63 protein-coding genes (1 of these 63 cut by a window edge) are annotated in these 57,466 nt (G+C 40.0%); 35 read left to right on the forward strand and 28 right to left on the reverse strand.

Annotation, left to right across the window (positions count from 1 at the left end):
* From AKG37_RS18425 to AKG37_RS04535, 3 genes are all read left to right on the forward strand, one after another.
* The coding region (locus tag AKG37_RS18425; RefSeq protein WP_237697632.1) for a BclA C-terminal domain-containing protein at positions 1 to 1,115 on the forward strand (1,115 nt) is incomplete at its 5' end.
* A 242-nt stretch (positions 1,116 to 1,357) separates the two neighbouring features.
* Positions 1,358 to 2,470, forward strand: a complete 1,113-nt coding sequence (locus AKG37_RS04530) for a response regulator aspartate phosphatase (RefSeq protein WP_060697776.1) — start codon at positions 1,358 to 1,360, stop codon at positions 2,468 to 2,470.
* A 456-nt stretch (positions 2,471 to 2,926) separates the two neighbouring features.
* A complete protein-coding gene (locus AKG37_RS04535) occupies positions 2,927 to 3,160 on the forward strand; it encodes a hypothetical protein (RefSeq protein ID WP_060697777.1) in 234 nt (77 codons plus the stop codon).
* A gap of 40 nt (positions 3,161 to 3,200) precedes the next feature.
* Here AKG37_RS04535 and AKG37_RS04540 read toward each other — a convergent pair whose 3' ends face one another.
* Complete coding sequence (locus AKG37_RS04540) at positions 3,201 to 3,896, reverse strand: YoaK family protein (RefSeq protein WP_060697778.1); 696 nt, start codon at positions 3,894 to 3,896, stop codon at positions 3,201 to 3,203.
* 34 nt (positions 3,897 to 3,930) lie between these two features.
* Positions 3,931 to 5,796, reverse strand: a complete 1,866-nt coding sequence (locus AKG37_RS04545; RefSeq protein WP_060697779.1) for a DNA ligase D — start codon at positions 5,794 to 5,796, stop codon at positions 3,931 to 3,933.
* Between the two features lie 115 nt (positions 5,797 to 5,911).
* Here AKG37_RS04545 and ku point away from each other — a divergent pair, with 115 nt between their 5' ends.
* On the forward strand, positions 5,912 to 6,760 hold the full coding sequence (gene ku / locus AKG37_RS04550; protein ID WP_060697780.1) for a non-homologous end joining protein Ku: 849 nt from the start codon (positions 5,912 to 5,914) through the stop codon (positions 6,758 to 6,760).
* 29 nt (positions 6,761 to 6,789) lie between these two features.
* On the opposite strand, the gene AKG37_RS04555 is transcribed toward ku, so the two are convergent.
* Positions 6,790 to 7,233 (reverse strand): DUF2188 domain-containing protein, encoded by a 444-nt coding sequence (locus tag AKG37_RS04555; protein ID WP_060697781.1) that lies wholly within the window; start codon positions 7,231 to 7,233, stop codon positions 6,790 to 6,792.
* Between the two features lie 160 nt (positions 7,234 to 7,393).
* On the opposite strand from AKG37_RS04555, the gene AKG37_RS04560 reads away from it, so the two are divergent.
* The 4 genes from AKG37_RS04560 to AKG37_RS04575 all read left to right on the forward strand — a co-directional run bounded on the left by AKG37_RS04560 (position 7,394) and on the right by AKG37_RS04575 (position 10,505).
* Positions 7,394 to 7,867, forward strand: a complete 474-nt coding sequence (locus AKG37_RS04560; protein WP_060697782.1) for a VOC family protein — start codon at positions 7,394 to 7,396, stop codon at positions 7,865 to 7,867.
* A gap of 48 nt (positions 7,868 to 7,915) precedes the next feature.
* Positions 7,916 to 8,329, forward strand: a complete 414-nt coding sequence (locus tag AKG37_RS04565) for an Rrf2 family transcriptional regulator (protein WP_060697783.1) — start codon at positions 7,916 to 7,918, stop codon at positions 8,327 to 8,329.
* A 100-nt stretch (positions 8,330 to 8,429) separates the two neighbouring features.
* Positions 8,430 to 9,281, forward strand: a complete 852-nt coding sequence (locus AKG37_RS04570; protein WP_060697784.1) for an SDR family oxidoreductase — start codon at positions 8,430 to 8,432, stop codon at positions 9,279 to 9,281.
* Positions 9,282 to 9,596: 315 nt separating this feature from the next.
* Positions 9,597 to 10,505, forward strand: a complete 909-nt coding sequence (locus AKG37_RS04575) for a DMT family transporter (protein ID WP_060697785.1) — start codon at positions 9,597 to 9,599, stop codon at positions 10,503 to 10,505.
* 12 nt (positions 10,506 to 10,517) lie between these two features.
* On the opposite strand, the gene AKG37_RS04580 is transcribed toward AKG37_RS04575, so the two are convergent.
* Positions 10,518 to 10,709, reverse strand: a complete 192-nt coding sequence (locus tag AKG37_RS04580) for a hypothetical protein (protein WP_060697786.1) — start codon at positions 10,707 to 10,709, stop codon at positions 10,518 to 10,520.
* A gap of 135 nt (positions 10,710 to 10,844) precedes the next feature.
* Here AKG37_RS04580 and AKG37_RS04585 point away from each other — a divergent pair, with 135 nt between their 5' ends.
* From AKG37_RS04585 to AKG37_RS04615, 7 genes are all read left to right on the forward strand, one after another.
* Positions 10,845 to 13,061 (forward strand): RNA ligase, encoded by a 2,217-nt coding sequence (locus tag AKG37_RS04585; protein WP_060697787.1) that lies wholly within the window; start codon positions 10,845 to 10,847, stop codon positions 13,059 to 13,061.
* Positions 13,062 to 13,124: 63 nt separating this feature from the next.
* Positions 13,125 to 13,832 carry a DUF421 domain-containing protein gene (locus AKG37_RS04590; RefSeq protein ID WP_060697788.1) on the forward strand — a complete coding sequence of 236 codons (708 nt, stop codon included), beginning with the start codon at positions 13,125 to 13,127 and terminating at the stop codon, positions 13,830 to 13,832.
* 205 nt (positions 13,833 to 14,037) lie between these two features.
* The gene (locus AKG37_RS04595) at positions 14,038 to 14,634 is read left to right on the forward strand and encodes a TetR/AcrR family transcriptional regulator (protein ID WP_077233686.1); all 597 of its coding nucleotides are present in this window, start codon (positions 14,038 to 14,040) and stop codon (positions 14,632 to 14,634) included.
* Positions 14,635 to 14,655: 21 nt separating this feature from the next.
* On the forward strand, positions 14,656 to 17,799 hold the full coding sequence (locus AKG37_RS04600) for a bifunctional cytochrome P450/NADPH--P450 reductase (RefSeq protein ID WP_060697790.1): 3,144 nt from the start codon (positions 14,656 to 14,658) through the stop codon (positions 17,797 to 17,799).
* A gap of 189 nt (positions 17,800 to 17,988) precedes the next feature.
* On the forward strand, positions 17,989 to 18,897 hold the full coding sequence (locus AKG37_RS04605) for a trypsin-like serine peptidase (RefSeq protein ID WP_060697791.1): 909 nt from the start codon (positions 17,989 to 17,991) through the stop codon (positions 18,895 to 18,897).
* A 244-nt stretch (positions 18,898 to 19,141) separates the two neighbouring features.
* Complete coding sequence (locus AKG37_RS04610; RefSeq protein WP_060697831.1) at positions 19,142 to 19,522, forward strand: NucA/NucB deoxyribonuclease domain-containing protein; 381 nt, start codon at positions 19,142 to 19,144, stop codon at positions 19,520 to 19,522.
* 148 nt (positions 19,523 to 19,670) lie between these two features.
* Positions 19,671 to 20,519 (forward strand): STAS domain-containing protein, encoded by an 849-nt coding sequence (locus tag AKG37_RS04615; protein ID WP_060697792.1) that lies wholly within the window; start codon positions 19,671 to 19,673, stop codon positions 20,517 to 20,519.
* 33 nt (positions 20,520 to 20,552) lie between these two features.
* Here the strand turns inward: AKG37_RS04615 and AKG37_RS04620 are convergent, their stop codons facing one another.
* Positions 20,553 to 21,095, reverse strand: a complete 543-nt coding sequence (locus AKG37_RS04620; protein WP_060697793.1) for an IseA DL-endopeptidase inhibitor family protein — start codon at positions 21,093 to 21,095, stop codon at positions 20,553 to 20,555.
* A gap of 295 nt (positions 21,096 to 21,390) precedes the next feature.
* Here AKG37_RS04620 and AKG37_RS04625 point away from each other — a divergent pair, with 295 nt between their 5' ends.
* A complete protein-coding gene (locus AKG37_RS04625) occupies positions 21,391 to 21,840 on the forward strand; it encodes a hypothetical protein (protein WP_060697794.1) in 450 nt (149 codons plus the stop codon).
* A 47-nt stretch (positions 21,841 to 21,887) separates the two neighbouring features.
* On the opposite strand, the gene lexA is transcribed toward AKG37_RS04625, so the two are convergent.
* Positions 21,888 to 22,508, reverse strand: coding sequence for a transcriptional repressor LexA (gene lexA / locus AKG37_RS04630; RefSeq protein ID WP_024425129.1), 621 nt, complete (start codon positions 22,506 to 22,508; stop codon positions 21,888 to 21,890).
* Between the two features lie 159 nt (positions 22,509 to 22,667).
* Between lexA and yneA the strand changes: the two genes are divergently transcribed.
* The 6 genes from yneA (at position 22,668) to AKG37_RS04660 (ending at position 27,083) form a co-directional block, all read left to right on the forward strand.
* Complete coding sequence (gene yneA, locus AKG37_RS04635) at positions 22,668 to 22,979, forward strand: cell division suppressor protein YneA (RefSeq protein WP_060697795.1); 312 nt, start codon at positions 22,668 to 22,670, stop codon at positions 22,977 to 22,979.
* Between the two features lie 17 nt (positions 22,980 to 22,996).
* Positions 22,997 to 23,644: a YneB family resolvase-like protein gene (locus tag AKG37_RS04640; RefSeq protein WP_060697796.1), complete on the forward strand. Its 648-nt coding sequence runs from the start codon at positions 22,997 to 22,999 to the stop codon at positions 23,642 to 23,644.
* A gap of 69 nt (positions 23,645 to 23,713) precedes the next feature.
* On the forward strand, positions 23,714 to 23,944 hold the full coding sequence (locus AKG37_RS04645; protein ID WP_039167715.1) for a DUF896 domain-containing protein: 231 nt from the start codon (positions 23,714 to 23,716) through the stop codon (positions 23,942 to 23,944).
* A gap of 187 nt (positions 23,945 to 24,131) precedes the next feature.
* Complete coding sequence (gene tkt / locus AKG37_RS04650) at positions 24,132 to 26,135, forward strand: transketolase (protein WP_060697797.1); 2,004 nt, start codon at positions 24,132 to 24,134, stop codon at positions 26,133 to 26,135.
* A gap of 198 nt (positions 26,136 to 26,333) precedes the next feature.
* Entirely contained in the window at positions 26,334 to 26,780 is a 447-nt protein-coding gene (gene sirA, locus AKG37_RS04655) for a sporulation inhibitor of replication protein SirA (RefSeq protein WP_060697798.1), read from the forward strand.
* Positions 26,781 to 26,864: 84 nt separating this feature from the next.
* Positions 26,865 to 27,083 (forward strand): YneF family protein, encoded by a 219-nt coding sequence (locus AKG37_RS04660; protein ID WP_003212379.1) that lies wholly within the window; start codon positions 26,865 to 26,867, stop codon positions 27,081 to 27,083.
* Between the two features lie 268 nt (positions 27,084 to 27,351).
* On the opposite strand, the gene AKG37_RS04665 is transcribed toward AKG37_RS04660, so the two are convergent.
* The gene (locus tag AKG37_RS04665) at positions 27,352 to 27,525 is read right to left on the reverse strand and encodes an aspartyl-phosphate phosphatase Spo0E family protein (protein WP_369810454.1); all 174 of its coding nucleotides are present in this window, start codon (positions 27,523 to 27,525) and stop codon (positions 27,352 to 27,354) included.
* Positions 27,526 to 27,734: 209 nt separating this feature from the next.
* Here AKG37_RS04665 and AKG37_RS04670 point away from each other — a divergent pair, with 209 nt between their 5' ends.
* Both AKG37_RS04670 and AKG37_RS04675 read left to right on the forward strand, forming a co-directional pair.
* A complete protein-coding gene (locus AKG37_RS04670; protein WP_060697799.1) occupies positions 27,735 to 28,442 on the forward strand; it encodes a cytochrome c biogenesis protein CcdA in 708 nt (235 codons plus the stop codon).
* Between the two features lie 94 nt (positions 28,443 to 28,536).
* On the forward strand, positions 28,537 to 29,019 hold the full coding sequence (locus tag AKG37_RS04675) for a CcdC family protein (RefSeq protein ID WP_024427085.1): 483 nt from the start codon (positions 28,537 to 28,539) through the stop codon (positions 29,017 to 29,019).
* Between the two features lie 20 nt (positions 29,020 to 29,039).
* Here the strand turns inward: AKG37_RS04675 and AKG37_RS04680 are convergent, their stop codons facing one another.
* The 4 genes from AKG37_RS04680 to sspO all read right to left on the reverse strand — a co-directional run bounded on the left by AKG37_RS04680 (position 29,040) and on the right by sspO (position 30,544).
* On the reverse strand, positions 29,040 to 29,468 hold the full coding sequence (locus tag AKG37_RS04680; protein WP_060697800.1) for a DUF2621 domain-containing protein: 429 nt from the start codon (positions 29,466 to 29,468) through the stop codon (positions 29,040 to 29,042).
* 261 nt (positions 29,469 to 29,729) lie between these two features.
* Entirely contained in the window at positions 29,730 to 30,131 is a 402-nt protein-coding gene (locus tag AKG37_RS04685; protein ID WP_060697801.1) for an Hsp20/alpha crystallin family protein, read from the reverse strand.
* Positions 30,132 to 30,233: 102 nt separating this feature from the next.
* Positions 30,234 to 30,380: a small acid-soluble spore protein P gene (locus tag AKG37_RS04690; RefSeq protein WP_012010105.1), complete on the reverse strand. Its 147-nt coding sequence runs from the start codon at positions 30,378 to 30,380 to the stop codon at positions 30,234 to 30,236.
* Between the two features lie 17 nt (positions 30,381 to 30,397).
* Positions 30,398 to 30,544: a small acid-soluble spore protein O gene (gene sspO, locus AKG37_RS04695; RefSeq protein WP_039178922.1), complete on the reverse strand. Its 147-nt coding sequence runs from the start codon at positions 30,542 to 30,544 to the stop codon at positions 30,398 to 30,400.
* Positions 30,545 to 30,764: 220 nt separating this feature from the next.
* On the opposite strand from sspO, the gene acnA reads away from it, so the two are divergent.
* The 7 genes from acnA to AKG37_RS04730 all read left to right on the forward strand — a co-directional run bounded on the left by acnA (position 30,765) and on the right by AKG37_RS04730 (position 35,561).
* Positions 30,765 to 33,494 carry an aconitate hydratase AcnA gene (gene acnA, locus AKG37_RS04700; protein ID WP_060697802.1) on the forward strand — a complete coding sequence of 910 codons (2,730 nt, stop codon included), beginning with the start codon at positions 30,765 to 30,767 and terminating at the stop codon, positions 33,492 to 33,494.
* A gap of 66 nt (positions 33,495 to 33,560) precedes the next feature.
* A complete protein-coding gene (locus AKG37_RS04705; protein ID WP_060697803.1) occupies positions 33,561 to 34,064 on the forward strand; it encodes a TlpA family protein disulfide reductase in 504 nt (167 codons plus the stop codon).
* Between the two features lie 74 nt (positions 34,065 to 34,138).
* Entirely contained in the window at positions 34,139 to 34,264 is a 126-nt protein-coding gene (locus AKG37_RS18430; RefSeq protein ID WP_003211002.1) for an FbpB family small basic protein, read from the forward strand.
* Between the two features lie 51 nt (positions 34,265 to 34,315).
* Positions 34,316 to 34,459, forward strand: coding sequence for an acid-soluble spore protein N (locus AKG37_RS04715; RefSeq protein WP_008357830.1), 144 nt, complete (start codon positions 34,316 to 34,318; stop codon positions 34,457 to 34,459).
* 14 nt (positions 34,460 to 34,473) lie between these two features.
* Positions 34,474 to 34,716, forward strand: a complete 243-nt coding sequence (tlp, locus tag AKG37_RS04720) for a small acid-soluble spore protein Tlp (RefSeq protein WP_060697805.1) — start codon at positions 34,474 to 34,476, stop codon at positions 34,714 to 34,716.
* A 107-nt stretch (positions 34,717 to 34,823) separates the two neighbouring features.
* Positions 34,824 to 35,246, forward strand: coding sequence for an acyl-CoA thioesterase (locus AKG37_RS04725; protein ID WP_060697806.1), 423 nt, complete (start codon positions 34,824 to 34,826; stop codon positions 35,244 to 35,246).
* A 3-nt stretch (positions 35,247 to 35,249) separates the two neighbouring features.
* A complete protein-coding gene (locus AKG37_RS04730) occupies positions 35,250 to 35,561 on the forward strand; it encodes a hypothetical protein (protein ID WP_060697807.1) in 312 nt (103 codons plus the stop codon).
* A 39-nt stretch (positions 35,562 to 35,600) separates the two neighbouring features.
* Here AKG37_RS04730 and AKG37_RS04735 read toward each other — a convergent pair whose 3' ends face one another.
* Positions 35,601 to 35,888 carry a HesB/YadR/YfhF family protein gene (locus tag AKG37_RS04735; RefSeq protein ID WP_060697808.1) on the reverse strand — a complete coding sequence of 96 codons (288 nt, stop codon included), beginning with the start codon at positions 35,886 to 35,888 and terminating at the stop codon, positions 35,601 to 35,603.
* A gap of 102 nt (positions 35,889 to 35,990) precedes the next feature.
* Positions 35,991 to 36,572, reverse strand: a complete 582-nt coding sequence (plsY, locus tag AKG37_RS04740; RefSeq protein WP_060697809.1) for a glycerol-3-phosphate 1-O-acyltransferase PlsY — start codon at positions 36,570 to 36,572, stop codon at positions 35,991 to 35,993.
* A gap of 155 nt (positions 36,573 to 36,727) precedes the next feature.
* Between plsY and AKG37_RS04745 the strand changes: the two genes are divergently transcribed.
* From AKG37_RS04745 to parC, 4 genes are all read left to right on the forward strand, one after another.
* On the forward strand, positions 36,728 to 37,141 hold the full coding sequence (locus AKG37_RS04745) for a CoA-binding protein (RefSeq protein WP_060697810.1): 414 nt from the start codon (positions 36,728 to 36,730) through the stop codon (positions 37,139 to 37,141).
* Positions 37,142 to 37,375: 234 nt separating this feature from the next.
* Positions 37,376 to 37,579 (forward strand): hypothetical protein, encoded by a 204-nt coding sequence (locus AKG37_RS18435; protein WP_077233687.1) that lies wholly within the window; start codon positions 37,376 to 37,378, stop codon positions 37,577 to 37,579.
* Positions 37,558 to 39,525: a DNA topoisomerase IV subunit B gene (gene parE / locus AKG37_RS04750; protein ID WP_060697811.1), complete on the forward strand. Its 1,968-nt coding sequence runs from the start codon at positions 37,558 to 37,560 to the stop codon at positions 39,523 to 39,525. Before AKG37_RS18435 ends, parE begins: the two co-directional genes overlap by 22 nt.
* Positions 39,526 to 39,527: 2 nt before the next feature.
* Entirely contained in the window at positions 39,528 to 41,966 is a 2,439-nt protein-coding gene (gene parC / locus AKG37_RS04755; RefSeq protein WP_060697812.1) for a DNA topoisomerase IV subunit A, read from the forward strand.
* Positions 41,967 to 42,025: 59 nt separating this feature from the next.
* Here the strand turns inward: parC and AKG37_RS19270 are convergent, their stop codons facing one another.
* The 15 genes from AKG37_RS19270 to fba all read right to left on the reverse strand — a co-directional run.
* The gene (locus tag AKG37_RS19270; protein ID WP_273700875.1) at positions 42,026 to 42,151 is read right to left on the reverse strand and encodes a hypothetical protein; all 126 of its coding nucleotides are present in this window, start codon (positions 42,149 to 42,151) and stop codon (positions 42,026 to 42,028) included.
* A 43-nt stretch (positions 42,152 to 42,194) separates the two neighbouring features.
* Positions 42,195 to 42,530: a hypothetical protein gene (locus tag AKG37_RS04760; protein ID WP_060697813.1), complete on the reverse strand. Its 336-nt coding sequence runs from the start codon at positions 42,528 to 42,530 to the stop codon at positions 42,195 to 42,197.
* Between the two features lie 193 nt (positions 42,531 to 42,723).
* Positions 42,724 to 43,896, reverse strand: a complete 1,173-nt coding sequence (locus AKG37_RS04765; RefSeq protein WP_060697814.1) for an MFS transporter — start codon at positions 43,894 to 43,896, stop codon at positions 42,724 to 42,726.
* A 706-nt stretch (positions 43,897 to 44,602) separates the two neighbouring features.
* Entirely contained in the window at positions 44,603 to 45,466 is an 864-nt protein-coding gene (locus AKG37_RS04770; protein WP_060697815.1) for a sugar phosphate isomerase/epimerase family protein, read from the reverse strand.
* Positions 45,467 to 45,494: 28 nt separating this feature from the next.
* Positions 45,495 to 46,664 (reverse strand): Gfo/Idh/MocA family protein, encoded by a 1,170-nt coding sequence (locus AKG37_RS04775; RefSeq protein ID WP_060697816.1) that lies wholly within the window; start codon positions 46,662 to 46,664, stop codon positions 45,495 to 45,497.
* The gene (locus AKG37_RS04780) at positions 46,665 to 47,615 is read right to left on the reverse strand and encodes a sugar phosphate isomerase/epimerase family protein (protein ID WP_060697817.1); all 951 of its coding nucleotides are present in this window, start codon (positions 47,613 to 47,615) and stop codon (positions 46,665 to 46,667) included. It abuts the gene before it with no gap.
* Between the two features lie 17 nt (positions 47,616 to 47,632).
* Complete coding sequence (locus AKG37_RS04785; RefSeq protein WP_060697818.1) at positions 47,633 to 48,916, reverse strand: MFS transporter; 1,284 nt, start codon at positions 48,914 to 48,916, stop codon at positions 47,633 to 47,635.
* Between the two features lie 175 nt (positions 48,917 to 49,091).
* Positions 49,092 to 49,949, reverse strand: coding sequence for an AraC family transcriptional regulator (locus tag AKG37_RS04790; RefSeq protein ID WP_060697819.1), 858 nt, complete (start codon positions 49,947 to 49,949; stop codon positions 49,092 to 49,094).
* Positions 49,950 to 49,995: 46 nt separating this feature from the next.
* The gene (locus tag AKG37_RS04795; protein WP_077233688.1) at positions 49,996 to 51,177 is read right to left on the reverse strand and encodes an MFS transporter; all 1,182 of its coding nucleotides are present in this window, start codon (positions 51,175 to 51,177) and stop codon (positions 49,996 to 49,998) included.
* Between the two features lie 37 nt (positions 51,178 to 51,214).
* Positions 51,215 to 52,672, reverse strand: coding sequence for a CoA-acylating methylmalonate-semialdehyde dehydrogenase (locus AKG37_RS04800; protein ID WP_060697820.1), 1,458 nt, complete (start codon positions 52,670 to 52,672; stop codon positions 51,215 to 51,217).
* A 15-nt stretch (positions 52,673 to 52,687) separates the two neighbouring features.
* Positions 52,688 to 53,698 (reverse strand): 5-dehydro-2-deoxygluconokinase, encoded by a 1,011-nt coding sequence (gene iolC / locus AKG37_RS04805; RefSeq protein WP_060697821.1) that lies wholly within the window; start codon positions 53,696 to 53,698, stop codon positions 52,688 to 52,690.
* A gap of 2 nt (positions 53,699 to 53,700) precedes the next feature.
* On the reverse strand, positions 53,701 to 54,528 hold the full coding sequence (gene iolB, locus AKG37_RS04810) for a 5-deoxy-glucuronate isomerase (RefSeq protein WP_060697822.1): 828 nt from the start codon (positions 54,526 to 54,528) through the stop codon (positions 53,701 to 53,703).
* A 27-nt stretch (positions 54,529 to 54,555) separates the two neighbouring features.
* The gene (iolD, locus tag AKG37_RS04815; protein ID WP_060697823.1) at positions 54,556 to 56,481 is read right to left on the reverse strand and encodes a 3D-(3,5/4)-trihydroxycyclohexane-1,2-dione acylhydrolase (decyclizing); all 1,926 of its coding nucleotides are present in this window, start codon (positions 56,479 to 56,481) and stop codon (positions 54,556 to 54,558) included.
* A gap of 51 nt (positions 56,482 to 56,532) precedes the next feature.
* Positions 56,533 to 57,288 (reverse strand): DeoR/GlpR family DNA-binding transcription regulator, encoded by a 756-nt coding sequence (locus AKG37_RS04820; protein ID WP_060697824.1) that lies wholly within the window; start codon positions 57,286 to 57,288, stop codon positions 56,533 to 56,535.
* Positions 57,289 to 57,313: 25 nt separating this feature from the next.
* On the reverse strand, positions 57,314 to 57,466 hold the end of the coding sequence (fba, locus tag AKG37_RS04825; protein ID WP_060697825.1) for a class II fructose-1,6-bisphosphate aldolase. The gene runs 732 nt beyond the window's last position; 153 of the gene's 885 nt are visible here — the last part of the coding sequence; its start codon lies off the right edge, out of view; its stop codon occupies positions 57,314 to 57,316.

The raw sequence follows: 57,466 nt of genomic DNA on the forward strand, positions 1-57,466 counted from the left end.
TAACCGGCCCGACGGGAGCAACGGGTCCAACGGGAGTAAGCGGTCCAACGGGAGTAACAGGCCCAACGGGAGTAACGGGTCCAACCGGAGCAACCGGCTCAACGGGAGTTACGGGCTCAACCGGAGCAACCGGCTCGACGGGAGTGACCGGTCCAACGGGAGCAACCGGCCCAACGGGAGTAACCGGTCTAACGGGAATAACCGGCCCAACGGGAGCCACCGGCCCAACGGGAGTAACAGGCCCAACGGGAGCCACCGGCTCAACTGGAGCCACAGGCTCAACGGGAGTAACCGGTCCAACGGGAGCAACGGGCCCAACGGGAGCCACAGGCTTGACGGGAGTAACCGGTCCAACGGGAGCAACAGGCCCAACGGGAGCAACGGGCCCAACGGGAGCCACAGGCTCAACGGGAGTAACCGGTCCAACGGGAGCAACAGGCCCGACGGGAGTAACAGGCCCAACGGGAGCAACGGGCCCAACGGGAGCCACCGGCCCAACGGGAGCCACCGGCTCAACGGGAGCCACAGGCTCAACGGGAGTAACCGGTCCAACGGGAGCAACAGGCTCAACGGGTCCAACGGGAGTTACGGGCTCAACGGGTCCAACGGGAGTTACGGGCTCAACGGGAGCCACCGGCTCGACGGGAATAACCGGCCCAACCGGAGCAACGGGCCCAACGGGAGTAACCGGTCCAACCGGAACAAGTGTAACGGCTAACTCAATGTACGCGTCCAATACGTCGGGAAGTACAGTGCTCGTTGTCTTAGGCGGAACAGCTGTTTCTTTGTCTAATAATCAGACTTTAGATGGTTTTACGGCAAGTGGTGGAAATACGGTATTTACAGTGCCAGTCTCAGGTCGCTATTTCATCACGTATCAAGTGAACACGAGCGTAGCACTACTTGCTGGAACGAGGATTGTCAACAGCGGATCTGCCATTCCAGGCTCTATTTTATCACCCGCTTTATCGGCATCTACCTACAATGTATCACTTATTACAACGCTTACAGCAGGTAACCAAATTTCTCTCCAAATTTTCGGAGTGGTCGCAACAGTTGTCTTACTTGGAGGAGGATCGGTTGGAGCGGCATTAACCATCATACGATTGGAATAAGATCAAAAAGCCCCAAAAAGGGCTTTTTTCATTTTGAGATGTTCTTTTTTAAAAAAAGGCTAAATTTTTAGGCAAATATCATTGATTAGGAGAAAGAAACGCACTTTCAAAGGAAACGGATATTGAAGATTCAAGTGATTCATATTAAAATGATGTCAAATGGACTAATTAGCAATTGCTAATAGAAGTTCCATATTTAGTGAAATCATGTGTTGTAGCTGAAGGTGGATTGGGGGTGTAGAATGAGCAAAGTTCCTGTTGCGGAATTGGCATCACTATTAAATGACTGGAACATGGAAATCAAAAAAGATCATGCAGATGAGGCAGAACGGTTATTTGCCAAAGCGAAACAAGCAGTAGAAGAAATTGACGATGCAGACATCCTCATATACTATTCTCTTCTTGAGAAGAGGCATCACATTCTGATGTACAATTTAAGAGGTCAAAAGGGCAATGTTTCAACGAAAAGTATAGAGGGTCATTACGGTAAAAAAGAGGATGACTTGTCTAACCGCCTTGCCTACTATTTCGACTTTTATGAGGGTGTGTATGAGCAGCATCAAGGTAATTATGAGGTTGCATTGCAAATGTATCAAAGTGCTGAAAAGCTCTTAGATAAAATTCCAAGTGAGATAGAACGTGCTGATTTCGATTTTAAGGTGGCATGGCTTTACTACCGGCTTAGTCATATTATGCTCTCATTAAGTTATATTCGCAGAGCGCTCCACGTCTATAAGCGGCATAAGCATTATGAAAGAAGAACGGCCCTTTCATACTCTCTCATAGCAGCGAATCTAACAGAGATCGGCCGGTATGAAGAGGCGCTTGAGAATTATCGTCTGGCGGAAGAGGTTCTGACAAATGAGCAGGATGATTTTATGCTGGCTCAACACCACCACAATGTGGCCATTTTATATTCATTTTGGAACAAACCGAAGGAATCAATACGTCATCTTGAAAAGGCACTGTCCCATCAAGAGTATTATGATTCAGATTTCTTTTTCCATTCTACGTATCTGATTAGCCGGGAACTCTGTGTGATTGGTGAAAAGCAGCGTGCAAGCCAATATATAGAGGCTGCATATGCTAGAATAAAAGATGCTTCTCATGAAGTGTTTCAGCTAAAAATAGGCATCGTACATGATCTTTACTTAACGCATGCGCCACAAAGATTTCAGCAAATTGATGAGAAATTAAGAAAGTTAGAAGAGAAGAATGAATATCATGAAGTAAAGGAGCTTTCACAATTTGCAGCAAAATATTGTGAAAAGCAAGCACTTTATGAGCAGTCTGTTTTTTATTTGAACAAAAGTTTAGAAGCGGATTTACATATGAAAAGAATGGGGTTGATTTAAGATGAAAACAGGATTAAAAGTATTATTTATTGTTGGTTTAGCGGTGGCTGCGTCTGTTCTCACGCAAAACGTTGCGGGTTCATTCGAAGTTGCAGAAAAAATCATTGGTGGTTAATACCATGCATCTTGCGCCCTTGTTGATGATCATCAGCAAGGGTTTTTTGTATTTTAATAGGCTCTTCTTATTAAACGCTGCAAGAACGTTTAATAAGAAGAATTCGCAACAAAGGGGGTGTGCAAATTTATTACCTGCCCCATTATTCTAAATAAACATAGGGCAGAGCAACAAGTTAAAAAGGTCACCTTTCTTTGCTTAATTTAATTTTTTGCAGGACTTTTCATTCAAATTTTAACAAATTGGTCTATTGTACATAGAAGAAAAGAAAAAGCAGGAACACCGCCCCATTTGTTATGCATATGATGAGATGAGGTTTGATTTGAAGGCAGGTGATTTGTATGTATCCACGGGTTTATGGTGGTTTTCATGGCGGCGGTTTTACCGGAGGCGGTGCACATATTGGACCGGTTGGATCCCATATTGGCTTTGGCGGGTATTATTTGAGCCCTGGTGTGTTCTCAGGCTTAGGCGGTTTTCCTGGGTATGGGGGATTCGGGACATTTTCAGGATATCCGTATGGTTCCACGTTCATTATGGGGCACCCTCCTGGTTTTTATGTGAGAGGCTATTAGTAACTCATCACAATAATTGAAATAGCCATTTAGCGATAGGCTATTTCAATTGGTGGAAGTGCTTCAATAGGGCCGTCATCACAATGACTCCTAGAATGATGATTGGCAGCCAAATGATGATAAACGGATCGTAACCATCTGTGTATGCAGCTATAGCGGCACCTAGGCAGTAGAAGGCAATAGAGCCTATTCGCATCAAGCTTACAAGCTGGATAGGGGCTTTCCATTTTTCTCGATGTGAAATACGCTGGGCTACATCTTCAAACAGGTTAGCGAGTGTATTTGTTAGAACGGTTGTTGAAATACCCGCCACATTCAGTTTACGGGCGGCCGCTGTCTGCATGCCCATGGCCATACTTAAAAGGATGATCAGCATAAAATAAGCTCCTTGTGTATAAGGAAAAATGGTCATGAGAGCAAATAAAAGCAAAATCATCACTTCTATCATAAAGATGCGTGTAACGGCTTTTGGCCAAAACGTCTTCTCATGCTTTCCGCCTATTACAACAGCAAGTAAAATCCCTAAAACGAATCCACTTAACGCGGTAATGGAATGAAGGGCTGTTAGCTGCAAGGAACTTCCTGCTGCGATACCAAGCAGTACAATATTACCCGTCATATTGGCTGTAAACACATGCCCTAGACTCAAATAGCCAATCACATCCACAATTCCTGCGGAAAGACATAAGAAAATCAAAGCCGAATTTCGAAATGTATGTGCGGTCATACTAGTCATCCCTTTCTTCCTCTCTAATGAATAAGTGTAACGCTTAATGACCGCGAATGTCCATCTGATGAGAAGGTAAAATGTCTGCAAGCTGATGTAAGACTTGTCTAAAAGCATCATCATTCACAAGGTGCCTCATACGGCGGAACGGGTCGCCTTTTTCCTTTAAACGCTCTATAACCGCTGGCATGGTAAAGAGAGAAGGGTGAAGTCCCTCATGATGGAGTTCGTCCCATTCAAGCGGTGTCGCCACAAGCCCAAGCTCATTTCCTCTCGGGGAATATGGAGCGATAATTGTTTTTCCAGCATCGTGCTGAATATAGTCTAAATACAAGCGATTGCCACGTTTTTTCTTAAGACGTTCAAGAGTAAAAAGATCCGGTGCTTGCTCACATAAAAATTGGCATATAAATGCGGTGAATCGTCTCGTTTCTTCGTATGTGAAGGCGTTTTTTTCTAATGGAATATAGACTTGAAGTCCTTTTCCGCCACTTGTTTTAATAAAAGCAATGAGAAAAAGCCCGTCTAAAAGCGCTTTGAGCCGTTTAGCTGCTTCTATGGCTAAATGAAACTCATTTACAGATGGCGGGTCCAGATCAAAGACAATTTCTGTAGGCCGATCCGTATCTCTTGTTTCAAAAGGGATATGAAATTCCATCGCCAGCTGGTTGCCGAGCCAAAGAAGCGTACGAGGATCATTACAGACCGTGTAAGAAATATCATCCACCTCATCTGTCAAAACAAAGTCTGGCGCATAATCAGGTGTTGACTTTTGGTAAAAGAATTCGTCCCCAGTGCCATGAGGATATCGAATTAAAGTAAGACGCCTTTCACGTAAAAAAGGCAAAAGGTAAGGAGCCACTTGTCTTAAATAAAGTAAGTAATCTGCCTTGTTTAGTTGAAGAGCCGGGACAATCGGTTTCTCAGGGTGAGTGATGTCTATAACAGCAGGGAGTGGATACAGCTGTTTGAGCATTTGCTGAAATGTACACGCTGCTGGATCAGCATCTAGTAAAAAGGAAGAAAATCGCGGCTCCCTTAAGGCTGATCCATCAAAGGATATACAAGCAATGCTGGCAACGATAGAAGGAGGGATTTCATATGATGATGTCCCTGTTAACTCGCCTTTTGTTTGAAAGAGCGTACGAAGCATTTGTTCTTCTTCTTTCGAAAATCCATGCTTGAATTGGACAACCTCGATAAGAGCCGAATCTTGATAAATGGAGCCTTGAAAATAGCCATTTTCTTTATCAAAACGGGTCACAATGACAGAGACATACCGCCAGTTTTTCATTTTTAGCCATTCTTTTGAGCGGGTATTCTCTTTCCATTTACTCGTCCTTTTTTTCGCCACGAGTCCTTCCGCTAAATACGTCGTCATCAGCTCTTTCATGTATTCGGGGTTTGGATCTGTATGAATGACCTGAAGAAGGGAAGGGTGCTCCAGCTGAACTGATGAAGGGAGCTTTGCTTCTTGGAACACTTGTGTTAGCTGATTTTTTCTTTCTATCAACGGTAAATCAACGAGAGATTTTCCTCTGCATCTTAATAGATCAAACGCAATGAAATGACAGGGAAATCGCTCAACCTGCCGTTGTATGGCTTCTTTGTTTTTCAGCCTGCCTCTTTGCTGAACCTTTGCAAAATTGCTTTGCTCTTCACTTAGTAAAAAGACCAATTCTCCGTCAAGCGTGAGAGGTAGATAAGATGCAAACTGGTCTCTTAATTGTTCGCATTGATCCACTACTTCAGGAAATTGCTCATTCAGCCGTTTTCCGGCTCTGCTTTCTAAAAGAATTGTGTCTTGATCCCATACAAGAATAGCCCGAAAGCCATCATATTTTAATTCATACACCCAGTCAGCGCCAGTAGGAATATCATGTGCAGGTGTTAATCGCATAGGTTTCATTGTGTATGTCACTTCCTTATATCATGTGTTCTTAGAGTGGGATGAAATTTTCATTCACATACATAAGTCTGCTGAAAACATTACATAGTAAGGAGAAAAGAACGGAGGAAGCGCGATGCATACAGTATGGAAAGGCGGCATTAGTTTCGGATTGGTCAACATTCCAGTTAAGCTGTTTACCGCTACAGAGAATAAAGATATTAAATTAAGACAGCTGCATAAAGAGTGTCACACGCCTATTAACTATAAGAAAGTATGTGCCAATTGCGGTGAAGAGGTAGCGCCAGAACAAATCGTGAAGGCGTATGAATATGCGAAGAATAAATTTATTGAATTGGACGATGAAGAGCTAGAAAAACTGCGAAAAGAAAATGAAGAAAAAGCTGTTGAAATCATTGATTTTGTGAAGATAGAGGAGATTGATCCAATCTATTATGAAAGAAGTTACTTCTTATCACCGGATACCGGCGGAGGAAAGGCTTATTCTTTATTAAGAAAAGCTTTAGAGGAATCGGGGAAAATTGGTGTGGCAAAAATTATGATTCGTTCAAAGGAGCAATTAGCGATCGTTAGGTGCTATGAACAGCTTTTGCTGATGGAAACCATTCATTTTCCTGATGAAATTAGACAAGTATCAGATGTACCGAATATCCCACAAGAGGAGAACATTGTTAAGAAAGAGTTAGATACAGCGCTTCTTTTGATTGAACAACTGACCACCACATTCGATCCAGCGGCATATCAGGATGAATACAGAGAACAGCTGATGAATTTAATTGGCGATAAAATATCTGGAGAACATACCGTACAGCCAGAAACGACTGGCAAAAAAGATCCTGCATCCAACGTGACGGATTTAATGGCCGCTCTACAGGCTTCGATCGACCGCTCAAAACCAGCCAAAGCAAAAAAAGCAGTGCCTAAGAAAAGAAAAGCACCAGCGAAAAAAGAAAAGAAGGCATAATGAAAAGACCGCTGACAAAACAAGCGGTCTTATTGCAGCTTTAACACGTCCTGAATCGTCCCGTCTTTTCGGTGAATGACAACGGAAGTTCCTTTATTCGCTGAAATCTCCTTTGCCCGCTCAACTGCTTCTTGTTTTGTTTCTTTCACCTCACTTGCTCGTTTAGTTTTCTCTGTTTGAACCGCCCAGCCTTCCTCGTGTTTCACTACATGCAGCGCATGATCCATGAGCTCTGGTCTTGCGGAGCTGATGCCCTCTGAAGGTTTGACAGAACCATGAGATGAGAAATTTTCTATCTCTTTCTCTGTGGCATTCTTTTTCCACTCTTTCGCTTGACTGATTGCAATTGGAATGGCTCTATTTTCCTCATAGCCTTCTTGTATCATTTTGTTGGCAATCTCAAGTGCTTTTTTCCGAATAACGTTTTCTAACGATTGAAATGAAGCTGGATAATCGTTCATTGTCCAAGGCATATGAACCGCTCCTTTCTTTTAGTTGAACACCTTCCCTGATCTGTAACCGGTCAAACATACAAGTCCTTTCAAACCAATGAATGAGATAAAATACATCGTTTTGCTGAGGCAGCATCTCATTAATTCCCGCAGAATAGAAGGTATAAAAGGAGTGATTTTGATGATGATGAAAGGGATTTATGAAGCACATTTACCTGTGAGTGATTTGAAGGCATCAATTGCGTTTTATGAAAAATTGGAATTGACACTTGCTCATGAAAATGAACGAGTTGCTTTTTTATGGATTGAGAAAGGAAAGAGCTGGCTTGGTCTTTGGAAAGCAGATATAAATGACTTTCCATACCATCCAGCGACTCGGCATGTTGCCTTTCAAATTACAACGTCCAGTATCGAACAGATCAAGGGTTGGCTCGTTGAAAAAGATATTAGCATTCATCCGATGTTCGGTTTTTCAGAAGAGGAACAGCCTTTAGTTCTCGATAATCCGCCGCAATTTCATGCAGCGATTTATTTTCTTGACCCAGATGGGAATCTGCTAGAATGCATTGCTCCGCTTGAGCTTGATACAGCGGAAGAATACGATATGATGACATATGAGCATTGGAACCAAAAGAAAAACCCGTTTATTGATTGACAAAATCACTCATTGTAACTATATTGATTACAACGGTGGTGAAAGAATGTGAAACAAATTAGCAGCAGGTATCCGATTGCTGTTCATATTTTGTCATTTATTGCAGGTGTTCCAAAAGAGTGTACAAGTGATTTTATTGCTGAAAGCGTGAATTCAAATCCAGCCATTGTTCGAAAAATGATGGCAATGCTCAAACGGGCGGGTCTCATTGAGATTCGCCGCGGAGTAGGCGGTGCTTATTTAAAAAGACCGGCTGAGGACATCACGCTGTTAGATGTGTATCGTGCTGTAGATGTTAGCGAGGATGAAGAGTTATTTAACTTTCATCAGCCAGTCATTGCTTGTCCGATTGGTCAAGTGATGGATACGAGACTGCGACATGAACTAAAAGAAGCACAAGCTGCACTTGAGAATCACCTAAAACAAGTGACAATTCAGCAATTATTGACAGAGGCGGAATAAAAAAGCTCGTACGTTGGAGCTTTTTTACGCCTTTGTTGTAACCATTTTGATTATAACGAATTCACATCACCGTTGAACGAAAAATGAGGAGGTCAAACAAATGAAATTATTAGTAACAGGGGCAACAGGACAACTTGGATCGCTTGTCGTTCAGCATTTGCTGACAAAAGTACCGGCTGAACAAATTGCGGTCAGTGTTCGAGATCCGCAAAAAGCAGTGCATTTGAAGGAAGCTGGGGTGGAGGTACGCCATGGAGATTTTACTCAGCCAGACACCCTGACATCAGCATTTCAAGGCATTGATCGTCTTCTGATCATTTCAACAGCGGATGGAGACCGCGTACAGCAGCATACAGCGGCCATCGAAGCGGCAAAAGCAGCAAATGTGGCGTTTATTGCTTATACAAGTGTTGTCAATGCAAGAGAGAGTCAGCTTGTCCTTGCAAATGACCATGCCAAAACAGAAGAAGCCATTTTGGCCTCTGGCATCCCTCATGTATTTTTAAGAAACAATTGGTATGTTGAAAACGAAAAAGACACGATCCTGGCATCCGTCAGCGGCGCACCATTTTTAAGCCCGATTGGTGAAGGAAAGGTTGGCTGGGCGACAAGAAATGATTACGCAGAAGCGGCAGCAAATGCGTTAACTCTTCAGGAACATGCTCAGGAGATCTACGAACTGTCAGGACCGCTTCGGACGCATAGTGAACTTGCACAAATTGTCAGCAAGGTGAGCGGAAAAGAAATCAAAGTAGAGAAAATAGATGTAGATACATTTGGAGAATTTTTAGCTTCAAATGGTGTACCAAAAGAAGCAGTGCCTTTTGTCAAAGCCATTCAAAGCGGCATTCGCGATGGTGCCTTAGCTGTTGAAAGCCAAGATTTCGAAACATTACTTGGCAGGCCGTTAACACCTATTGAAGAAAGAATCAGTGAAATGATTTCAAAATAAATATCAAAAGCGCCCTATCAAAAGGGCGTTTTTTCATGCAGTCATATGATCAATATGTACAATCTCTGCATTTTTTACCACTGATGTATATCGTATGTATAGAAAAAAGCTCGATTGTTCCGCGTATGATTCATTCACTTTCAGCTCTCAATCGCTCGGTAGAGGATGAGGCTTTTGTGATAAAAGCCTTTTTATGATTCAAAAAAGCTCACGTCTGTTTTAAAAAATCATCTTGCCTCTAGGTGAATGGACATAGTAAGATGACGACATACAAGATGAACTTCTCATCTATTGCTGATGTAAAGGAAGCTGCTAATGGAAATGAAGACAACTGATCAAAAGAAATCAATTGCACTCCCACTTGTGATTTCAATTATTGCCATTTCGTTTTCTGCAATCATTGTGAAATGGTCAAATGCACCTGCTTCTATTTTAAGTATGTATCGAATGATCTTTGCGGCGGCTCTCATGCTGCCGTTTATTCTGCCAAGAAAAAAAGAATTTCTCTCGATAAAGCGTAGAGACTGGTTTTTCTTATGTATGTCAGGCTTCTTTTTAGGACTCCATTTTGTGTTGTGGTTTGGCTCACTCAAGCTGACCACCGTGGCTAGCTCTACTATTATTATTGCTCTACAGCCGATGGTGTCCTTATTAGGTGGATTTCTCATTTTCCGTGAACGAACGACCATGTCTGCCATATTGACGATGTGTGCCGCAATTGTTGGTGCACTCATGATTGGATGGGGAGATATAGGGCATAGTCAGGAAGCAATCTTAGGAGACATTTTATCCTTTTTAAGTGTCATTGCAGTTGTTTGTTATTTATTAATAGGACAACAGGCTGTAAGGAAAATATCTCATTGGATTTATAGTTTTTGTGTGTTTGGTTTTGCCGGTCTTTTTTTAATTCTATTCAATCTGCTTCAGCAAACTCCTTTTACAGGCTATCCGGGTAAAGAATGGGGAATCTTTTTATTGCTCGCCATCATTCCCACCATGTCTCATGTCATTAATAATTGGCTTTTAACCTATGTCAATGCGACAACTATTTCAATGAGTATTCTTGGCGAACCTGTTGGGGCAACGATCCTTGCTGTATGGCTGCTTGGAGAAAAAGTCACGCTGCTTCAAATGCTCGGCGGTCTGTTAGTCCTTTTAGGCGTCTTTCTCTTTTTGATACAGCAGCGTCAAGGAATTGTGATCAAACCAAAAAAATCCGGTTAACTCCCGGATTTTTTACTCTTTTAAATCGTTTTTTTCGATCACTTTGTTTAATCTTGCCTCAATTTTTTTCAATTCCAGTTGTTTTCTTCTGATCATTCGAAACGCAATGACAATAATTGTCACGATAAGAGCGATGATGAGAAGAGAAAGCACTTGGAATAGAAGATCTCCAATATTGAATGCCACATTCTCTCCATTAGACATGCGCAAAACCTCCCTTTCTATCTATATATTACCATAATTTATCTATCTATATATTACCATAATCAATAAAAGATTGAGATTTATCCATAATTTATCTATAATAGGTAAAATATCACTCATTAAAGGAGAACCAATATGAGAACTTTAGTCCTTTTACGAGGTCTCCCAGGCGTAGGTAAATCAACATGGATCAAAGAACAAGGCTTAGAGCCTTACACTTTATCGGCGGATCAGATCCGGCTGTTGACCCAGCCGCCGCAGTTATCAGTCAATGGGAAACCAGAAATTTCAAGCAAACATGACCACAAAGTTTGGTCTTTATTATTCGATTTACTCACAGCCCGAATGGAGCGTGGAGACTTTACTGTGATTGATGCGACACATATTTCAAGCAAATCAATTTCTCAATATAAGTCTTTAGCCACTACGTATCGTTACAGGGTGTATGTCGTCGATTTCACGCACGTACCGCTTGAAACAGCTCTTTTGCAAAATCGTTCGCGAGAATCTCACAAAGTTGTGCCGGAGTCTGTTTTATATCAAATGAATGAGCGGTTAAAAACAGAAAAGGTTCCATCATGGGTGACTATTTTGCAACTGGAGGAATATGAGCAAGTAATGACCTATCAGCCTCGATCCTTTGATCAATATGAGGCCATTCATGTCTTCGGCGATATTCATGGTTGTTATACAGCTCTTTCTACCTATTTGCAAGGAGATATCAAAGAAAACGAACTTTATATCTTTGCAGGTGACTTGCTTGATAGAGGAATAGAAAACAAAGAAGTATTAGATTGGATGCTCGCCCATAGAGAATGCAGGAATGTGATCGTCATTGAAGGCAATCATGATCAGCATTTATACAGGTTTGCGCATGGTGAAAAGGTCAAAAGCAATATGTTTAATCGTCATACTGCGCCTGAAATCGAAGCAGCAGGCTTTGATTTAAAAGAAGTACGAAAGTTTGTTAGAACATTTCATCAGCTTACGTATTTTACATACCATGGCAAGACATTTCTTGTTACCCATGGCGGGCTTGCTCATTTGCCAGAAGAGCTTTTACAAGTCTCAACACAGCAGCTCATTCACGGCGTAGGTGAATATTCAGATGATATTGATCACTTATTTGTTCAAAACACATCTGGACTGGATATCATCCAAATTCACGGGCATCGCAATTTATACAGGCTGCCTATCCGCGCAGCGGAAAGGTCTTATAACCTAGAAGGTCAGGTTGAATTTGGGGGGCAGCTGCGGGTATTGAAAATCACAGCTGACGGGATTGAGACACATGAGATTGACAATCCAGTCTATAGAGCGTCTGAGAAAAAACAATCGGCTGTTGTTCAGCCAGATATTTCACTGGATGATTTTTTAGCTCACTTAGATCAGCATGAATATGTACAGGAATTAAAGCTTCCTCACCATATTTCATCCTTTAATTTTACGAAAAAAGCTTTTAGTGAACGGCAGTGGGATGATGTGAATGTGAAGGCAAGGGGTTTATTTGTCAATATGGTTTCAAAGCAGATTGTTTCTAGAAGCTATAATAAATTTTTTAATATTGATGAGCGGCCAGAGACAAGAATGCAGCATTTAGTGAACCATCTTCAATTCCCTGTCACCGTATATGATAAAGCAAATGGGTACTTAGGAACTGTTGGATATAACGAAATGGAAGATGAATTGGTGTTCACGTCTAAATCGTATACATCACATGTGAAACAAAATCAGCATGCTTCTTGGGTAGAAGAGCTATTCTTTGAGACCTTCGGCGACGTGCAGGTTGACTACATCAAATCGTATGTTCGTGACCACAACGTATCTCTTGTGTTTGAAGTCATTTTGCCGGAGAAAGATCCACATATTATCGCATATGATCACGATCAACTCATTTTACTTGATATTGTGAAACGGCAGCTAAGCTATGAAAAAGCACCATTCACTGAAGTGAAAAAAATAAGTGAACAGCTTGGCATGCCCTGCAAACAGGAAGTGGCTGTTTTCCATGATTGGACGTCTTTTTATAAATGGTATCAAGCAGTCTCTCATGATGACACAATTCAAGAAGAGGGATATGTCATTGAGGATGCGCGCGGCTTTATGACCAAACTCAAGCTCCCTTATTATCAATTTTGGAAGCAGATGCGCGGGGTTAAGCAGCGCGTAGCAGAGAAGCGTTCGTCGCAAAAATATATGCAGGCTTTACAAACAGCAGAGCAAGCTAGATTCTATACGTGGCTTGTCAAACAAGAGGCTAAGCATGTGAGGAATAGCTCAATTATTGAACTGCGATCACAATTTGAGCAAAGTGATGCCGCCAAATTGAATAATGATGAAATAAATGCATAGTCTAAAAAAGAGTCTTTTCTAAGGAAAAGGCTTTTTTGATGCAATTGAAAGGTGGACACTTGCATGCCTGACCATATTGAAGTGATTCTTCGGACGATGTTTGCTTTTGCGATTTTATTTGGAGGAGCACGTCTTCTAGGGAAACAAACCATTGCGCAAATGAATATTTTTGATTTTATTGCAGCCATCAGCTTAGGTTCAATTGCAGCGAACCTGGCGTTTAATACAACGCTTCCGCTTCAGCACACAACAATTTCTTTTGTGACACTTGTCATGATTATTTATGTGATTTCCCTGCTCGCATTAAGAAGCCGGAAGTTGAGAGGATTCATGGCTGGTAAACCAACCCTTGTCATACAAAATGGGAAAATTCTTGAAGGGAATATGAAGGGGATGAGATATACCCTTGATTATTTAAATCAACAGCTGAGAGAAAAAGATATCTTTGATATTAGTGAAGTTGAATTTGCAATGATTGAAACAGATGGGCATATGTCAGTGAAAAAATACCCTTCGTTTGAAAATGTCACGCGGAAGGACCTTCATTTGTTCATGAAGGCAGAGCGTTATATGCCAATTGAAGTCATCATGGATGGAAAGTTCATCTTGAAAAACATACATGAAAATCAATTAGAGCAATGGATAGAAGAAGAGCTTAAAAAAAGACAGTTGTCCTTAAAGGACATTGTTTATGCTGTTCGTTCAAGTAATGGAAGCTTATATGTTGATACATATGACGACCACATCCACTCTCCAATTGATCAAGAATGAATGTGTAGTGCTGATGACACCTGCGTGACACACGTTTGTCAATATTTATAAGTCCTTTGTATGTTATCTGGCTAGGTATCATTTCTCAATTATTATTATTTTCAGAAAATGTAGTGACGGAGTAAATGAAGTGTGTTTAAGTATAAATAGATGAAATTAAAATATTAATATAATTTACAACAAGCGGAATGAACGTTCATTCCTAATGTTAGGAGGGGATAAAGTGCCAGCAGTGACTGATAAACAAGAACAGATCATGAAGGCTTCACTAGACTTATTTATTGAACGAGGTTTTGATGGCACCACGATGCCGATGATTTCAAAAAGAGCAAACGTCGGAGCGGGAACCATTTACCGGTATTTCGATAGTAAAGAGGCGCTCGTCAATATTTTGTACCAGCGCAGCCTTTCTGCATTTATCGAAAAAATGAACACAAACAGTCCAGATCCAAAGGTAAGTATTCGGGCGTACTTTAAGCATGTATTTTATTGCTTGGTTTTATTTACAAAGGAGAATCCAAGCGGGCTGTACTTTTTAGAAATTGATAAACGGTCCCATTACTTAGACGAGAAGAGCAAAGAGAAAATGCAGCATTTGTTACATGAATTATTCCTTATCTTTGAAGAAGGAAAAAAGGATGGAATTCATCCAAATCTCTCAGGCAGAACCATTTTATCGATTGTATTTGGTGCCTTTGTGCAGCTGCATAAACAAATTATTGCAGAAGAAATAGAACCAACGATTGAATTTTTAGAGGAAATTGAGCAATGCTTATGGCGCGCTATCAGCGTTGCATCATAATGAAATAAAGGGAGTGGGCACATGCAGCAAACATCAATCATTCCAAAACCGAAAACATACGGACCTTTAAAAAATATTCCCCATATAAAAAAGGGGGAGCTTTCTCAAACCTTTTGGCGTCTGGCAGATGAATTAGGACCGATCTTTCAGTTTGAATTTTCAAAAGCAACAAGTGTTTTTGTTTCCAGCCATGAACTTGTCCAAGAAGTATTTGATGAGAGCCGTTTTGATAAATTTATTGGGACCAGCCTCAATAAAGTTAGAGCATTTTCAGGGGATGGACTATTTACAAGCTGGACAGAAGAACCGAACTGGAGAAAGGCTCATCAAATTTTGATGCCTGCATTTAGCCAGCAGGCCATGAAGGGCTATCATGAGATGATGCTCGATATTGCCACGCAGCTCGTGCAAAAATGGCAAAGAACAGGCCGCGATGAAGAAATTGAAGTAGCTGAGGATATGACAAAGCTGACGTTAGATACAATCGGACTTTGCGGCTTTGATTTTCGGTTTAACAGTTTTTATAAGGAAAATCAGCACCCATTCATCGAAAGCATGCTGAATGGTTTAACCGAAGCGATGGAACAAGCGAGCAGATTGCCGGCCGCAGATAAACTAATGATCAAAAGAAGAAAAGAATTTGACCAAAATGTCGACTTTATGAAGCAATTAGTAGATGACATTATTCAGGAACGGAAAAAACAAGATAAAACGGGCAATGATTTACTATCGCTCATGCTGCATGCAACGGATCCTGAAACAGGTGAACGTTTATCCGATGAAAATATTCGTTATCAAATCATCACCTTCTTAATTGCAGGGCACGAAACAACAAGTGGACTGCTATCCTTTGCGATTTATTTCTTACTAAAGAATCCAGAGAAATTAAAGAAAGCCGTCCTAGAAGCAGATGAGGTGCTGCAAGGTGGATTGCCGACATTTAAACAGGTACAAAAGCTAAGCTACACTCGTATGGTGTTAAATGAAGCCCTTCGCCTCTGGCCAACAGCGCCTACGTTCTCTCTTTATGCGAAAGAGGACACAGTAATTGGGGGGAAATATCCGATTCAAAAGAATCAAAGTGTCTCTGTTCTGCTCCCTAAATTACACCGTGATCCAGCGGTATGGGGCGAGGATGCTGAAGAATTTAAACCAGAGCGATTTACGCATCCTGAGAAGATCCCGCAACATGCCTACAAGCCTTTTGGGAATGGACAGCGTGCATGTATTGGGATGCAATTCGCCCTGCATGAAGCCACTATGGTTCTTGCGATGGTTCTACACAATCTAGAATTAATTGACCACACGGCATATGAGCTTAATTTAAAAGAATCTCTCACAATTAAGCCAAACGATTTTAAAATTAAAGTGCGGCCAAGGAAGCAGCAATTCTTTATGACACCACCGAAAGAAGAGCCGAAGAAAAGCACCAAATCTAGTGAGTCAAAAGTGGACAGTCACGGGACGCCGCTGCTCGTTTTATATGGATCAAATCTTGGTACAGCACAGCAAATGGCCAACGAATTTGCTGAAGACGGAAAAGCAAAAGGGTTTGATGTGACCACTGCTCCGCTTGATGACTATACTCGCCAATTACCAGATAGTGGCGCTGTCTTAATCGTTACCGCTTCTTACAACGGACATCCGCCTGATCATGCGAAACAATTTGTGGATTGGTTGACGCAGGATGAGGAGCAGGATTTATCACACGTGACATTTGCTGTTTTTGGATGCGGAGATCGAAATTGGGCGAGTACGTACCAGCGTATTCCTCGTCTTATTGATGAAGCTCTTGAAAGAAAAGGAGCCAAACGGGTAGCTGATTTAGGAGAAGGTGATGCAGGCGGTGATATGGATGAGGATAAAGAAATCTTCCAGAAAAAAGTCTTCGAACAACTTGCAAAAGAATTTAAGCTCACCTTCCAAGAGAAAGACAAGGAAAAGCCAAATCTGTCAATTGCTTATACAAATGAGCTAGTGGAACGTCCTGTAGCCAAAACATATGGTGCTTTTTCAGCTGTTGTATTGAAAAATAAAGAATTACAATCAGAAAAAAGCATGCGGCAGACAAGACACATTGAACTGAAATTGCCTGACGGAAAAGTATACAAAGAAGGGGATCATATCGGCATTGTACCGAAAAATAGTGATGCACTCGTTCAGCGAGTGACCCATCGCTTTAAACTAGATCCTGAGCAGCATATTAAGCTTTCATCTGGCAAAGAGTCCAGTCATTTACCATTAGATCAGTCGATTCAAATCAAAGAATTACTCGCATCACATGTAGAGCTTCAAGAGCCTGCGACACGTACGCAGCTAAGAGAGCTTGCAGCATATACAGTATGTCCGCCTCACCGCGTCGAGCTTGAGGAAATGGCTGGTGAATCGTATCAAGAAGCCATTTTGAAGAAACGGGTGACCATGCTAGATTTATTAGATCAATATGAAGCGTGTGAGCTGCCGTTTGTGCACTTTATGGCGCTGTTACCAGCTTTAAAGCCGCGCTATTACTCGATTTCTAGCTCACCAAAGGTAGATGAAGAAAGAGTCAGTATCACAGTCGCAGTTGTAAAAGGTAAAGCATGGAGCGGCAGCGGAGAATATGCTGGAATCGCATCAAACTATTTATGTGGTCTGCAAGAAGAGGAAGAAGTAGCCTGCTTCCTGCATGAAGCGCAGGCAGGATTCCAGCTGCCTCCTTCATCAGAAGTACCGATGATCATGATTGGACCAGGTACTGGAATCGCTCCATTTAGAGGATTTGTTCAGGCAAGAGAAGTGTGGCAGAGGGATGGAAAGCAGCTAGGCGAAGCCCACCTATATTTTGGCTGCCGTCACCCACAGGAAGATGATCTGTATTTTGATGAAATGCAACTTGCAGCACAAAAAGGGGTTGTCAATATCCACCGGGCTTATTCTCGTTACGATGAGCAAAAAGTATATGTTCAGCATTTGTTGAAAGAAGACGGCGACATGTTGATCGAATTGCTTGATCAAGGTGCTTATCTTTATGTGTGTGGGGACGGAAAAGTCATGGCTCCAGATGTAGAGGCGACACTTATCAACCTTTATCAAAATAAGAAACAATGCTCGAAGGAAACAGCTGAAAATTGGCTGACAACCCTTGCAAATGACAATAGATATGTAAAAGATGTGTGGAGCTGACAATTGTAAAGACCGCCAATTAGGCGGTTTTTTCTATTTCATAAAGAGAGCGATAGAATGAAAGTTGAGAAGATACAAAACACCTAATTTAGAAAAGAAATATTTTGTAAAAAATAAGAATATTCTCTCATTTACTCCAATATGAAACAATCGTATGATTTTTGATATAGGACATAAAGGAGGAATATGATGAAAAAGGTGAAAATGTTACTCCCTTCTCTACTCGTTTTTGGTGCTTTAAGTGTGCCTAGTTTTGCCCATGCCGAATCGGATTCAGTACTAACGTCTGATTATGACATGGTGACTTCTGATGGAAAAGTGATCTCTTCAAGTGATTTCCACAATGAAACGAAAGCCCCTTCATCCTTTGATAAAGTGGATGACCTTTCTTCTACTGTTGGCGAAAAAGTAAAACCTCTCACAAAATATTTAAAAGACTTTCAAACAAAAGTCGTCATTGGAGACGATGGTAGAACAAAAGTAGCAAATACAAGAGTGGCACCATACAATTCGATAGCTTATATTACATTTGGCGGCTCCAGCTGCACGGGGACACTCATTGCTCCTAACAAAATTTTGACAAACGGACACTGCGTGTACAATACAGCATCGAGAAGCTATAGTGCAAAAGGGACTGTATATCCTGGTATGGATGAAAGTACTGCGGTGAACGGTTCAGCAAAAATGACTGAATTCTATGTGCCAAGCGGGTATATTAATACTGGCGCAAGCCAATATGACTTTGCGGTGATCAAAACTGATACGAATATAGGCAATACGGTCGGCTACCGATCGATCCGTCAGGTGACAAACTTGACTGGGACAACCATAAAAATCTCAGGGTATCCTGGTGATAAAATGAGATCGACTGGCAAAGTGTCACAGTGGGAGATGTCAGGCCCTGTAACGAGGGAAGATACGAATTTAGCATATTATACGATTGATACATTTAGCGGAAATTCAGGCTCTGCCATGCTAGATCAGAATCAGCAAATCGTTGGAGTCCATAACGCTGGGTATTCAAATGGAACGATTAATGGCGGGCCAAAAGCAACAGCTGCCTTTGTTGAGTTTATCAACTATGCGAAAGCACAATAAAAAATAGAGTATAAAGCTTGTCCCCTTTATAGGGGACAAGCTTTTTTGTGTGATTAGATTCGTTGGTTTTCATATATCTAACCTCAGAGATTTGAGATTGTCAGCCTTATCATTTTTTTCACATGTCCTCCGTAAACCACTCATACATTAAAATGACGCATTTCCTTAAAGTCAATTTGAGATGGGGAGGTCACGGATGAGGAGAGGCTGGATCGCTGTTTTCGCCTTATGTTTTTTGATATGGATGGCCATGTTGTTCAGTGGATTTGGAGAGAGCCAGGCAGTAAAAGGGGCTGATCGATATGATCATGTCATTCAATTTCCAAAGGATCGGTATCCTGAAACAGGCAGTCATATTCAAGAAGCCATTCAAAAAGGGCATTCAGATGTGTGTACCATTGACAGGAATGGAGCAGATGCCCGCAGGCAAGAATCATTAAAAGGAATACCGACTAAACCTGGCTTTGACCGGGATGAGTGGCCGATGGCGGTTTGTCTTGAGGGAGGAAAGGGCGCAAGCGTTCAATATGTCAGTCCATCTGATAATAGGGGAGCCGGCTCATGGGTTGGACACCAAATTAGTGGGTTTCCGGATGGGAAAAGAATATTATTCATTGTGAAATAAATGTGAGAAAAAGGCACCTCTCAAGCAGGGGCCTTTTTTGTATATGATCAGAGCGTATCCGAGCTGGCAGGGAAAAAAGATTCAGTGGTACAATCAGTCTATAAAGTACAAAGACTGACAAGAAGAAAATGTGAAGGGACATATGCTTATGGATAAGAACCGTGCATTATACGACTTTTTTATGCAGCATGCAGAGAAGCTGACTGAAACATGGTATGACTCAATTGAGGACGATGATCCAGAATCAATATATCGTTCAACAGATTCCAGCATCATCGCAGAACTAAAACGGCAGAATCAAGATTATTACCAGCATTTTATACGTGCTATTATTGAAGATAAGACGTATTTATATACTGAATTTAAAAAATGGTCTGAGGATTTAGCCAGTGATCCGAAGCATTTAAATACACCATTAGACTATGTCGTGAGAGAATACATGTCGAATCAAAGAGTCGTTCTGCATTATTTAAAAGAATTTATTAAACAGCGTCAAGGTGACATTGATATTGACCGCATTTTTTATTGGTATGATTTAATTTCCGAAGCGTTTAATATTTCAATCCATGTGTTTATCCAGGAATATGTGAAAAATACAACGAAGAAGCTCGTTGCTCAAAGAGATATGATTTACGAACTGAGCTCTCCGGTGATTGTCTTAAAAAGCCAGATTGCGTTATTACCTTTAGTAGGTGACATTGATACAGCGAGAGCAAAGATTATTTTAGAAAATACGTTAAAACAGTGCTCGCAAAAAGACGTTCAGCATTTATGTATTGACCTATCGGGCGTTGTCATTATTGATACAATGGTGGCTCATCAAATCTTTGATCTTGTCACGTCACTTCGATTAATTGGGGTGGAGACGACCATTTCAGGAATCAGACCAGAAATTGCTCAAACAGCTGTGCAGCTAGGGCTTCCTTTTAATGAGTTTCGCACAGCATCATCACTTGCTCATGCGCTGGATCGCATGACTGAATTTTCTCCAATATAAAAACCAGGCCGATTCAAGGGCCTGGTTTTTTATTTAGATGACAGCGTCAATTTTTGTGACTTTCCAATCTTTTTGTACTTTTTCGTACGTTACAGTTCGTTTTACTTTGCGTCCATCAAGTGTTGGGACAGTGAACTCATATGTGCGGACCGTTTGTTTCTTAGAGACAAGTTTAGGCGTAGCTTTTTCCCAATTGAGCATGTTGTCTCCATCACCGACTGGAACTGCCATTTTGCCTTTATGAACAATGAACTGATAGTCTTTTAAACCATGTTTGATGGCATCATTTGTGAAAACTTGAGATAGGTAGATGTTTAATTTTTTCTTTGTATCAAACGTTTTAGAAAGATAGTTGTACGTCATGTCTTTATAGCTAAATGATTTTAATTTGTAATTAGAATGCTCTTTAATTTTGTAGCCTGACATTGCACTCCAAAAGTGTTCTCGTGCATCAAGGGCAATATGTAACGCTTCTTTATTTGTCAAAGGAGCTGATTTTTTGGAAGCGGCCAATGTTGTCGTTTGTAATGAGATCATAAGCATAATAGCAGTTAATAAAACAAATAATTTTTTCAAGGCGATTGCCTCCTTTTCTCAATGAAAACTTCTTATGTTACAAATGTTACAATAATTACAGTGATATTACAAGTATTAAATCTAAATGTTTTTTATTTCTTTTGTTTCTATTTATATAACGTTTGAGGAAGACAAAAAGTTTTCATTTTTTTTATTTTTCTTCTTAATAATTATTTAACCGTTCTAAAGAAGAATGAAACGTCTTTTGGAAAAATTTCTATTTAGACGTTTAACACTCTTTTTTATTTATGACATATACTGTCGTGATGAATGTCTAAAGAAAGTGGTGTTTAATATGTATCATCCGTATGAAGGTGTATGGAATGGGTACTCCTATGATAGGCAGATGCAAGGATTGCCATCTGTTGGTATTCCTCAAGGTGGAGGGTTTCCTGGGTTTCCGATCGGAGGAGGAGGCACTTGGCCAGGGCAAGGTTCAGGCGGACACTCAGCACCGCCGGCACCGCCGCAGCATATCATTTCGCAGTATCAGCAAGCACTCTCTCAGCCACAAAGTATGCAGTCTCTTATATCTGGGCAAGGTGTTGGCGGTGGCCATCAAGCTGTACAATTTGCAGCGGGATGTAATAGAAGGTGGACGATTGTATTAATGAGAAACGGTCAAGTATTTTTAATGTATATCCTTTCGTCACAGCCATTTGGCCGAACTACTGGTTTTATATGGCCGAACTTTACATTTGGTTCCTTCCCAAGTTCAAGTATTCTTGCATATTCTTGTGGATAAAAGAAAAAGCCGGTTCTCATCAGCAGATGATGAAATACCGGCTTTTTTTAATGAATATTTCGAAAAACACCAATCACTTTACCTAGTATACTCACATTCTGTAAAATAATCGGTTCCATTGATGGATTCTCTGGCTGTAATCTAAAGTGTGTATCTTCTTTATAAAAACGTTTCACTGTCGCTTCATCTTCCTCTGTCATGGCGACGACAATATCACCATTGTTAGCGGTGCTTTGCTGACGCACAATGACATAGTCCTTGTCCAAAATACCTGCATCAATCATACTTTCTCCCATAATTTCAAGCATAAACACTTGTTCATCTGGTGCTGCAAATGTCTCTGGAAGAGGGAAGTATTCTTCTACATTTTCAACAGCCGTGATAGGCAGACCGGCTGTTACTTTTCCGATGACTGGAACGTTCATTACAGCACTCTTTGGGATATTCATTTCCTCTTCATCTAGTACTTCGATCGCTCTAGGTTTTGTCGGGTCTCTTCTAATTAAACCCTTCGTTTCTAGTCTAGCTAAATGTCCATGGACTGTTGAACTGGATGCTAGACCGACAGCTTCTCCAATTTCACGAACGGATGGGGGATAACCCTTGCTTTTTACTTCATCTTTGATGAATTTCAGGATATCGAGTTGTCTTTTTGATAGCTTCGTCATCATTTGCACCTCAAAACGTCAATTTTAAAGAAATTATAGCATGTTTTTCCTAACAGTACAAACATAGGTTCGAAAAAAACGTTTGACAGAAACGTTTGTTCGTATTTATAATGAGTGACAGAAAGAGCGAACGCATATTCTATTAGGAGAGATGACATTATGAGGTTAAAAGAATCTATTATTTTTATTGGGGTATTCTCATTCATCGTTGGCATATTTCTCTCACTTATTGCAGTCACAAGCCATAATGATTCAAATCAGTATGTTAAAATAGAGGTTCAATCAGGTGATACTCTTTGGGGATTAGCTGACCAAGTAAACGACAGCAAATCAATCGACAAAAATGCATTTATTGACTGGGTAACCGAACACAATAATCTTGCTTCAACTGAAATCAAGCCTGGAGACATTCTTGTCATACCCGTCAAAAAAGAGCATCCAGTCGTATATCAGCTTGCAACAGTACAGTAGAAAGGTCGATTGAAGGCATGAACGCAATTATTTATGCGCGAGTAAGCACTGTCAAAGAAGAGCAGGAAACCTCGCTGAAAAGACAAGAAGAAGAACTGCTCGCTTTGGCAGCCATGCACAAGATGAATGTAGCCAAAGTCATCAAAGAGAAAGCAAGTGGATACGATCTTGATCGTGATGGTGTGTTTGAAATGCTTGCTGCACTGAAGGAAGAGTCAATTGATGCTGTTCTTATCCAAGATGAAACACGCCTTGGAAGAGGACAAGCAAAAATTGCGCTTCTCCATTGTCTATTTAAAGAGAACGTAAAGGTGTACAGCGTTTTTCATAGAGGAGAGCTTGAGCTTTCAGAAGCAGATGAAATGGTCATTGAGATTGTTGGAGTAGTTGAAGAGTACCAAAGGAAAATTCATAACCTGAAAATCAAGCGGGGAATGAAAAGGGCTGTTGAGCGCGGATACCAGCCTGAACTGAATTTAAGGCAGCAGAATCATGCACCTGGCCGTGAGCGTATTGAAGTACCGATTTCAGAAATTGTTCGATTAAGAAAAAACAACATGACTTTCGCCGAAATTGCTGCAACTCTTCAGGCATTAGGTTTTGACATTTCAAAAGCAACGGTGCATAGAAGGTATCAAGAATATGAAAATGGCCTTACCACCTAAAGCGTGATTTGTTGTCAAAGTGATGGATATTTAGTAGTATGTAGAGAAAATGCTTTAAAGGAGTTTGTCATGATTTCTAAAGAACAGCTTGCAAGAATAAATGAGCTTTCAAAAAAGTCGAAAGAGACCGGTTTATCAGACGCAGAGAAAACTGAACAAAAGCAGTTGAGAGAAGAGTATTTAAAGGCTTTTCGTTCTTCTATGAAAAATACACTTAAAACCGTAAAAATCGTTGACCCGGAAGGAAACGATGTCACACCAGAAAAATTAAAGAGAGAAAGAGATCAAAACCTTCATTAATGCTTTGGTTTCTTGAATTTTGAAAAGATGGGAAGATTATTCTCGTCTTTTTTCATATTTGCATAACTTTTTAGGTGATCGATAAACTAAATGTGATAAAATCCTTCTTTTTCAGCGTGAAATAGTTGTGAAAAAAGGACAGTAGATTTATGATAATGGTGTACACAAGATACGGAAGGGGATTTATATGGAAACGATTGAATTGAAATCTATTGCAACAATACGTACTCTCTCCATAGACGCAATTGAAAAAGCGAATTCCGGTCACCCTGGAATGCCGATGGGTGCTGCACCAATGGCATACGCTTTATGGACGAATCACTTAAACGTAAGTCCGCAAAATCCAAATTGGTTTAACAGAGATCGCTTTGTTTTATCTGCAGGACATGGTTCTATGCTTCTATATAGCATGCTTCATTTAAGCGGATACAACCTGAGCATCGAAGATTTAAAACAATTCCGCCAATGGGGAAGCAAAACACCTGGACATCCTGAATTTGGACATACAGAAGGCGTAGATGCCACAACAGGTCCTTTAGGTCAGGGAATTGCAATGGCAGTAGGGATGGCACTTGCAGAAAGACATCTTGCGGAAACGTATAACAAAGACAACTTTAATGTTGTAGATCACTATACATACAGCATTTGTGGAGATGGAGACTTAATGGAGGGAATTTCCTCTGAAGCTGCTTCACTTGCTGGTCATTTGGGCTTAGGCCGTTTAATCGTTCTTTATGATTCAAATGATATTTCTTTAGATGGCGACCTAGATCGTTCATTCTCTGAAAATGTGAAGAATCGTTTTGAAGCGATGAACTGGGAAGTTCTTTACGTGAAAGACGGCAACAACATTGAAGAAGTTACGGCTGCTATTGAAAAAGCGAAACAAAACACAGACAAACCTACATTAATCGAAGTGAAAACAACGATCGGTTTCGGTTCGCCAAACCGTGCGGGAACGTCTGGTGTGCATGGTGCACCGCTTGGCAGTGAGGAAGCTAAATTGACGAAGGATGCTTACTCTTGGACGTTTGAAGAAGATTTCCATGTACCTTCTGAAGTGTACGATCATTTCAAAGAAGCTGTCAAAGACGCTGGTCAGAAAAAAGAAGCAGCTTGGAATGAGCTATTTGAGCAATACGAAAAAGAATATCCAGAGCTTGCAGCACAGCTGAAGCTTGCGATTGAAGGAAAGCTTCCTGAGAATTGGGATCAAGAGGTTCCTGTTTATGAAGCAGGTTCAAGCCTTGCCTCTCGTGCTTCTTCAGGCGAAGTATTAAACGGCATTGCGAAGCAAGTTCCTTTCTTTATTGGTGGATCTGCTGATCTCGCTGGATCAAATAAAACAACGATTAAAAACACAGACGACTTTGGTAAAAATAATTATGCTGGCAAGAATATTTGGTTTGGTGTCAGAGAATTTGCAATGGGTGCGGCGCTCAATGGTATGGCACTTCACGGCGGACTTCGTGTATTCGGCGGAACGTTCTTTGTTTTCTCAGATTACTTAAGACCAGCTATCCGTCTTGCTGCTCTAATGGGGCTTCCAGTCACATACGTCTTTACTCATGATAGTATTGCTGTTGGTGAAGATGGTCCGACGCATGAGCCGGTTGAACAGCTTGCTTCATTGCGTGCGATGCCTAACCTTTCAGTCATTCGCCCAGCGGATGGAAATGAAACAGCTGCAGCGTGGAAACTTGCTGTATCTTCAACGGATAAGCCGACAGCACTAGTTCTTACTCGTCAAAACCTTCCAACGATTGACCAGACACCTGAGAAGGCATATGAGGGAGTAGAAAAAGGTGGATACGTTGTAGTTGAAGCAGCTGATGCACAGCCAGAAGCACTTCTACTCGCTTCAGGATCTGAAGTTGGTTTAGCCATTGAAGCGCAAAAGGCGCTTGAAAAAGAGGGTATCCGTGCGTCTGTTGTCAGCCTTCCTGCATGGGATCGTTTCGATCAGCAGTCAGACGAATACAAAGAATCCGTTCTTCCTAAAGCAGTACGTGCACGTATTGCGATTGAAATGGGTGCTTCACTTGGCTGGGAGCGTTATACTGGCCTTGATGGTGATGTGATTGCAATTGATAAATTTGGCGCTTCTGCACCAGGTGAAACCATTATCGAACAATACGGATTTACTGTCAGCAATGTGGTCAGCCGTGTGAAAGCGAAGCTAAATAAATAATCGATCTCCAAGCATCACGCTTTTTTGCTATCTGTTTGCAGGGCATTTTCATCCGCTCTGCAAACTTTTTTCTTTTTTCTTGTTTTTTTGACAAAACTAGTTTCTTCTTGCTTCATATATAGACAATTCTTTCTTTCACATTTTTGTATAATACAAGCAATAAACGAGATTGACGAAATGTGAAAGGAAGGGATAGACATGGAACGCCATTATTATATTTATTGGATTGAGGATGAATTTGCGCATCACTATTTTGGCAGAGAATCGATTTTGTTTCATTTGTTTGAGTCATTACACTGGACGAACCGTACTGATGATGAGTTAGTCATGCTTGTGAAGCAAGTGGATTACGTGACGAAACGAATCCCTGCTTTTCATATGCACCAGCGTTTAATGAATAACCTAACGAACATTCACTATACACAAATAGGCTCGATATACAGCGCTTCTTTACCAGATGGAAAAGGAACTGCAGCATTTATTATAAAAGACCGTTATATTCAAATGTCTGCCACCGGCAGTTATGAGGCAGAAGCGGTATTTTTTGAAGTGCTGAGAAAAATTAGTCCTTGCTTCCTCGCGATGGACTTCAGTTCAAAGAAGCACGGGTGGCTCAATCCGGTAAAAGCGAGGAATTTTGTTTAAAAAAATAAAATTGAACGTGAAATGTTGTATAATAGCCTTTTGTTTAGTACACTTTATACGAGACAACATGAAGGAGGAAGAATTATGGATTTATGGGTTGTCATCCTTGTAGGCGTTGTTGCACTGCTTGCAGGAGTTGCACTCGGATTCTTTATTGCTCGTAAGTATATGATGAGCTATTTGAAAAAGAATCCACCGATTAATGAACAAATGCTTCGAATGATGATGATGCAAATGGGCATGAAACCGTCCCAGAAGAAAATCAATCAAATGATGAAAGCCATGAACAACCAAGCGAAATAATACGTACGATATTATGATCATAGATGGAACATGGTTATAAAGATTGGACAAGCGTTGTCCTTTCTTTATTTAATTCACCTTCATCAGACGCTTAAAACCACTGTACTTGCATGAATGAAGCAGGGAAGGTGGTTTTTATTATGGCGTCAAAGCCCATGTGAAAAAACAAAAAACCTCTGTGATCAGAGGTTTTCGTTTCGTTTATGGTCACACATATCAACTGTTTTAAAAATTGTGCGGGATGATTGATATCATGAAATATGATTAATTAGTTGGCTGAGTTTGAGTGTAAGTGTCGTTGATATTGTAAGAGGAGATGATCTAGCTGCTGGCTATGTTCGATGGTCACTGTTGACGTCATCCCATTATGCAAGACAACTTTCATCAGCTCTTCTCTTTTTTCTTCGATTTGAGTTAATAATGATGTTTTTACCAAAGTCATGTTCCTTTCATGCAAATCTTGATAAAAAGAATCGATTCTATTATATCCATTTTAAGGTTTATTTTCAAATTTAAAGGATTCGTTATCTTGATGTCAAATTAAATTATATAAGGTTTTAAGAGAATAGACCATCTTTATTGGGATGATGTAAAAAAAATGAAATGATTTTGTCATCTCTTATTGTATATTGTAAGAAGGGGGGTGTTCTTTTGACAGATTTGAATTACTTTTTAGCATTTGGAGCAGGATTTCTTTCTTTTATTTCACCGTGCTGTCTGCCGCTTTATCCAGCGTTCTTATCGTATATTACGGGCGTTAGTATAGATGAAGTGAAATCTGAGAAGGTGATGCTGAGAAGAAGGAGTCTGCTTCATACATTATTCTTTTTGATTGGGTTCTCTATTATATTTATTGCGATTGGCTTTGGGACATCGTTTGTTGGGAAGTTTTTTTATGATTACCATCAAGCAATTCGTCAAATTGGAGCCATCCTTATTATTTTCTTTGGATTTATGATTCTTGGTGTATTTAAGCCGTCTTTCCTCATGGGAGAGAAGAGAATGCAGTTCAAAAATCGTCCCGCAGGTTTTTTTGGATCCATTCTCATCGGAATGGGCTTTGCTGCTGGATGGACACCTTGTACAGGACCTATTTTATCTGCTGTTATCGCACTCGCCGGTAACAATCCTGAGTCCGCTGTCCCGTATATGATTGCGTATGTATTTGGCTTTGCCGTCCCGTTTTTTGTTCTTTCTTTTTTTATCACAAAAATGGCGTGGATCAGAAAGCGCCAGCAGCTCATCATGAGAGTGGGCGGGGTTATCATGATTGTGGTAGGGATTTTACTGTTCTTTGATCTTCTGACATGGATTATCATTATGTTTTCATCATTGTTTGGCGGTTTTACAGGCTTTTGAAATCGTTTTCTACAGTCGCGGCGAATGGTTTTTTTTCGTCAATTGGAGTATATTATACATAGGCTGACCTTAAAGAATAAAGGACTGATTTGATATGATGATCTTGATCTCTTCTATAATTGCGGTATGTATGGCGGTGGCCGTCATGTTTATTCGCATTAAGTCATCTGCAAAACCTGCAACTGCGAAAAAAATTATTTTACCTCCTATTTTCATGAGCACTGGTGCACTGATGTTTTTTGTGCCTATATTTCGAGTAACAGGAGCTGAATTTCTAGAAGCGATCACTGTGGGGATGTTTTTCTCCATCTTTTTAATCAAAACTTCGAAGTTTGAAATTAGAGGCAATGACATTTACTTAAAGCGGTCAAAAGCATTTGTGTTCATTCTCATTGGACTTCTTGTCCTTCGTATCGGGATGAAGACCATCCTGAGTTCTTCTATTGATTATGGTTCGTTAAGCGGGATGTTTTGGATTCTTGCGTTTGGCATGATTGTGCCTTGGCGAGTTGCCATGTATTTGTCGTTTAGAAAGCTTTCTAAACAATTAGATCCCCAGCAGATTCAAATGAATTAAACCTCCTTTTAAAAAGGAGGTTATTTTAATAACGATTCATATGGCGAGTGATCAATGTTTTTTTCTTGAAGGCGCTTCAGTAAAAACTTATGATCCCGCTTCGGTGTAGCGATAATATAACCGCGAATGATTAAGTCTAAGTTAATGCTGGGCGCCTGTTCTTTTAATGCCAATTCGCCAATTTTACCTGCAATTTTTTCTTTAGCCACATCTCTAAACAGCTCTGGAACAGGTAATACGAGTTCATTCAACAGCTTTTTGTCTTCATCCCGCCACAGGTGAAGGCTCTTTTGAATATATTCATCCTGCCAATCAAGTTCTGATTTCCCATCTTCCTTTGGCAATCGTTTTAAAAATTTGCGAAACATAAAAAAGCCACCGATTGCGAGTAATCCGATCATCACTGTTCCCCAAAATAAAATGAACCACAAAAACCAGCCGCTTAACATGTTCTCACCCCTTATACCCCTTATCTCTCTATTTTATTTTACATGAAGAGATGATAGAAGAAAATAACAAAAATGTATATCTCTCATCTCTATAAACGCCCCTTTTCGTTGAGAGCTGCCCATTTACTAGAATGACCCAAACCATTTAGTAGAAAAAGAATACATTATCATATAGCGATTCTACTATTTGGCCATGGTGATTCGCAAAAGGGATTGACTTGAAACGAACGGAAGAGAGCCCACCTCAATGCAGGTGGGCTCTTAATGTTTGAAGTGCGGGATTTGAAAGGAAAATGCGCCGCTTGGATGGTCTGAACATTTTTTAATTTTAATCGAGATGATTCGATGTTCATAATCTGTTTCAATGTCTTTGTCATTTAAATAAAAGGGGAGCATTACGCTTTTTTCAATTGCCTGTTCGCCTTCATTATTTGGTTTTTGAACTGTGCAAGTCAAAGTGAGCTCATGACCACCGAAGGTCAGCTTTACATCAGTGATTGTTAGGGTGGAGACATCGATCTCGATAATATAATCACGGCTTGTTTCATAAAGATCAATTGGGAGGCGTTCATCATACCAGGCAAATGGATCATCCATTAAGACATTGAGCCAATCATCTATTTCAAGAAAATCAGAGGAATTCAATTGCTTTTCATTCTCCATAAACACTCCTCCATCACATCTCATAATAAATCATATGATGAAGACTGAAATGTGTGAAAGACCTAAAACATCCCGTTTGGTCACGGGATGAGAGGAGAAGTTTTACATATCATGATGAGAATTGTGCTTTTGTCTTGTATGGTTGCGGTTTTTTACTTTTTTACTGCCTGATAATGGCTCAGGCTGTCCGCTTTGATGCTCCTTAGGAGAGTTTTGACGGATGTCTTTCCCAGTGTTTTTATTGGTCATGATGTTTGGCTCCTTCCTTATTGGTTCTTTTTTCGTTTTTTATTGTTTTGTCTTTGTTCTTCTGTTAAAACGAGTTGATCATCTTCTGTGTAGCCTGCACCATTACCCTGGCTTTTGGCTGCGTTCATGCCGTCAATGACATGGTTTGCTTTGCGTTTTGTCATGTTCTATCACCTCATTTGTAGTATGAACCCGCCCCGCTTCGTTTATGAAGAGTAATCATTTCCTGATGATAAGTTAAACTTATTGAATTTAATAAAAGCATTGTTATTTACTTATGTATGAATTTGTTTTAAGATGAAATTGTGAGAAAATTGTGGTGAAATACGACGATTTTTCTGAGAATTGAAATTGATCTTGATCATCAAAAGGGGGATTTTGGACATGTCGAAACAGCAGCAAGTCGCTAAACAAGACGCTTTTCAATCTAGAAAAACGTTTTCGACAAATGGGAAAACATATCACTATTATTCATTAGAAGCACTTGAGAAACAAGGAATCGGAAATGTTTCTAAGCTGCCTTATTCCATTAAGGTACTTTTAGAATCAGTGCTTCGCCAAGTAGACGGTAGAGTGATCAAGAAGGAACACGTTGAAAACCTGGCAAAATGGGGAACTGCCGAGGTAAAAGAAATTGATGTTCCATTTAAACCTTCTCGTGTAATTTTACAAGACTTCACGGGTGTACCAGCCGTCGTTGACCTTGCTTCTTTAAGAAAAGCAATGGCAGATGTGGGCGGGGATCCGGATAAAATCAACCCTGAAATTCCAGTTGACCTTGTTATTGACCACTCAGTACAAGTTGATAAAGCTGGAACTGAAGATGCATTAAACATTAACATGGATTTAGAATTTGAACGTAACGCAGAGCGTTATAACTTCCTTAGCTGGGCAAAGAAAGCGTTTAACAACTATCAAGCGGTTCCGCCTGCAACAGGGATTGTTCACCAAGTGAACTTAGAGTATCTTGCAAGTGTTGTTCATGCGGTTGAAGAAGATGGCGAGCTCATTACTTACCCAGATACATTAGTTGGTACTGACTCTCATACAACGATGATTAACGGTATCGGTGTACTTGGATGGGGTGTTGGCGGTATCGAAGCGGAAGCGGGTATGCTTGGTCAGCCTTCATACTTCCCAGTACCAGAAGTTATTGGTGCTAAATTAGTTGGAGAGCTTCCAAATGGTACGACTGCAACTGACCTTGCATTAAAAGTGACACAAGTTCTACGTGAAAAAGGCGTAGTGAACAAGTTCGTTGAGTTCTTCGGACCTGGTGTTGCACAACTGCCGTTAGCGGATCGTGCAACAATTGCGAACATGGCGCCAGAATACGGTGCTACTTGCGGATTCTTCCCAGTAGACGAAGAAGCTCTTGCTTACCTTCGCCTTACTGGACGTGATGAAGAGCAAATTAATATCGTTGAAGAATATTCTCGCGCAAATGGCTTATTCTATACGCCAGATGCTGAAGAGCCAATTTTTACTGATGTTGTGGAAATTGATCTTTCTAAAATTGAATCAAACTTATCTGGTCCAAAACGTCCACAAGATTTGATTCCACTTTCTGGCATGAAAGAAACATTCCATAAACACATCGAAAGCCCAGCTGGTAACCAAGGGTTTGGCTTAGATAAATCAGAACTTGATAAACAAATCGAATTTGATCTTTCAAACGGTGAAAAAGCTGTTATGAAGACAGGTGCGATTGCAATTGCAGCAATTACAAGCTGTACGAATACATCAAACCCATATGTTTTAATCGGAGCAGGTCTTGTTGCGAAGAAAGCTAGTGAGCTTGGTATGAAGGTACCAAACTACGTGAAAACGTCACTAGCGCCTGGTTCTAAAGTTGTAACAGGATACCTTGTGAACTCGGGACTTCTTCCATATTTAAGAGACCTCGGATTTAACATTGTAGGGTATGGCTGTACAACTTGTATCGGTAACTCAGGACCGCTTGCGAAAGAAATCGAAGATGCTGTCTCTGAAAATGATCTCCTGATCACTTCTGTTTTATCAGGTAACCGTAACTTTGAAGGTCGTATCCATCCGCTTGTGAAAGGGAACTACCTTGCATCTCCACCATTAGTTGTGGCATATGCACTTGCTGGTACGGTAAATATTGATTTAACAAAAGATCCTATCGGTGTCGATAAGAATGGCGAGAACGTTTATTTCAATGACATTTGGCCATCAATGGACGAAATCAACAGCGTCGTTAAAAGCACTGTCACACCTGAGCTATTCCGTTCAGAGTATGAAACTGTTTTTGACAACAATGACCGCTGGAATGAAATTAAAACGACAGATGATGCATTGTACAAATGGGATGAAAATTCCACATACATTGATAACCCGCCATTCTTTGAAAACCTATCAGTTGAACCTGGTAAGGTTGAACCGCTTAAAGGCTTGCGCGTTGTTGCGAAGTTTGGTGACTCTGTCACAACTGACCACATTTCTCCTGCTGGAGCGATTGGTAAGGACACACCTGCGGGCAAATACTTGCAAGAAAGAGGCGTGTCACCTAGAGACTTTAACTCATATGGATCTCGCCGTGGTAACCACCATGTCATGATGAGAGGTACTTTTGCAAACATCCGTATTAAGAACCAAATTGCACCAGGAACAGAAGGCGGATATACAACCTACTGGCCAACTGGCGAAGTGACATCCATTTATGATGCATGCATGCGTTATAAAGAAGATGGAACAGGTCTTGCCATCTTAGCTGGTAAAGACTACGGAATGGGTTCTTCACGTGACTGGGCTGCAAAAGGAACAAACCTTCTTGGAATTAAATTTGTTCTAGCTGAAAGCTTTGAGCGTATCCACAGAAGTAACCTTGTCTTTATGGGAGTACTTCCTTTACAGTTTAAAGACGGAGAAAGTGCAGAAACTCATGGTCTAACAGGAACAGAAACATTTGAAGTTCATGTTGACGAAACAGTTCGTCCGCGTGATCTCGTCACTGTGAAAGCAATTGACACAGATGGAAACGAGAAAACATTTGAAGTGGTTGTTCGTTTTGACAGTGAAGTCGAAATTGACTACTATCGTCATGGCGGTATCCTTCAAATGGTACTTCGCGAAAAATTGGCAAGCAACTAATACAGCAAAGAAGAGAAGGCTTTCTGACAGCTTTCTCTTCTTTTTTAAAATAGTGGAGGATCAATCATGTGGAAAAAAGGAATAGCAAGCGCTGTTTTACTTGTGTTGATTGGTTTACTTGCATGGAATTTATTTGGGCCAAAAGAGCCCTCAATTGGTCTTGAAAAAGGGGATCAAGCCCCTGATTTTGAACTGAAAACCCTTGACGGCAAAACCGCGTCGTTATCTAATTACCGAGGGAAAAAGGTGCTCCTCAATTTCTGGGCAACATGGTGTAAACCATGCAGGACGGAAATGCCGGATCTAGATGCGATTAGGAGCGAAAATGATCAAGTCGAAGTACTGGCGGTGAATTTAACGACCACTGAAAAGAGCGTGAAACATGTTGCAGCCTTTACAGAAGAATTAAAGCTGAGCTTCCCTATTTTATTAGATCAAAAAGGCATTCAAGCAAGATATCAGGTGCTATCATATCCAACTACATACATATTAGATGAAAAGGGACGCATCATGTCTGTAAAGCATCAAATGCTGACCAAAAAAGATATTGAAAAAGAGCTGGATCTATAATGATTCAGCTCTTTTGCTTATTTTCTAAATGTTTTGGCGAAAATGAAATCATACATATACTGGAGGTGAGTGGAATGAGAAGAAGAAAACGCCGCACATTTGAAGAGCTTGTGCTTGAAAATAAAAAAGAATTATTAAGCAATGAGGAATTTTTAAACCAGCTTGAAGAAAAGTTGGAAGAGCGATTTAGACAGAAATAAGTTATGAATTATCCGATTTCGTTCATCCTAAAGAAGAGGGAGGGATGAATGATGGGTAGAGAGCATGATAAACAAGCGCAGTTTACACCAGACCATTTAGGGACAAAACCTGTAGCATACAAACGGAATAAAGGCAAAAAGATGCATAATAAATCAAATGAACAGCCTGATGTGATACAGACCAAGGGCGAATAAGGAGGGGAATCATCATGAATAACGAGTCATATCAATCCAATCCAGATGATCGTTCTGATAATGTTGAAAAGCTGCAAGATATGATTGAGAACACACTTGACAATATCGATGAATCTGAAGCAGCGATGGCCCTTTCGACAGAGGCAGAAAAACAAATGATCAAGCAAAAAAATGAAAACCGCAAAATGAGTATTGATGCGATGCGTTCTGAGATCAAGGATGAGGAAGCGGCAAGAAAGAATAGCTATACCGAATAAACCAGGGATTCCTGGTTTATTTTATTGCCTCTTTTTAGAAGAACCATTTGGAATGTGGTAAAATGGCAGTGACAGACCTTAGGTTTTGATAGGAGAGCGATGAAAACGTGTATATATCCAAAAAAGAAATAGAAGTCCGTTATGCAGAAACAGATCAAATGGGCATTGTGTATCATGCCAATTATTTAATCTGGATGGAAGTCGGCAGAACAGCATTGATTAAAGAATTAGGATTTTCCTATGCGCAGCTAGAAGCAGATGGGGTCCTTGCACCTGTTATAGACTTGCAGGTTCAATATAAAAAACCATTGCTGTATGGTGAAACAGCGATGGTTCACACATGGATTGAAGAATATAATGGTCTCAAAACGGTGTATGGCTACGAAATTCAAAAGCCTGATGGACAAACAGCGATTACAGGGACAACCTCACATATTTGTGTAGATAAAGATACCTTTCGACCTATTCAATTTAGAAAAGCCTTTCCTGCCTGGCATCAAGTATACGAACAGTCGAAGAAGCAGGTTTAATTCATGGCTTTTGGGATTAAACGAAGTGATTTAAACGCTTGGAAATCAGCTGTCCAGCAAGGGAAAGTTGCTTTTTTAACACACTATTGGCTCGATGATCGTTTTCCAAATGCCAATACCGTCACAAAAGCAGCTTGTCAGGATATGAATCAGCTAGTTGAGTGGGGAGAAAAGCACGGACTAAAAAAAGAATGGATTCATGACCGCGCAGGGTTTCCTCACTTTGACTTGATCGGAGATCCGCAAAAAAGAATCCTGCAAAAGGAGCGGTCATTAGGAAATATTCAGGAGTATGGGCTATATATTGAAGTATAAAACAAAAAAGATACCCGAGGGATGAGGTATCTTTTTTGTTTATTCATAATGAAATTCTGGTTCTTTCACGGACTCGTTATAATTAATATGCAGATCATGGTTGTCAAAATACCAAATATCACTTTCCTCAATAAAGAAAGTTATACCTTCTATTTCAGCGGTTGCGCCGGCATTTTGAGGTTCATCTTTTGCGACGCCGAGAGAAAAGCCTTTTTGTACATTACTGCACCCGCCATATCTAACAAAAAAGCGAACTTGATCACCTTTTTCTAAATCTAATTCATCCTTGTACCAATTGAGTGCATCTTCTTTTATCGTTAATTTCAATGTGATCGCCCCTTTTTTGAAGTCATGCTGTTTTATTAAAATGCAGGATGCAAAAAAACAGCTCTTCTTTACTTTTACCACATATTTAAAGTGTTGAAACAGCTATAGCCATTTGATTTTCGGTTCAGTTTTGTTGAGAATTCGTTTGAGGTTGGCGATGTGTCTGTAGATCACAAAGCCAGCAAGAACGGCAACAACAATGATTAAGAATAAGTCTTTGGTGAATATGCTGTAAATGAATGTATAGATGCCGGTCAGCATAGATGATAGTGAAACATATTTACTAATGTATAAAAATAAGAAAAAAGCAGCGATCATCGTGATAAATAGGAACGGGGCATAAAATAACAGCACGCCGCCTGATGTAGCGACTGCTTTTCCCCCTTTAAATTTTGCAAAAACAGGAAAACTATGACCGATAACGGCAGCCACTCCTGCTAATAAGGGTTGAATGTCCAGCTGCATGAAAAACGGTAATGCTGAAGCAAGAGTCCCTTTTAGGATATCAGTTGTAATAACGATAGACCCTGCTTTTATGCCAAGTGTACGAAATGCATTCGTTGCACCTAGGTTTCCGCTGCCATGTTCACGGATATCGATTCCCTTTGCAGCTTTCCCGACAATGAGACCGGATGGAATACTGCCGAGAAGATAAGCCAAAATAAACATCAAAGCAATTAACATCTGCATAACTCCTTTATATTCTCCCTCTTAACTTACATTTTAACATGATCTTGTGAAAAACATGGGAATCTTTTTATGAAAAAAATCGAAAGCAGATGGATTCAACTTTGTTTTTAAGCAGAAATTCGCTAAAATAGAGAAAAAGGAGTGTCTGGATGAATCATCCTACGAAACAAGAAATTGGCCGTATATTAAAGAGCAGTAAACGAATTGCTGTTGTTGGATTATCAGATCAGCCGCACCGGACATCTTATATGGTGTCTAAAGCGATGCAGGATGCCGGCTATGAGATCATTCCGGTAAATCCAACGATTGATGAAGCACTTGGTGTGAAAGCGGTCGCTTCTTTAAAAGACATAAAAGAGCCGGTTGATATCGTCAATGTCTTTAGACGTTCGGAATTTTTGCCCGAAGTGGCAGAAGAATTTCTTGAAATGGACGCACCTGTTTTTTGGGCGCAGCAAGGCGTATATCATGAAGAAGCGAAAAAGCTGATTGAGAAAAATGGTAAGGTCGCCATCATGGATTTATGTATCAAGGTGGCTCATGCGATGACAAAAACTCATTAAATCGTCAAAAATCCTTGGTTTTTCAAGGATTTTTGCTTTTTTGTTGCAGAAATATATTTGCGATTCTAGAAGAAAGCGATAAAATAAGGCGACAGGGACATATCGGCGGCCTTGCATATCGAGAAAAAGAACGATAAGATAAAAATAGAACATTTGTTCTGTTTCGCTGAAATCATCATATGATTGTATTTGGCTTATGAAACAGTCTTGTTTATAATGGACTTCTAGTTCTCATTGCAGAATGCAGAACAGTCTCATAGCCGTGCAAAAGAGCATGTATTGCTGATTCACACATGCATGGTGATGATGCAGCTTATTAAAGTGGACAGTAATGAGCAGCATGATCATCATTTTAATCTAGAGAGATCATTTGATGATGAGCCGGTTATGTTTGTTAGTGAAAGGGGATTAAGCATTTGGTTAAAAAGCAGCAAGTAGATTATAACGATGATTCTATTCAGGTGCTAGAGGGGCTTGAAGCGGTCCGTAAACGTCCAGGGATGTATATTGGTTCTACGGATTCACGCGGTCTTCATCACCTTGTCTATGAGATTGTAGACAACTCTGTCGATGAAGTGCTCGCTGGACATGGAGATCATATCATTGTCAAAATACATAAAGATAACAGCATTTCCGTTCAGGATAAAGGACGAGGAATGCCTACTGGTATGCATAAGCTAGGAAAACCGACACCTGAGATCATTTTAACTGTTCTTCACGCAGGCGGAAAATTTGGTCAAGGCGGTTATAAAACAAGTGGTGGACTTCATGGAGTTGGGGCATCTGTTGTGAACGCGCTGTCAGAATGGCTCACTGTCACAATTGAACGTGACGGATTTATTTATCAACAGCGCTTTGAAAACGGAGGTAAGCCAGTCACATCACTTGAAAAAGTCGGAAAAACGAAAAAAACAGGAACACTGATTCATTTTAAACCAGATCCCACAATGTTCAGTGTCACGACCTATAATTTCGATACATTATCAGAACGTTTAAGAGAATCTGCCTTTTTATTAAAAGGATTAAAAATAGAGCTGATCGATGAACGACATGATGCGCAAGAAACGTTTTATTATGAGACGGGTATTGAAGCCTTTGTTGCTTATTTAAATGAAGAAAAAGATGTTTTGAGTGAAGTCGTCTCGTTTGAAGGAGAGCATCAGTCCATCGAAGTAGATTTTGCTTTTCAATTCAACGATGGCTACTCGGAGAATATCCTTTCCTTCGTCAATAACGTCAGAACAAAAGATGGCGGTACACATGAGTCTGGTGCCAAAACGGCCATGACGAGAGCCTTTAACGAATATGCACGCAAAGTGGTCCTTTTAAAAGAAAAAGACAAAAATTTAGAAGGCACAGATATTCGCGAAGGGCTGTCTGCTATTATTTCTGTCAGAATTCCTGAAGAACTGCTTCAATTTGAAGGGCAGACAAAAGGAAAGCTAGGGACAAGTGAGGCTCGCTCAGCTGTTGATGCCGTTATTTCTGAAAAGCTCGCTTATTTCCTTGAAGAGAACCGGGAAACAGCGACTCTTCTTGTGAAAAAAGCGATTAAAGCACAGCAGGCGAGAGAAGCTGCTAGAAAAGCTCGTGAAGAAGCAAGAAGCGGCAAGAAACGGAAGAAATCTGAAGCGACACTGAGCGGAAAATTAACGCCTGCTCAATCTAGGAACCCGGCAAGAAACGAACTGTACCTAGTAGAGGGTGACTCAGCGGGCGGGTCAGCAAAACAGGGGCGTGACCGTAAATTCCAGGCGGTACTGCCGCTGCGCGGAAAGGTCATCAATACAGAAAAAGCGAAGCTTGCTGATATTTTCAAAAACGAAGAAATTAATACCATTATTCATGCCATCGGTGGAGGCGTCGGTGTCGATTTTAATGTAGAAGACATCAATTATGACAAAATCGTGATCATGACAGATGCGGATACGGATGGAGCGCATATTCAAGTGCTTCTACTGACATTCTTCTACCGCTATATGAAGCCGCTGATTGAGCATGGCAAAGTGTTTATTGCGCTTCCGCCTTTATATAAAGTCAGTAAGGGCTCAGGAAAGAAAGAGATCATCGAGTATGCATGGTCTGATGAAGAAATGGATGACGTACTGAAGAAAGTTGGAAAAGGGTACACGATTCAGCGCTATAAAGGTTTAGGTGAAATGAATGCCGACCAGCTATGGGAAACGACAATGAATCCAGAATCAAGAACGCTAGTCAGGGTCAAGATCGATGATGCTGCACGTGTGGAACGCCGCGTCACAACTCTGATGGGTGACAAAGTAGAACCGCGCCGTAAATGGATTGAAAAGAATGTGGCCTTTGGACTTGATGAGGAAAGTAACATTCTTGAAAATGAAAACTTGTCGCTAGCTGAGGAGGTTTAAACATGGCACAACAAGAACGATTTCATGATTTACCATTAGAAGAAGTGATCGGGGACCGATTTGGTCGCTATAGTAAATATATTATCCAAGACCGTGCACTCCCAGATGCGCGTGATGGACTAAAACCTGTACAACGAAGAATTTTATATGCGATGTATGCAGAAGGAAACACGCAAGATAAAAACTTCCGTAAAGCCGCTAAAACAGTCGGTAACGTGATTGGTAACTACCACCCGCACGGTGACTCATCTGTTTATGAAGCGATGGTGAGAATGAGTCAGGAATGGAAAGTACGAAATGTGCTGATTGAGATGCATGGGAATAACGGGAGTATTGATGGAGATCCGCCTGCTGCCATGCGTTATACGGAAGCAAGACTGTCTGCCATTGCTTCAGAGCTTTTAAAGGACTTAGACAAGGAAACGGTCGAATTTGTTGCAAACTTTGATGATACGAGCAAAGAGCCGGTTGTATTACCAGCGATGTTCCCAAACCTTCTCGTGAATGGATCAACAGGGATTTCTGCAGGTTATGCAACTGATATCCCGCCGCATCATCTGGGAGAAGTAATTGATGGCGTCATTAAACGAATTGAACAGCCGCATTGTACGGTTGAGGATTTAATGACGGTCATCAAAGGGCCAGATTTCCCAACAGGCGGTATCATTCAAGGTGTAGATGGTATTAAGAAGGCATATGAAACAGGAAAAGGAAAGATTATGATTCGTGGAAAAGCGGAGATTGAAACCATCCGCGGTGGACGCCAGCAAATCGTGATCACTGAAATCCCTTATGAAGTGAATAAAGCCAATCTTGTCAAAAAGATGGACGAGTTCCGAATTGAAAGAAAAGTAGAAGGAATTTCTGAGGTGCGAGATGAGACAGACCGTACTGGGCTTCGAATCGTAGTAGAGCTGAAAAAAGAAGCAGATGCACATGGTGTGTTGAATTTCTTATATAAAAACTCAGATCTGCAAATCCCATATAACTTTAATATGGTGGCGATACATAATCGAAGACCGACCTTAATGACGCTGACAACTGTACTTGATGCATATATTGCTCATCAAAAAGAAGTAGTGACGAACCGCTCACAATTCGAGCTTCGAAAAGCGAAGGAACGACACCATATTGTAGACGGATTAATTAAGGCACTTTCAATCTTAGATGAAGTTATTGCCACAATTCGCTCCTCTAATGATAAACGAGATGCGAAAAACAACTTGATGGCGAAATATGATTTTACAGAAGCACAGTCAGAAGCAATTGTTTCACTCCAGTTATATCGTTTAACAAATACAGATATTACGCAATTAAGAGAAGAAGCAAGTGAGCTTGACGTGCGTATAGCAGAGCTTGAAGACATTTTAGCGAATGAAAAAAAACTGCTGAAGGTCATTACGAACAGCTTGAAAAAACTTAAAAAGACATATGCTGATGAGAGAAGATCCGTGATTGAGGAGAAAATCGAAGAAATTAAGATTAACCTTGAAGTGATGATCGCATCAGAGGATGTGTATGTCACGGTCACGAAGGATGGTTACATCAAACGGACAAGCCAGCGCTCCTATGCCGCATCGAACGGTAAGGACTTTGGCATGAAGGATACAGATCGTTTGATTCATCAGTTTGAAATGAATACAACGGATGTTCTTCTGCTGTTTACGGATAAAGGAAGCTACATTTATTGTCCTGTTCATCAGCTGCCAGATATTCGCTGGAAAGACATGGGACAGCATATTACGAATATCATTTCGATTGATCGTGAGGAATCGATTCAAAAAGCCATTCCAATTAAAGAATTTGATGACACATCGTATCTTCTGTTCTTTACAAAAGGCGGAATGGTGAAAAAAACAGAGCTTCTTCAATACAAAGCGCAGCGCTATTCAAAACCGCTTGTCGCTTTGAATCTAAAAGGTGATGATGAACTGGTAGATGTTCATGTCACAACAGGACAGCAGGAATTGTTTATCGCAACGAAAAACGGTTACGGCTTGTGGTTTGATGAAGAAGAAGTAAGTGTTGTTGGCCCGAGAGCGGCTGGTGTCAAAGGAATCAACCTGAAGGAAGGAGACGAGGTCGTCTCTGGCCAGATCATTGATCCGAAGAACGATGTCCTTGTGTTAACAACACAAAGAGGGGCTGTGAAGCGAATGAACCTCTCTGAATTTGATAAAACATCAAGAGCGAAACGCGGGGTTCTTATGCTAAGAGAATTAAAGAAAAACCCGCACCGTATTGTGGCTGTGCTCGCTGCTGCACTGCACGATACACTTGAGATAGACACGGAAAAGGGTGCAACGATTCCACTTGATATCTCTACTCTAAGAGCAAATGACCGCTATAGCAATGGATCATTTATTGTAGATGAGGAAGAGCAGGGAGAAGTGACTCATGTCCTTCTAACGCCTGAACCTGCCCCAGATGAAAATAAATAAGCAAACGAAAGCCCCCTGTGATAAAACAGGGGGCTTCTTTATTTTTATATACGGGTCATTTAGCTCTCGTGGTTGCCAAACATGCTTGTAATGGCGTGCATGACTTCAATTCCTTGGTAGACGAAAAGAGAAAGTGAAGTGACAGAGAATAGACCTAGAATGAATACTCTTAAGAAAAATAACATCGTGTAAAACCTCCCAATTTTTGTTTTGATTTAGATGGTTGGGTTAAACACGAGCTAGTCGAAAATAAGAAGATTGATAGAACACTGCAAGTAAATGCTTCTTTTTCCGGTCAAATTGATCAGTATGAGTGATGCGTGCAAATCCAGCTGTCATACTGCCAATCATCAGCAGTACTGTAAATGCAGCAAATACTGCGCTCACATGTTTTTGTTTCTTTTCATCGCCCATTGTCTGAACGATTTTCATTTCATGTGATTCTTGATCGGCAACCACCTTAGCATGATGGTATACCTGAACGGAATGAGGCATTGAGAACAAATGAAAACTTGCAAGTGCTATGAATAAAACACCTAATTTTAATAGCATATTTTTTTTCATTTTTCTCACCCCTTCCTGGTTATTTTCATGATCTTACCACGTTTTCAGTTATTTGAAAAGTCTTATTTTTTTACTTTCCCTCTTTAAAAAAGCGATAAACATCAGGACATCTATAAGACTGTTTCACTTTGTGAAAGGTTTCAATTTTATTTTTTAAATTTAAAAAAAGTGCCGGATCAAGGATCAGGCACTTTTAATGAGCATGTAATGAGTGTGGTTTTGCTACAGCTTTTGTAAAGATTCCTGCAATACATATGGCAAATAGAACAAATATAAAAGCATGAAGCAGTCCCACTTGATTGGCGAGCAACCCTAAAATAGGCGGGCCGGAAAGGGAGGCTGTGTAACCAGATAAGGTCACAATACTGACGCGTTTGACTGCGTAACGGCTATCATCGCCAGCTGCAGAAATGGTTAGCGGGAAGCCTAAAGATGCGCCAAGTCCCCATAAAAAGATCGATATCATACATACCACAAGTGAAATCTTTAAAATGACCAAGAATAGTCCGGCAGCTGCTGATAAAATAGCCACTCTTAGCAACAACACTCTGCCAAAGCGATCGATCAAACGTCCGCTGATCAGTCTGCCGCTAATCATACCGCACAAAAACAAAGCGTAGATGACCGTACTCATAGAATGTGAAACCTGATAGCCATCCACCATCGCAAGGGGAATCCAATCATTGGCCGACCCTTCAACAAACGCAAGACATAAGGCGATCATCGCAAGAGATATCGTTCGTTTGTTCAGCCATGCTGTTTGAGTGTGATTAACTGTATCTGGCTGCTTCTCAAGCTGATCTTTTCCTGTTCCATGCGGAATAAACCGCGTAGAAATCAATATGCTGAGAAAGAAAAGAAGGGCAATTGCGAGAAGGTGAATCAATACAGAGACCCCTAAATGGATAAAAAGAATACCAGCACCAGCTCCAATTAAAGTGCCAATACTAAAGGAAGCGTGCAATATTGGCAGAATGGTTTTCTTGATGCTGTACTCAATTTCTGTTCCTTCTAAATTCATCGCTACATTACACATGCCAGAGCCTGCTCCAAACAGAAAAAGACCGGCAGTGACAACAAAGATAGAAGAGAGCGTTGAACCAATTGCAAGAGTCGTGAACCCAATAAACATCAAAAAAGCACTAATGACAATCGCCACTCGGCCGCCTTTTTTGCGGACGAATACATTTGAAAGCACAAGCCCAACAATTGAGCCAACAGATAATCCGAGTAAAATAAGTCCCATCGTTCCTGTGTTTGCATGTAATAAATCTCTAACTTCCGGCGTCCGTGAAAACCATGTAGAAATGGAGATACCAGACATCGTAAAGATCACTATAATCGCTTTATACCACTTTAATTCCATCAAATCCCTCACATTTAAAGATATATATGTTATTAAAACAAATCTACTCGATTATAAATGAGACTTGCTGATTCGTAAATAACAGGAGGGAGGAACGTGATGAAAAGTTAGTGAAAAGAAATGTCTTCTGAGATGAATTTGATATGGATACAATGTTGAGATTTGAGATTGATGAGCATTTTTGCAAAGATTAGACGTTTTGATACATTCGAACGTGAAAAGGCATGGAATTTAAGAAATCATCACAGTCGAACATCACGTATGAATTATTGGATACGATTGGCGACAGCAAAGCTGTCACCATAACTTACGTGCCGGTAACAGTGAGCGAATGTTTGTGTCTGTGAAATTCTCCGAATCTCATAAAGCATTTCGGTTTGAATCAATGTAAGTAAAATTTTGATTTTTTCTATTTTGTCTCAATAAGATAAGTATACTTAGAATTGAGACGAGAGAAATTCATTTGTTCTTTAACTTCCTAGAATATATATTATGTAAACTAAAAAAAGAGAATAAATACACACCAAGAGTTCCATACCCTTTTCAGATTTTGTTCCTCGAATCGACATAGCTCTCCATTGAACGAAACGCCTGTACAATCAATTAACTTTCGTTTGGATTTAGAAAAAGCAAATTCTCCTAAGTGATAAGATGTTTAACATTAAATAAAATAGAGAGCCTCAAATAAGGCTCTCTCAGCAAAACTTTAAATACGCAAACCTTGTTTAATTGATTTTAAAGTGAGCTCATTTGACCATTCAGGACGGTCTGGATAAGCAAAAACGGCATTTGTGACAATCCCATCAAACTTCATTTCTCTTAATTTACGATACAAAGCGTCGAAGTTAATTTCCCCTTCCCCAGGATTTAAGTGTTGATGAATTGTTACATTTGCATCAGGTGGATTTATGATGTAGCGTAATCCAAAAGCTGCTTTATGATTAAGGGTATCTGCAATTAATACGTGAGCAAGAAGATCTCCAGCTTCCTCTAAATGTTTTGCTACATCACCGATTCCATCGTCATAGAAAAAAGCATGGGGAACAGAATAGACTAACTTGATCCAGTCTTTATCTAATGCTCTAATCATACGAATGGCTTCAGTGTTTAGTTCGATAAAATCATTAGGATGAGATTGGATGTTTAACTTGATGCCCTCTTGTTCAAATATAGGCATCAGCTCATCCATCGATTTCAAAAAAGCTGCTTCACTTTCAACCGGCCTGCTTTTATCACCACTGAACTCACTATTCATTAGATCCACTTCTAATTCTGAGGTAATCTCAATGCATCTTTTCCAATTTTTCACTGCTGCTTCTCGTTCTTGTTCATTTGGTGAAGACCATTGCTGGACAGGCAAAACGGAGGATATTTTAACACCCGCATCTTTGCAGTACTTTTTTAAATCTTTGATCAGTTGTTTGTTAACCTTTGGATACTCATAAAACCAAATGAAGTCTTTACGAGGAGAGAGCTCCACGTATTCATAACCTAGTCGTGCTACTGTATCAATTGTGTCTTTTAGATTTGTATTGTCTCGATAATGTGATGGATCATAAACCAATCGCAATGATAAAACTCCTTTCTATGATATGAATTTAAATATAGTCAACCCAAACATCGCCATTATTTGCTGAGCGCACGCAATTTTCTACCCATCTTACGCCCTCTACGCCCGCTCTAATATCTGGAAACCATATTTCGCTTGTACCTTTCATACCTAATTGTGTATTTTCCATCGCTTTAGCGAATCTTGCATATAAATTTGACCAAGCTTCGAATAACCCTTCAGGATGTCCCCCACCAATACGATCCTCTTCTATTGCTAGTGGGTGCAGGTAAGGCATACCTCTTTCTAATACTTGTGCTGGTTCTCCTTGAATTTCGTATCGAAGCTGGTTAGGTTGTTCACTCCACCATTCAATGCTCGCTTTGGAGCCTACAATTCTAATTTTTTGACCGTGCATAGATCCTGCATTTATCGCTGAAGACCACACCGTTCCAACCGCTCCATTGTCATATTTCATGATTGTATAGGCATTATCTTCTAAAGGAGCACGCTCTTTGATAAAGCTTTGCCTTGTACACATTAACTTTTCTATTTTTAAGTTTGGTAACATGATTTCAGATAAAAATAGCGGGTGTGTACCTAAGTCACCTAACACATAACTTGGTCCAACCATTTTAGGATCTACACGCCATTTTGTGCTTGCGTTCTTCTTTTCTACTGCCTCTGAGTGAAACCCGTGTGCAAATTGCATATTGACAAGGCGGATGTCACCTAATTTCCCTTCTTCAATCAGCTGTCTTCCTTGTTCAATCATTTGATGGCCCGAATAACCATATGTAATACCAACAATTTTATTCTTCTCTTCTGCTAACTTTAATAGCTCTTCGGCTTCTTGTGTTGTAAAACAAAGTGGTTTTTCACAAATTACATGAAGATCCGAAAGTAATGCAGCTTTACAAATTTCATAATGCGTACCATTTGGTGTTGCAATTGAGACAGCCTCAATACCGTCACTTCTTTTTTGTTCTTCTTCAAACATTGTCTGATAATCTGAGTAACAACGTGAGGGGTCGATATGTAGGTTGATTCCAAAGGATTGCCCTCTTTCTGGATCAATATCAAATGCCCCTGCAATCAATTGAAAGTTTCCATCTCGCAAAGCGGAAGATCTATGAATATATCCAATTTGGCTCCCACGTCCTCCGCCAACCATTGCCCATCGAATGGGACGCTCAATTATCTTTTCACCATTAATCATTTAACGATTCCTCGCTTTCAATTCGTTTGCAAAACCAAGTTTGTTCAGAAAATCTACACTTTGTTTGACATCTTCTAAGCTTGTATCAGCATCTCGCGGATCACGTTCTTGTTCAAATGTCACGTATCCTGAATAGTTTAGTTCTGTTAATAAATGTCGTATTTTATGATAGTCAATGACTCCTTGACCGATTGGACACATAACTCCTTTAGCACATGCTTCAAAAAATCGTGTGCGCTCTTTCATGACTTGGTGATACGTGTCTAAATGAATATCTTTAAAATGCAAGTAGTCTAATCTGTCAGCACATCGTTCGATCCATTCGAGAGGATCCATTTTTGAATAGTATAGATGACCAGTGTCTAAACATAGTCCTGCTGTTTCATGAGGGATGTCATGTAACAATCTATTGATTTCATCTTCAAACTCAATGTATCCACCTGCATGAGGATGAATCACAGCTCGGACTCCGTAGTTATTCCATGCATGTTCTGCAATCTTTTTAATATGGTGGATCATCTGTTTCCATTCCTGTTCTGATAGACGAGGAGCCTCTTCTGGCCTTCCTGCATGTTTATTCCTCTCTTCGTGCCCCCAGTCGATGACAACTAAATATGGAGCTTGATACTGATGATGTTTTAATGCAGGGGCTGCGGGTAATTTGGTAATAAAAGAGCAGATATCGTCCACTTGTTTGATTAGATTTTCAATATTTTCTTTATCTACTAAATTGTCAAAAATAGTACCTGCAATAATCGTTAAATCTAATTCTGTTAAAACCTTTGTGACTTTTGGTATGTCAAAAGGGATATATCCATAAGGTCCTAATTCAATTCCTTGGCAGCCAGCTTGTGAGGCTTCATTTAAGACTCTTTCCCATGGAGGAAGGTATGGATTTTTGGGATCATCAACACCCCAGCAGCAAGGGGCACCTGCAATTTGAATAGACATAGACATTTCTCCTCGCTTTATGGTGTTTTATCCAACACATTCATTTGAATGGCTGTCTTCTTTTTGTTTTGTTCTAACTCCTCATGAGTTTTCAAAAATATTGTTAAATATCCACTAAATAAATATAAGGCTGCAAAAATGAGAATGACGCCACTTGTTCCTAACGGTTCTATAAAGAGGCTGACAATGAATGGTGCGACGAACACGCTTAAACCAGATCCTAGATTGTGTACAGACATTGCCGCTCCTCTTTCTTTTGCAGGAGCCATTGAAGGGATTAAAGCAGTAATAGGTACATAGCCCGCTAAAAAAAATCCAAATAAACATGAGATCAATATCATTCCAATTAAATGATGGCCAATTATCATCGGGGCTATATAGATGGCTATGGTAGATAGAGCACAGCCTACAGATCCAAACCAAATGATCGTTTTTCTCCATCCGATTCGATCTCCAATAAAACCAAATAATAAATTTGATAAAATATTCACAACGAAAATGGCTGACCAAATTTGTAACCATTCTTCAGTTGAGTAACCGTATTTTATGAGATAACTAGGTAAAAATATGGCAAATCCATACTGGCCTAATGTTCCAATTATTTTGACTATTGCACCTACAGCTAACCTTGGACGCTCAAACATATAAAATATTCCGCTTAATAGTTCCTTGATAGATGATTGATCCTTTGTATTTTGTTTGACTTCATCTTTTGTTAGCACAAGTGCTATGACGGCTCCTATTAATACAAAGAAGATACCTGTGTATAATACATAAATATGACCAATAATAGGTATCGCTAGAGACGAATAAAATGGCCCTGCGACATTCAATCCGCATGTAAATACGAACCAAAACCACCCTACGGCTCGTGCCAATATTTTTTGCTCTGCTCGATATGTGATCCAAACGATAAATGAATAAGCAAATAATGGGTATCCTACACCTCTTAACACATATGTAACAAGCATAACAGGATAGTTTAAGTTGGAAACTCCTAGAGCGATAAAAGGAATAGAAGATATGGCAAACATGATAAATCCAGCCCACATCACTCTTCTAATTCCCCAAATTTGAGCTAAGACTCCTGATACCCAAGCAGCGATTCCGACAGCTAAACCATATGCCGCAAATAATTGAGCTGACTGTGTGACTGATAGCCCCCTTTCGACTAAATAAGGTGACAGCCACCCTTGTTCCAATCCATCTCCAATCATGAAAAGTATCATGCCAAGATATCCCCATCTTAGCGAGTATGGAATCCCTATTTTAGTGAAAAAAAGCTTGTTTTTTTGACTCATTTTCTTCCCTCCTTCACAAAAGAAAGCGCATACAATATGTTTGTATATTTATTATAAATCTCAAAAACATTTTGTTCCTTCAAATTATTGTTTAAATGTATTGGAATTTCGTCATATTTATCGTTATTTTCATCAAAAACCTTCACGATCTTGTGTTAAAAATGCCTGGTTTCATTTAAACGCCCCGCCATAAATGGCGATATTTTTTAGGAGATATGCCAATCAGTTTTGTGAATAGAGATGTAAAATAGTTTGGATTATCATACCCGGTCATACCGGCTATTTGTGTAACAGTAAAATTTGTGTTTATTAGCAGCGATTGAGACTCACCAATCCGTCGGCGAATCATATATTGAATTGGTGAGAATCCAGTGTGTTTTTTAAATAAATGGGCGATATAATAAGGACTTGCATTCAATTCTTTGGCAATAGAAGAAAGTGTGATATTTTCAGTATAATGAAGATCAATATATGATTTGATTTTTAAAAATAGAGAGCAACAGACTTCTTCTGTCATCAGCGGTTGTTCTTTAGGGATGGTTAACAGCAAAGAGATAAGAGCAGATAGTAAATAACTGCATGTTTCTTGGTGGCCAGCTTGATTTGTTTTGACCTGGAAAAGAATCATCTCTAACAAGGTTTCTATTTGTTGAGCTTGATCTCCACAGTTCCATACACACGACATTGATTCAGGTACTAAGTGATTCTCTGGTAAGCCTAGGCACTTAACATTTTTCATTCCTACGCAGTACACACTCATTTTAGATGTTTGATCCATATACTCGTCATGCAAAACATGACTATTATATATTAAAATATCTCCTTGTTTGACATCATATATGTTATTGCCAATCAAGTGTCTTCCTTTGCCTTTTTTTATAAAAACAATCTCTAACATTTGCTTATGCATATGCATTGTTCGCGGTAAAGTAGTGTGTTGTTCATTGGCATGACAAACATAAACGAGTTCTGGTAATGCTTGATCTAAACACCTGGAGGAAGTAACTTGCTGATGTACTAAATATTGTCCCATAGATTCATCTCCTATATGATTTGTGAATTTTCACCTATATGAAAACTTACATTTTGCTAATGCTGTCATGATAAATACTATGTTTCATTGCTTTGCTTTTCCATTTTACAGCTAGTAATGTTGCGATTCCACCTAGCAAGGCAGCAAAGTAAAAACCGGCACTCAGCCCAAACCAAGAGTTAAAAATTCCTGCGATAAATGGTCCTCCAAAAATTCCTATCGCATAAAGCGCTTGATATGCACCAACAACCGTTGATTTCATGTGATCAGAAGCCGACTGATAGCACATACCTAATAATAGTGGGAAAATAAAACCTAACGAAAGTCCCATCATCGCTTGTATGATGTAAAAAATAGCTGGATGAGTGGTGATAGGCATTGTAAAAATACACATTGTGGCAAACATAAATGAGCCTATTAAAACCAACCATTGTTTTCTTATCGAAGTAGCGATTTTACCTATGATTAAAGGTGCGATTGCATGTGGAATCATAAAAGAAAAAGTGGTCAATCCTAACTGGCTTTTAGGAATACCAATACTTAATGCATAAGCTGATGTAAACCCAAACGTTGTAATAAAAATCATACCGTGTGCCAAAATGGATAAAAACGATAGTTGAAGAAGCGTTTGTTTCTTCAAAGTTAATGTAAGCGATTTCAAATCGATCTGACTACGGCTCCTAGAATGTATTGGTTCAGATATAAACAGCAGTAGAACAAATGCAAGGATACAGAGCAAACTACCAAGAAAATATGGTGCATGCCACCCCCATTGACTCACTAAATACCCACTCAGTCCCATTCCAAGAAGTTGTGCAAATACGACAATAAATGAAATCAGATTCATTGCTTGATTGGATTCATGTTCATGGTAATAACTTGCAAACATGACAGTAAACACGACCCAGGTTGCGGCCGCTAATCCAGCGAAGCAACGGGCAATCAAAGCAAAAACCAAATCTTCTGTCAACAAAAATATGAGGCAGCTCATCGTGCTAGCTAAAATTCCAAGTAGGATAAAAGGTTTTCTTATTTTCAAATAATCCGCTAATATTCCTAATGGGAGTCTGCATAAAAGTTGCAGGAATCCATAGCTGCTTAATATGAGACCAATTAAGAGATAGTCTCCCCCTAATGTCTCCAAATAGGGGGATAAAACTGGAACATATAGAAATTGTGAAAACCAAAAGATGAATGAAATAATCGAGAATATCACTGTATTTTTCATGCTTCATTTCCAACTTGTGATTAATGCATCGTTTAAATCAATAACGTGCAGTAACCATTTTTTTCCTTGTGTAAAATTCAACCCCGTCTGTACCGTTTGCATGAAGGTCTCCATAAAATGATTCTTTCCAACCAGAGAATGGGAAGAATGCCATTGGAGCTGGAACCCCAACATTAATTCCTAGCATACCTGCTTCAATCTGATCTCTAAATGTGCGAACACTTGCGGCGCTATCAGTATATAGACAAGCTCCATTTGCAAATTTTGAAGCATTTGCAAGCTCTATTGCATCATTCAATGATTTTACGCGCACGATGGATAAAACGGGTGCAAAAATTTCCTCCTGCCAAATTTTCATTTCTTGTGTGACATGATCGAAAATCGTTGGACCAATAAAATATCCTTCATCATTCGTATTGTCGTCTTTTCGTCCATCTCGAATGATATGTGCCCCTTCATTTATTCCTTGTTCGATATATTGCAGTGTCCGTTCTTTATGTCCTTCACGAATAACAGGCCCTAAAAAAACATTGTCATCCATACCGTTTCCAATCACGATTTTGTTTGATTCTTCAACTAGTTTTTCAATGAATTGATCAGCAATTTCCTCTTGCACGGCAACAACAGCTGCTGCCATACATCTTTCACCAGCAGAACCAAAGGCTGCTCCAATAATTTGTTTAATAGCTCCATCTAAATCAGCATCATTTAATACGATGGAATGATTTTTTGCGCCCGCAAGAGCCTGCACTCTTTTTCCATGCTCTGTTCCTTTTTTGTACACAAATTCTGCTACTGGTTGTGAACCAACAAATGAGATGGCTTTGACTTGTTTGTGCTCAATTAGTCCATTTACTACATCATGTGCACCGTTCACAATGTTGAGCACCCCTTTTGGTAATCCTGCCTCGGCAAATAGTTCTGCAAGTCTTGCTGCTAAGAGTGGTGTTCTCTCTGATGGCTTTAAGATGAATGTATTCCCGCAAGCGATCGCCAATGGAAACATCCAGCAAGGAACCATCATTGGAAAGTTAAAAGGCGTAATACCACCAATAACACCGATTGGATATCGATACATTCCTGATTCAATGCCTGTTGCTATGTCAGGAAGCTGTTTCCCCATCATTAATGTCGGTGCACCCGCTGCAAATTCCACACATTCAATCCCCCGTTGGACTTCACCACGAGCTTCAGTCAAGCTTTTTCCATTTTCTAGTGTCACTAGTTCAGCGAGTTCATCCCAATTTTCCACGAGCAGTTGCTGATATTTAAAAAGAACACGGGCTCGTCTAGGTACAGCTGTTTTTGACCATGTTTGAAATGCTTCATTCGCAGCTTGAACTGCACGATCAACATCCTCTTTTGTAGATAATGGAACTTCAGCAATCACTTTACCAGTTGCAGGATTGAAAACAGATTCTGTTTGACTGCTTACGGATTCAAGCCATTCTCCACCAATATAATTTTGCACTGTGTTTATTGTTGTTTTTGTCATTATGTTCTCCCCTTTTTAAAATGATGTTTGTAGAATTTCTTCTGCTGTTTTCATGAATGATTCAATTTCTGAAACAGATGGCATAGCCTCTGAAGAGCTGTGCTTAGAGATGACAATGGAAGCAGACGCACTTCCAAAACGCATCGCTTCTTGTAATGTCATATCATTTAATAACCCATAGATTAGTGCTGAAGCATAGGAATCTCCAGCTCCGAATGTTTTGAGTACTTTCGTTTTAAAAATGCCGCTTTGATGAGAGAGACCGTCTTGAGTATAAGCAATTGATCCTGAACCACCGTGTTTAATAATGACAATTTTTGCGTGATGATCGAACCATTTCTTAGATGTTTTAGCGTCATTAGATGGTCCGTCGGATGTCAATTTTTCCATCATATCGAACTCTTCTCTTGTACCGATGAGTAAATCGGATTTCTCTGCTGCTAGATTGTAGTAAATCGCCGTTTCTGCTTCTGAATGCCACGTATACGGTCGATAATCTAAATCAAAGATGACGTTGACTTGATGTTTCCTAGCATAATCAAGGGCGACGAAAACGGCTTCTCTTGATGGACTTTTTGCAAGGGCTGTTCCTGAAATGAGTAAAGATTTAGCATTTTTAATGTAATTTTCCGAAACATCGCTTACTTCTAATTTAAGATCGGCCACGTTGTCACGGTACATTAAAATACTACAGTCTTCAGGACTTATAATTTCTGTGAAGGCAAGACCTGTCATAGCTCCGGTCTGGTCAATCGATATTCCCTCTGTATCAACATGATTTTGTTCAAGGTATTTTGTAGCAAAACGCCCCATTTGATCATTGGCTACTTTTCCAATGAACCCTGTCTTCATACCAAGCCTTGACAGACCAATCGCAATATTTGCAGGAGAGCCGCCTACATATTTTGTGAATGTGAGGGTCTCTTCCATTGGACGATCAATTTCATTTGCATTTAAATCAATACACAATCTTCCAAGCGCAATGACATCTAATTTTCTATCTTTTTTAAAAGTCAAATATGACATGGTCATTTCTCCCTGCTTTCCGATAATTTGTGCTCCATTACCCATTCATGCTCTTTGCTGTTTTGAAATTTCCAAGTGCGGACTGGTCCAGCCATTACGTTTAAATAATAACTTTCATAACCAGGAGGCGCAGCAACAGGATGATAACCTTTTGGTACAAGAACGGCTTCTCCATTTTGAACAGACATTATCTCATTTAAAGATAAATCATCTGTATACACTCTTTGCAGAATAAAGCCATGGTTTGGATTGACTTTATGATAATATGTTTCTTCTAAATAAGATTCATAAGGTAAATTGTTTTCGTCGTGTTTATGAGGCGGGTAACTTGACCAGTTTCCCTCAGGTGTAAACACTTCCACTACTAGTAAGTGATCCGCAGAAGCTTGTTCTGGTAAAATATTATGAACCTGTCTAGAGATGTTATCTGCTCCCCTCTGTTCAACACCAACTTGAGCTGGAGTAATGAGGCGAGCTGGATAAGTTCCTTTACCAGGTGAAGAACAGATCGCAATTTCAACATCAGTAAGAGCTTCAATCGTGAATTGATCATCATTCGGCACATAAATGGAATAAGGTGGTGTTTTTTCAAATACATCCATCCTTTGGCCAACATGCTCCCATTTTTCTAATTTGGTTGAAATGTGAAGTTTTCCAGATAAAATCACAATACACACTTCTTGATCATTTGTTTGCTTTTGAAGCGTTTCCCCTTGCAATAGCTTATATACTTCAAAACCAATGTATTTCCATCCAGCTGATTGCGGGGTGATACTTAGTACCTTTCCATCTGAATCACGTTTATACGGTGGAACAATCAATTCAGGCATCTATTTTCCTCACCTTTCTGATTTTATTTAATATTTTCTTGCTTTTTCTAATTGTTTTTCTTTCAATTGATAGGCTTTTTTGACTGAATCCTGCTGTGTTACTTCTGAAATTCCTACATGCCACCAAGAACCATAGCCATCTGTCATGGTTTTCGGTAAAACTTTTACATCAATTAATGTGCTAACCGTTTGTTTTTTTGCATCTTCAATGGCAGCCTTGAGTTGATCCAAAGTATGTACTTCATACGTTTTTGCTCCATACCCAGCGGCAGACTGAGCAAAATTGATTCTCAAGATCTCCCCATCTAATTGCCCTGTTTGATGATTACGTGCTCGAAATTCAGTAGCAAAACTATTAATTCCATGATCCATTTGTAAATTGTTAATACAACCAAATCCAGAGTTATCAAAAAGGATAATGTTCATTTTCAAGCCTTCTTGAATACTTGTCACCAATTCACTATGTAGCATTAAATAGCTACCATCTCCACTCAGGGCATATACTTCTTTCGTCGGTTCAGCTATTTTCACGCCCAGTGCAGAAGCAATTTCATATCCCATACATGAATAACCATATTCTAAATGATACGTATTTCTTTCTTTAGCCACCCACATTCTCTGTAAATCACCTGGAAGACTACCTGCTGCACAAGTAATAATGGAATCATCCGCTATCCATTCATTGATATGTCCAAGTACAGTAGTTTGAGGTAATTCGGTATTCAGACAATGTCTATATTCATCTATCTGCTGTTGATCAAAATGTCCTTTTATTTCCGGTACGAAGTCTTTGCCTGTAAACTGGATGTCCTTTAAGCGAGCAAGTTCTTGATTCCATTCTTTTTTAGCCTGCTCGATCTCATCTGTATATGTGGAACGGTATCCATCTAATGCTGTCATGAGTGCCTCTAATCCAGATTTTGCATCAGCAATCACTTTTGTGGCTTCTAATTTGGAAGCGTGAAATTCTGATAAGTTGATTGTTAGAACATCTGTTTCAGGGTAGAACAATTTAGACGAAGTTGTAAAATCCGTGAAGCGTGTGCCCACACCTATGATGAGATCAGCATTTTGGGCTATATCATTTGCCGCTTTATTTCCTGTAACACCAATCCCTCCAATGTTTAATGGATGGGTACTTTCAATCCCACTTTTCCCTGCCTGTGTTTCACTAAATGGAATATGGAAAGTTTCTGCAAACTGACGAAAGGTGTCGGCTGCTTCTGAGTAACGCACACCTCCCCCTAAAATAAGAAGGGGTTTTTCTTTTGATCGAATAAGAGATGCGGCGGCCTCTATACTTCTATTCGATGGCTTCTGACGGTCAATATAATGTACACGTTCTTTAAAGAAATGAAGTGGATAATCCCATGCTTCTCCTTGGACATCTTGAGGAAGACAAATGGTGACGGCTCCTGTATCTGATTGATCAGTTAAAACTCGCATGGCACTAATCATAGCTGACATTAACTGTTCGGGCCTTGAAATGCGATCCCAATATTTACTAACTGAGCGAAAAGCATCGTTTGTGGAAAGCGTTAAATCATGAGTTTGTTCAATCTGCTGCAGGACTGGATCTGGTTGTCTAGTGGCAAAAACATCTCCAGTCAGGAGAAGAAGTGGAATTTGATTAGCTGTTGCTGTAGCAGCAGCAGTGACCATATTAGCTGAACCAGGACCTACCGAGGAAGAGCACGCGATAATTTGCCGGCGATTGCTCTGTTTTGCAAACGCCGTAGCAGCATGTGCCATTCCTTGTTCATTTCTTCCTTGATACACTTTTAGATTACCAGGATCCTCCTGTAATGCTTGACCAATCCCTACTACATTTCCATGTCCGAATATCGTGAAAACGCCTTGAACAAAAGGTGTTTTTTCTCCGTCAAATTCAATAAATTGTGCATTTAGAAATTTGACTAATGCTTGACTCATCGTTAATCTGATCGATTTCATACATTTCCACTCCTTAATGTGTCATTTTAGTTCACAAGATCATGTTTTCATCTAATCCGTCACAATTAATTTCACGTTGTTTGTTTTCATCCATGTTTGATAATTTTCACTTAATTGTTTATCGGTGATCACATAATTGACAGCATCTAATTTGCAATATGTCACCATCGCTTGTTTATCAAATTTTGTATGATCGACTAAAAGAAAAACGTCTCCCCCTTTTTTGACAACGATTTCTTTCATGCTGCTTTCAACTGGAGAAGAGTTTGTCACACCATTTGTGATGGAAACACCAGTTGATGCCATGAATACTTGATCAAAATTGTATTGGTCTATTACCCTAGAGATGGAATGGTCAGAAAAGGATTTCGTTTTTCTTTCTAAAAAACCACCTGTCGAAAGTATCGTTAAATTATGGAATGGCATTGCTTGGGAGATAAAGTCCACATTATTAGTGACAATCGTAAGCGTTTTTTGGTGGATGTAATGGATCATTTCCAGTGTAGTTGTCCCTGAGTCTATAAAAATAGTATCTCCATCTTTCACCATACTGGCTGCCACTTTAGCAATCGACTGTTTTGCTGTTTGGTTTTTGATTTGTCTATCATCAAAAGATTCTAAGCGAGCGAGTTTAAAAGCAACACCTCCATAAACTTTATGAAAATGACCTTGTTCGACTAATTTTTGTACATCTCTTCGAATGGTATTTTTCGATACTTCAAACGTGGTCATTAAGTCATCAAGAGACACGCATTGATGTTCAATGACATATTGTTTTATTCTTTCAAGCCTTTTGTTTTTTAGCATGATTCTCTTCCTTTTTAACACTAGATTAACGTTGTATTTGACTGTGTACTCTCTGCTGAGAGCCAAACTCCCTTATTTTTTCTTTTACAACGCTCTTAATCGCTTGCTGGCCTGGCGTTAAGAGCATTTGTGGATCATAAGTCTCCTTATTTTTCATGAATATGTCACGAGTAACAGC

Source organism: Bacillus australimaris (genome assembly GCF_001307105.1).
In the GTDB taxonomy this organism is placed as follows: Bacteria; Bacillota; Bacilli; order Bacillales; family Bacillaceae; genus Bacillus; species Bacillus australimaris.

Coding starts and splice junctions, on each gene's coding strand:
- AKG37_RS04535 (WP_060697777.1), top strand. CDS start 2,927: ATGTATCCACGGGTTTATGGTGGTTTTCATGGCGGCGGTTTTACCGGA.
- AKG37_RS04595 (WP_077233686.1), top strand. CDS start 14,038: ATGTTAGGAGGGGATAAAGTGCCAGCAGTGACTGATAAACAAGAACAG.
- AKG37_RS04785 (WP_060697818.1), bottom strand. CDS start 48,916: ATGAGTCAAAAAAACAAGCTTTTTTTCACTAAAATAGGGATTCCATAC.
- yneA (WP_060697795.1), top strand. CDS start 22,668: ATGAGGTTAAAAGAATCTATTATTTTTATTGGGGTATTCTCATTCATC.
- AKG37_RS04745 (WP_060697810.1), top strand. CDS start 36,728: ATGAATCATCCTACGAAACAAGAAATTGGCCGTATATTAAAGAGCAGT.
- AKG37_RS04560 (WP_060697782.1), top strand. CDS start 7,394: ATGATGATGAAAGGGATTTATGAAGCACATTTACCTGTGAGTGATTTG.
- parC (WP_060697812.1), top strand. CDS start 39,528: ATGGCACAACAAGAACGATTTCATGATTTACCATTAGAAGAAGTGATC.
- AKG37_RS04790 (WP_060697819.1), bottom strand. CDS start 49,949: ATGGGACAATATTTAGTACATCAGCAAGTTACTTCCTCCAGGTGTTTA.
- AKG37_RS04730 (WP_060697807.1), top strand. CDS start 35,250: ATGGCTTTTGGGATTAAACGAAGTGATTTAAACGCTTGGAAATCAGCT.
- AKG37_RS04760 (WP_060697813.1), bottom strand. CDS start 42,530: ATGAAAAAAAATATGCTATTAAAATTAGGTGTTTTATTCATAGCACTT.
- AKG37_RS04600 (WP_060697790.1), top strand. CDS start 14,656: ATGCAGCAAACATCAATCATTCCAAAACCGAAAACATACGGACCTTTA.
- AKG37_RS04660 (WP_003212379.1), top strand. CDS start 26,865: ATGGATTTATGGGTTGTCATCCTTGTAGGCGTTGTTGCACTGCTTGCA.
- AKG37_RS04765 (WP_060697814.1), bottom strand. CDS start 43,896: ATGGAATTAAAGTGGTATAAAGCGATTATAGTGATCTTTACGATGTCT.
- iolC (WP_060697821.1), bottom strand. CDS start 53,698: ATGTCATATTTGACTTTTAAAAAAGATAGAAAATTAGATGTCATTGCG.
- acnA (WP_060697802.1), top strand. CDS start 30,765: ATGTCGAAACAGCAGCAAGTCGCTAAACAAGACGCTTTTCAATCTAGA.
- AKG37_RS04610 (WP_060697831.1), top strand. CDS start 19,142: ATGGCCATGTTGTTCAGTGGATTTGGAGAGAGCCAGGCAGTAAAAGGG.
- AKG37_RS04580 (WP_060697786.1), bottom strand. CDS start 10,709: ATGTCTAATGGAGAGAATGTGGCATTCAATATTGGAGATCTTCTATTC.
- lexA (WP_024425129.1), bottom strand. CDS start 22,508: ATGACGAAGCTATCAAAAAGACAACTCGATATCCTGAAATTCATCAAA.
- AKG37_RS04570 (WP_060697784.1), top strand. CDS start 8,430: ATGAAATTATTAGTAACAGGGGCAACAGGACAACTTGGATCGCTTGTC.
- sspO (WP_039178922.1), bottom strand. CDS start 30,544: ATGACAAAACGCAAAGCAAACCATGTCATTGACGGCATGAACGCAGCC.
- sirA (WP_060697798.1), top strand. CDS start 26,334: ATGGAACGCCATTATTATATTTATTGGATTGAGGATGAATTTGCGCAT.
- AKG37_RS04625 (WP_060697794.1), top strand. CDS start 21,391: ATGTATCATCCGTATGAAGGTGTATGGAATGGGTACTCCTATGATAGG.
- AKG37_RS04645 (WP_039167715.1), top strand. CDS start 23,714: ATGATTTCTAAAGAACAGCTTGCAAGAATAAATGAGCTTTCAAAAAAG.
- AKG37_RS04690 (WP_012010105.1), bottom strand. CDS start 30,380: ATGACCAATAAAAACACTGGGAAAGACATCCGTCAAAACTCTCCTAAG.
- tlp (WP_060697805.1), top strand. CDS start 34,474: ATGAATAACGAGTCATATCAATCCAATCCAGATGATCGTTCTGATAAT.
- AKG37_RS04675 (WP_024427085.1), top strand. CDS start 28,537: ATGATGATCTTGATCTCTTCTATAATTGCGGTATGTATGGCGGTGGCC.
- AKG37_RS04575 (WP_060697785.1), top strand. CDS start 9,597: ATGGAAATGAAGACAACTGATCAAAAGAAATCAATTGCACTCCCACTT.
- tkt (WP_060697797.1), top strand. CDS start 24,132: ATGGAAACGATTGAATTGAAATCTATTGCAACAATACGTACTCTCTCC.
- AKG37_RS04540 (WP_060697778.1), bottom strand. CDS start 3,896: ATGACTAGTATGACCGCACATACATTTCGAAATTCGGCTTTGATTTTC.
- AKG37_RS04605 (WP_060697791.1), top strand. CDS start 17,989: ATGAAAAAGGTGAAAATGTTACTCCCTTCTCTACTCGTTTTTGGTGCT.
- iolB (WP_060697822.1), bottom strand. CDS start 54,528: ATGCCTGAATTGATTGTTCCACCGTATAAACGTGATTCAGATGGAAAG.
- AKG37_RS04615 (WP_060697792.1), top strand. CDS start 19,671: ATGGATAAGAACCGTGCATTATACGACTTTTTTATGCAGCATGCAGAG.
- AKG37_RS04800 (WP_060697820.1), bottom strand. CDS start 52,672: ATGACAAAAACAACAATAAACACAGTGCAAAATTATATTGGTGGAGAA.
- AKG37_RS19270 (WP_273700875.1), bottom strand. CDS start 42,151: ATGTTATTTTTCTTAAGAGTATTCATTCTAGGTCTATTCTCTGTCACT.
- iolD (WP_060697823.1), bottom strand. CDS start 56,481: ATGAAATCGATCAGATTAACGATGAGTCAAGCATTAGTCAAATTTCTA.
- AKG37_RS04685 (WP_060697801.1), bottom strand. CDS start 30,131: ATGGAGAATGAAAAGCAATTGAATTCCTCTGATTTTCTTGAAATAGAT.
- ku (WP_060697780.1), top strand. CDS start 5,912: ATGCATACAGTATGGAAAGGCGGCATTAGTTTCGGATTGGTCAACATT.
- AKG37_RS04820 (WP_060697824.1), bottom strand. CDS start 57,288: ATGCTAAAAAACAAAAGGCTTGAAAGAATAAAACAATATGTCATTGAA.
- AKG37_RS04530 (WP_060697776.1), top strand. CDS start 1,358: ATGAGCAAAGTTCCTGTTGCGGAATTGGCATCACTATTAAATGACTGG.
- AKG37_RS04585 (WP_060697787.1), top strand. CDS start 10,845: ATGAGAACTTTAGTCCTTTTACGAGGTCTCCCAGGCGTAGGTAAATCA.
- plsY (WP_060697809.1), bottom strand. CDS start 36,572: ATGTTAATTGCTTTGATGTTTATTTTGGCTTATCTTCTCGGCAGTATT.
- AKG37_RS04555 (WP_060697781.1), bottom strand. CDS start 7,233: ATGCCTTGGACAATGAACGATTATCCAGCTTCATTTCAATCGTTAGAA.
- AKG37_RS04715 (WP_008357830.1), top strand. CDS start 34,316: ATGGGTAGAGAGCATGATAAACAAGCGCAGTTTACACCAGACCATTTA.
- AKG37_RS04680 (WP_060697800.1), bottom strand. CDS start 29,468: ATGTTAAGCGGCTGGTTTTTGTGGTTCATTTTATTTTGGGGAACAGTG.
- AKG37_RS04590 (WP_060697788.1), top strand. CDS start 13,125: ATGCCTGACCATATTGAAGTGATTCTTCGGACGATGTTTGCTTTTGCG.
- AKG37_RS18430 (WP_003211002.1), top strand. CDS start 34,139: ATGAGAAGAAGAAAACGCCGCACATTTGAAGAGCTTGTGCTTGAAAAT.
- AKG37_RS04795 (WP_077233688.1), bottom strand. CDS start 51,177: ATGAAAAATACAGTGATATTCTCGATTATTTCATTCATCTTTTGGTTT.
- AKG37_RS04545 (WP_060697779.1), bottom strand. CDS start 5,796: ATGAAACCTATGCGATTAACACCTGCACATGATATTCCTACTGGCGCT.
- AKG37_RS04775 (WP_060697816.1), bottom strand. CDS start 46,664: ATGATTAATGGTGAAAAGATAATTGAGCGTCCCATTCGATGGGCAATG.
- AKG37_RS04780 (WP_060697817.1), bottom strand. CDS start 47,615: ATGTCTATTCAAATTGCAGGTGCCCCTTGCTGCTGGGGTGTTGATGAT.
- AKG37_RS04665 (WP_369810454.1), bottom strand. CDS start 27,525: ATGACTTTGGTAAAAACATCATTATTAACTCAAATCGAAGAAAAAAGA.
- AKG37_RS04705 (WP_060697803.1), top strand. CDS start 33,561: ATGTGGAAAAAAGGAATAGCAAGCGCTGTTTTACTTGTGTTGATTGGT.
- AKG37_RS04640 (WP_060697796.1), top strand. CDS start 22,997: ATGAACGCAATTATTTATGCGCGAGTAAGCACTGTCAAAGAAGAGCAG.